This window comes from Rhodococcus sp. DMU1, from assembly GCF_012272955.1.
Classification (GTDB): Bacteria; Actinomycetota; Actinomycetes; order Mycobacteriales; family Mycobacteriaceae; genus Rhodococcus; species Rhodococcus aetherivorans.
Window position 1 is genome coordinate 5,758,457 of record NZ_CP050952.1, and the last position, 56,314, is coordinate 5,814,770.

Here is a 56,314-nt window from a genome sequence, read left to right on the forward strand (position 1 = left end):
TCCTCGAGGTGAAGAACCTCCGCACCTGGATCGGTACGGCGCGCGGAACCGTCCGCGCCGTGGACGACGTGTCCCTGACCCTCGATTCGGGCCAGGCACTGGGCATCGTGGGCGAGTCCGGTTCCGGCAAGTCCGTGATGGCGCGGGCCGTGATGGGACTGATGCCCGCACGGTCCGACTGCTCCGGTGAGGTGATCTTCGAGGGCAGGAATATTCTCACGCTCGGCAAGAAGGAGAAGCTGGAGATCTGGGGCAAGCAGATCGCCATGGTGTTCCAGGATCCCGGCCGATCGCTGAATCCCGTCGTACGGGTCGAGCGGCAGCTCACCGAAGGCATGCGCCGCCATCTGGGGATCAGCCACTCGGAAGCCCACGGGCGGGCGCTCGACCTGTTGACGGAGGTCGGGGTACCCGATCCCGAACGCCGGTTGCGGAATTATCCGCACGAGATGTCCGGCGGTATGCGGCAGCGCGTGATGATCGCGATCGCGCTCGCCTGCGAGCCCGACCTGTTGATCGCCGACGAACCGACGACGGCACTGGACGTGACCATCCAGCGGCAGATCCTCGACCTGCTGCGGCGGACCCAGCGCGAGCGGGGAATGTCGCTCATGCTCATCAGCCACGATCTGGCCGTCGTCGCCGGCCGCACCGACCGGGTCTCGGTCATGTACGCCGGCCGCCTCGCCGAGACAGGTTCGACGCGTGAGGTGTTCGACGAACCCCGACATCGGTACACCGAGGCACTGCTCGCAGCGACACCTACCATCGATCATCCCCGGCATGCTCCGCTGCGGCTGATCGAGGGGTCGCTGCCCGACCCCATCTCTCCCCCCGAGGGCTGCCGCTTCGCCCCGCGGTGTGCGCACGCCGGCGAGGAGTGCCTATCCACCGCTCCCGAACTCGAATCCGTCGGCGCCGACCATGAGGTGGCTTGTCTGCACCCGGTCACAGCTCCGGCGCTGACCCTCTCCGAAAGGTGACAACAGATGGCTGGCAGCGGTTCCGCGCACCTGCGCGGTGACGACGCTCTGCTGAGCGTGCAGGACCTGGTTGTGGAGTATCCGACCGACGCGGGCACCGTACAAGCGGTGTCGAAGATCAGCTTCGACGTCCTTCCCGGTGAAACCCTAGGCATCGTCGGCGAATCCGGCTGCGGCAAGTCCACCACCGGACGAGCCGTCCTGCGGTTGGACCGGATCACCGCGGGGCACATCCGGTTCGGCGCCGAGTGGATCGAGCAGGCCGACGGGAAGCGGATGCGGAAGCTGCGCCGCGAGATGCAGATGATCTTTCAGGACCCGGTGGCGTCGCTCAATCCCCGCCGCTCGGTGAAGGACATCGTGGTCGAGGGACTCGCCGTCACAAATGTCCCGAAGGAGGAGCGGGCCACTACGTCGGCGTCGGTCCTCGAGCAGGTCGGCTTGTCGGGCCCGCGCTTCGCCGACGTGCTGCCGCGCCAGTTGTCGGGTGGGCAGGCACAGCGCGTCGCGATCGCCCGCGCTCTCGCGTTGAATCCGCGCCTGCTGATCTGTGACGAACCGGTCTCCGCACTCGACGTCTCGGTCCAGGCCCAGATCCTCAACCTGATCGAGGACCTCAAGTCGGAGTTCGATCTGACCGTCGTGTTCATCGCACACGACCTCGGTGTGGTCCGGACCGTGAGCGACAACGTCATGATCATGTACCTGGGGAAGGTGTGCGAGTTCGGCGACGCGATCGAGGTGTACGGCAATCCGGCTCACCCCTACACGCGGGCCCTGCTCGACTCGGTTCCGCTCACCGATCCCGAGAAGGGTTTCGCCGGACCGGCGCTCGAAGGCGACGTGCCCTCACCGCTCGCACCCCCGAGCGGATGCCGGTTCCGTACCCGCTGCCCGCGCGCGCAGGAGCGGTGCGCGGCCCAGGAACCCGAGATGCGGGAGATCGCATCCGGCCAGTTTGTCGCATGCCACTTCCCGCTCGTCGGGGAACCGGCGGGCACCGACGTCGCCGACCGGGCGCCCGTACTGGTGTAGAACCAACCAGCGAGAGAACGCCCACCCCGAACCTTCTCGGGGTGGGCGTTCTCGTATCGTTCCGCAGGCTCGGTCGGGTGCCGGGCTCACCGGTGGGCGACGACACCGCCGTGTTCGCCGAGCCGCGGCGGCGACCCGTACTCCGGCACGTAACCGGCGACCTTGACCGGGCTGCCGATCAGCCGGAAGTCACCCGCAGTCACGACGGCCTCGGGTGTGGCGGCGAGCGCGTCCGGCAGGGGCCGCACGGCTGCCGCCGGGACCCCGAGGGGACGGAGCCGGAACTCCCACCCGGTGGCGGTGTCCGCGGCGAGCGCGGCCGTGACGACGGCGAGCACCTCGTCCCGGCGCCGGGCCCGTTCCGCCATCGTCGCGAATCCTTCGATGCCGGCCTCCGCGGCGAAGGACCGCCAGAATCCGTCGTGTGTGACGAACAGCGCGAGGTATCCCTCGGAGGTGGGAAAGAGTTGGGCGGGAACGTAGAACGGGTGCGCGCCGAACGGGAGCCGCCGCGGTTCGGTGCCCTCGTTGAGGTAGGCGGACGCGCGATAGTTCAACTGCGAGAGCATGACGTCGCGCAGCGACACCTCCACCTGGCCGCCGCAGCCCGACACGATCTGTGCGAGCAGACCGAGCGCAGCGGTCAGCCCGGCCGAGTTGTCGGCCGCGGAGTAGCCCGGCAGAGTCGGGGGGCCGTCCGGATCACCGGTCAGCGCGGCCACCCCCGTGACTGCCTGGATCACGTAGTCGAAGGCCGGATCGTCGCCTGCGTCGAGCCCGTAGCCGGTCAGTGCGACGCAGACGATCTTCTCGTTCCACCGGCGCAGCGCGTCGTAGGTCAGCCCGTACCGGCGGATCGCCGAGGGTTTCAGGTTGACGAGCAGGGCGTGTGCGCCGGTCGCGAGTTCGCCGAGGCGCTGCTGCCCCTCCTCGGTGGTCAGGTCGACGCAGATGCTCAGCTTGCCGCGGTTGAGGCTCGCGAAGTACGCATCGCCGACCTGCCGGGAGAGATCTCCCGTGGGCGGCTCGAGCTTGATCACCTCGGCGCCGAGGTCGGCGAGCATCATGGTCGCGTAGGGGCCGGCGAGGATGTGGCCGACCTCGAGGATGCGGATGCCGGCGAGCGGACCGCCCGTCATCGCAGTTCCCTGACGAGTTCCGCCACCACTTCCCGCGTGCGGTACTTCGAGGCGACCAGTTCGTCGCGGGTGTCCCCGATCGGCAGCAGGCGCATCGACAGGTCGGTGGCACCTGCGTCCCGGTAGCGGCGGAACCCGGCGAGGAGGGCATCCTCGTCGCCGGCGATGCACAGATCGCCCACGTCGCGGGCCTCGCCCTGCTCGAGCAGCTTCTGATAGTTGGGCGAGTACTCGGCCTCGGCGAGGATCCGGTTGGCCCGTTCGCGGGCCGTGTCGACCTCCGACGGCCGGCACAGGCACACCGGCACACCGGCGACGACGCGGGGCCCGGGCCGCCCCGCGTTGGCGGCGGCCTTGGTGATGCGTGGGACGACGTGGTCGGCGACGGCCCGGTCGTCTGCCATCCACAGCACGGTGCCGTCGGCGTGTTCACCCGCGATCCTCAGCATCACCGGGCCGAGCGCCGCGACGAGCACCGGCATCGGAGCGACCGGCGCGAGATCGAACGGATTGTGCACGGTGAAGGTCTCGTTGTCGACGTCGACCGAGCCGGTGGCCGCCAGGGCGGCGCCGAGGACCTCGAGATAGTCACGGGTGTAGCCGGCCGGCTTCTCGTAGTGCAGGCCGAGCATGTCCTGCACGATCCAGTGGTGCGAGGGCCCGACGCCGAGCGAGAGCCGGCCGCCGATCGCCGCGTGCACCGACAGCGCCTGGCGGGCAAGCGCGATCGGGTGCTGCGCCTGCAGCGGCACCACGGCGGTCCCGATCTCGATCCTGCTCGTGCGGGTGCCCATCATCGCCACCGCCGTCAGGGCATCGAAGTCGTTGGGCACCTGAGGAACCCACACGGAGTCCAGACCCGCGGCCTCGGCCCACTCCGCGTCGGCCAGCATCCGGGACACCTTGCGTGCCGAGTCTCCACGCTCCGGCCCGCTCATCACTCCGATCCGCACATTTCCTCCAGGTTCTTCGAAATCGGTTCTGTCGCCATGGGCTCGGTCGTCGAGCCGGGCGGATCACGACCCAGCGGCGTCGGTCAGCTTGCGCACCTCGGTCACCAGCACGTCGAGCGGCGTTCCGGTCGGGAAGACCGCTGCCGCTCCCGCATCCAGCAGCTTGGGTACGTCGGTCTGCGGAATCGTGCCACCGACGATCACGGCGATGTCCTCGGCGTCGGCGGCACGCAGCGCCTCCACGACCCGGGTGGTGAGCGCGAGGTGCGCACCCGAGAGGATGCTCAAGCCGACGACGGTGACATCCTCCTGCAGGGCGATCGAGACGATGTCCTCGACCCGCTGGCGGATGCCGGTGTAGACCACCTCGAAGCCGGCGTCGCGGAGCGCGCGGGCGACGATCTTCGCGCCACGGTCGTGGCCGTCGAGTCCGGGCTTGGCGACAAGTACACGTGCGGTCATTAGAACACCACCGGCTGCTGGAACTCGCCCCACACGGCCTTCAGTGCGGAGACCATCTCGCCGACGGTGCAGTAGGCGTTGGCGCAGTCGATCAGGTGATGCATGAGATTGTCGGTTCCTTCCGCGGCGCGGGACAGGGCGGCGAGCGTGTCGCGAACCGCCTGCGGGTCTCGTTCTGCTTTCACTTTGGCGAGCCGCTTCAGTTGCAGCTCGCGGCCTTCGGCGTCGAGTTCGTATGTCGAGATCTCCGGTGGCGGCTCGTTCGAGACGAACTTGTTGACGCCGACGACAGTCCGATTGCCGGCTTCGACGTCCTGGTGCAGCTTGTACGCCTCGTCCGCGATGAGGCCCTGCAGGTAACCGTCCTCGATCGCGCGGACCATGCCGCCGTGGTTCTCGAGGTCGGCCATGATCTCGACGATGCGTTCCTCGGTGGCGTCGGTGAGCGCCTCGACGAAGTAGGAGCCGCCGAGCGGGTCGGCGACCCGGGTCACGCCGGTCTCGTAGGCGAGGATCTGCTGCGTCCGCAGTGCCAGGGTCGCCGATTCCTCGCTGGGGAGGGCGAACGGCTCGTCCCACGCGGCGGTGAACATCGACTGCACACCGCCGAGCACCGAGGCCATCGACTCGTAGGCGACGCGGACCAGGTTGTTCTGGGCCTGGGGCGCGTAGAGGGAGGCACCGCCGGCGACGCAGCCGAAGCGGAACATCGACGCCTTGTCGGTCTTCGCCCCGTAACGCTCGCGCACGATGGTCGCCCAACGCCGCCGCCCGGCACGGTATTTCGCGATCTCCTCGAAGAAGTCGCCGTGGGTGTAAAAGAAGAACGAGATCTGCGGCGCGAACTCGTCGATCGTCATCCGCCCGCGCTCGACCACCGTGTCGCAGTAGGTGACCCCGTCCGCGAGGGTGAACGACATCTCCTGTACCGCGTTGGCCCCGGCATCGCGAAAATGCGCGCCGGCGACCGAGATCGCGTTGAAGCGCGGAACTTCGGCCGCACAGAACTCGATGGTGTCGGCGATCAGCCGCAGCGACGGTTCGGGCGGCCAGATCCACGTGCCGCGGGACGCGTACTCCTTGAGGATGTCGTTCTGGATCGTGCCCGTGAGCTTCTCGCGCGGCACGCCCTTGCGCTCGGCCGCGGCCACGTAGAACGCCAGCAGGATCGCCGCCGTTCCGTTGATGGTGAAGCTGGTACTGATCCGGTCGAGTGGCATGCCGTCGAACAGGACTTCGGCGTCGGCGAGGGTGTCGACGGCGACACCGACCCGGCCGACCTCCTCGCTCACCTCCGGATCGTCGGAGTCGTAGCCACACTGGGTGGGCAGGTCCAGCGCGACGGACAGCCCGGTGCCGCCCTGATCGAGCAGGTAGCGGTAGCGGCGGTTGGACTCCTCGGCGGTACCGAATCCGGAGTATTGCCGGAACGTCCACAGCCGGCCGCGATAGCCGGACGCGAAGTTTCCGCGGGTGAAGGGAAAGGCTCCCGGGGCCGGCGGTTCGGCACCCCGGTCGGCCGGCCCGTAGACCGGCTCCAGCGGGATGCCCGACGAGGTCTCAACGAAGTCGCTCACGATGAATACGATACTTGCAGAAAATGAGAATGCCAATATCATCAGTGAGAACGATGTGATGTGCCAGCGACCGCAGGGAGAGAGATGTCGAGCCAGCAGAATGCACTCAGCGACCGCACCATGGTCGTGTCCGGCGCCAGTCGCGGGATCGGGCTCGCGATCGCAGTGGCCGCGGCGCGGCAGGGCGCGAACGTGGTCCTGCTGGCCAAGACGGCCGAGCCGCACCCGAGACTGCGGGGCACGGTGCACACCGCGGTTGCCGAGATCGAGGCCGCCGGCGGCAAGGCCGTCGCCGTCGTCGGCGACGTGCGCCGCGAGGAGGACGTGCAGCGCGCCGCCGACACCGCGGTCGAGCACTTCGGCAGGATCGACATCTGCGTGAACAACGCCAGCGCCATCGCCCTCGAGCCCACCGAGAACCTGCCGGTCAAGAAGTACGACCTGATGCAGGAGATCAACTGCCGGGGCACCTTCCTGCTCACCAAGACCTGCCTGCCGCACCTGCGGGAGTCGCCGAACCCGCACGTGCTCACGGTCTCGCCGCCGGTCAACTTGAATCCCCACTGGCTCGGGGTGCATCCGGCGTACACCCTGTCGAAGTACGGAATGACGCTGCTGTCACTGGGTTTCGCTGCCGAGTTCGCCGAGGCGGGCGTCGCCGTGAACTGCCTGTGGCCGCAGACCTACATCGCGACCTCCGCCGTCGCGAACATGCAGGACGGCGAACGCCTGCTCTCCTCGTCGCGCAGCCCGGAGATCATGGCCGACGCCGCAGTCGAGATCCTGTCCCGGCCCGCGAAGCAGACCAGCGGGAACTGCTACATCGACGCCGACGTGCTCACCGAGGCCGGTGTCACCGACCTCGGCCGCTACGGCGGCGGCTCGAACCCCACGTTGGATCTGTTCCTCGACTGAGGACTCCACCAAGCGAGGCGAAATGTACGTCTGCCTGTGTTTCGCAATCACACAACGCGTCGTCGCCGAGATCGTGGCCCGAGGCGCCCGGTCTTCGAAGGAGGTGGCGAACGCCTGTGGGGCAGGCTCGGACTGTGGCCGGTGCCGGCGCACGGTGCGGGCCATCATCGCCGCATCCGGGGACGGCGACGCGCCGCGGGTGGAGGAACACGGGCGACACCCGATTCCGAGCCGACGCCCCGTCGACGCGACGCCCGCCTAGGCACGAGGGACGCCCACATCCGCGGTGCTCCTCGCGCGCGTCCGTACCCGCGCAGTAAGCACGTTCGGCGCGCAAGGACAGTCGCGCGCCGCCGGTCCCGACATAGGCACTCGCTATCGGTCGCTGTGGATCTTGGACTTTGTTCCGCCGAGGCGCTGGTGATCGACTGATCGGGCACGGCGGCCCGACATCGAGGCGCTCGCCGAACGGAACGAGGAGTGGGATGTGAGCGGTCTGCACCTTCCGCAGCGGGTCCGGCAGCACGCGGCGGAACGGCCGGACGCACTAGCACTGACCTGCGGCGACACCACCGTCACCTTCGCCGAACTCGATCGGCGCACCAATCGGCTCGCGACCGCCCTGAGCGGTCTGGCCCGCCGCGGCGGTCGGATCGGAGCGCTCCTGCGCATGCGGCTCGAGGCCGCCGAGACGTTCGTCGCCTGCGGGAAAGCGGGGCTGGTGTTCGTCCCCCTGAACTGGCGGCTCACCCCGGCGGAAGCCGCCCGCATCGCCGAGGACGCGGAACTCGACGTGCTCGTCGTCGAATCCGGGTTCGCAGCGGCAGCCGAGGCGATCCGTGCCGCACTGCCCGGCCTGCCCGTCGTCCTCGTCGACACCGATCCCGGCGACGACCTGCTGCCCGGGGCGTGGACGTGGGAACGGCTCACCGCCACCGGCGCCGACACCGATCCCGGCCGCGGCGACGACCCCGACACGACGCTGCTGCAGCTGTACACCTCCGGCACCACCGGCACGCCGAAGGGGGTGCTCATCACCCACCGCAACCTCCACAACGACGAGGAGGGACAGCGCATCTACCACTGGCGGCCCGACTCGGTGGCGCTGAACGCGATGCCGCTGTTCCACATCGCCGGGGCCGGATGGCTGAGCACCTGCCTGTCCGCCGGTGTGCACGCCGTCCTGCTCGGCGAGTTCCAGCCACGCACCGTCGCGTCGCTCGTCGAACGCCATCGCATCACCCATGCGTTCCTGGTGCCCGCGACCGTCCAGATGCTGCTCGACCTGCCCGGCCTGGACACGTTCGACCTGTCGAGCCTGCAGTTGATCTTCTACGGCGCCTCCCCCGTCACGCCGTCGATGCTGCGCCGAGCCGTGCACACCCTCGGATGCGGATTCGTCCAGCGCTACGGGATGACGGAGACGAGCGGCTCCGTCACCGCGCTGCGCGTCGAGGACCACGACCCGACCGGTCCCCGCTCCTACCTGCTGCGCTCGGCGGGCCGCCCCATGCCCGGTGTGGAGATCGCCATCCGCGACGTGGCGACCGGGGAGGACCTGCCGGTGGGAGGGTCCGGCGAGATCGTGTGCCGCTCCCGCCACAACACGTCCGGCTACTGGCGGCGCCCGGAGGAGACCGCGGCGCTGTTCACCCACGACGGATTCCTGCGCACCGGCGACGCCGGCCACCTCGACGAGGACGGCTACCTGTTCGTCACCGACCGGGTGAAGGACATGATCATCACCGGCGGGGAGAACGTCTACCCGATCGAGGTGGAGTCGGTGCTCGCCGAGCATCCCGCCGTCGCCGAGGTCGCCGTGGTCGGGGTCCCCGACCGCAAGTGGGGCGAGGCCGTCACCGCCGTCGTGCGGGTGGCCGACGGTGCCGCCGTGCCGGACGAGAGCGAACTGGTCGCGTTCACCACCAGCCGGCTCGCCTCCTACAAGAAGCCGCAGCGCATCCACTTCGTGAGCGAGCTGCCGCGCAACGCCAGCGGCAAGATCCTCAAGCGCACGTTGCGCGACACCCTCGCGGAGGAGGTGTCGTGACCGCGGTCGAGGTCGTCGGCGTCGTGCAGCAGGAGGCGTGGCGGCGCGGCGAGCTGCCACCGGTCGAGCAGGTCCGGCCCGGGCTGTGGTCGATTCCCGTGCCCATGCCGAAGAACCCGCTGCGCTACGTGCTGGTCTACGCGCTGGCCCTGCCCGACGGCCTGGCCCTGATCGACGTCGGCTGGGACTCGGAACAGTCGTGGCAGGCCCTGGTCGACGGAATCCGGCAGACCGGGCACGACATCACCGAGGTCCGGTTCGCGGCGATCACGCACCTGCACCCGGACCACTTCGGCCTGGCGCCGCGGCTGCGCGAGGTCAGCGGTGCCGCACTGGCGATGCACGCCGCCGACGCGGCGCTGCTCGGCCACCACACCGCCACGGATCGGGAAGGGTTCACCGCGGCCTGGGCCCGGCAGCTGGCCCGGCTCGGAGCCCCCGAAGAGGTCCGATCGGGCGAGGTCATGGAACTGGTCCGGTTCGGGCCGCGCGAGTCGCTCGACGTCGTGCTCGACGACGGCACCCCCCTGGATCTGCCGGGCTGGGACCTGCACGCCGTGTGGACGCCCGGCCACACCCCCGGCCACCTGTGCTTCGTCGATCGCACCCACGAGCTGGTGTTCAGCGGCGACCACATGCTCCCCCGCATCAGTCCCAACATCTCCACCGTCCCGGGCGAACTGCCGAATCCGTTGCACCGCTACCTGCTGTCGCTGCACGCCACCACGAGCCTGCCCGACGGCGAGGTCTTCCCCGCCCACGAATACCGCTTCCGCGGGGTCGCTTCCCGCGCGCAGGCGCTGCTCGGCCACCACGAGGAACGTCTGGCCGAGATCGCCGAGGCCGTGTCCCGGCATCCCGGTTCCACGGCGTGGGAGGTCGCCACGCGGATCTCGTGGTCCCGTCCGTTCGAGACGATGTCGCCGCGTCTGTGCCGGCTCGCGGTGCGGGAGACCGACGCCCACCTGTTGGTTCTCGCCGACCGGGACGTGGTCACCGGGTGCGGTACCGACCCGGACCGCTGGATGCCGGCAACCGCCGTCCCCGTACGATGAGCCGGTGGACCTTCACCTCATCACCTATTTCGTCGCGGTCGTCGACCGGGGTGGGATCACGAAGGCCGCCCAGTCCCTCTACATTTCGCAGCCGTCGCTGTCGCAGGCCATCCGCACACTCGAACGTCGGCTCGGCACAACCCTGTTCGACCGGACCGGGCGCCGGCTCACGCTCACCGAGGACGGCCGCCGGCTCGACGTAGCGGCGCGCCGCATCCTCGCCGACGTCGAACGGGCGAAGGCGAAGGTCGCCGCGGTACGCGAACTCGCCTCGGGCCGCGTCGACGTGGTGACGTACTCGTCGTTCTCGTTCGACCCGATGATCGAGCTCGCCCGCCGCTTCCGTGACCGCTACCCGCACATCCTGGTGCGGATCGTCGACACGGACGGTCCCGCCGGGGTGCACACCGCGCTGCGCCGCGGCGAGGCGGAGATCGGCGTGACCGACCTGTCGGTCGAGCACGCGGGCATGATCACCGTGCCGCTGTTCGAGCAGGAACTCGTGCTCGCCCTCCACCACGACCTCGCGGCCGACCTGCCGGACCCGATCCCGCGCACCCGTGTGCGGGACGTACCCCTCGTCGTCGATCTCGGCGACCGGACCAACGCCGCGAAGGCGGGCGGGCTGCTCGCCGAGAACGCCGCCAATGTCGTCGTCGACTGCGCCCACCCGGCGGCGACGTGGGGACTGGTGTGCCTGGGCACCGGCGCAACGGTGGTGCCCAGGCCGGTTGCCGAACAGCAGATGCCCACGGTGACGGTGCGGCCGCTGGAGCCGCCACTGACCCGGCCCGTCGGACTCGTGCTGCGGGCGGGCGAGCCGTCGCCGGCCGCGGCGGCGTTCCTCGACGTCGCCTCGACACTGCGGCAGGGAGTGTAGGACTGTGGATTTCCGGCAGGTGGAGTACTTCCTCGCGGTCGTCGAGAACAACGGCATCAACGGGGCCGCGACCGCGCTCGGCGTCGCGCAACCGACGGTGTCGCAGGCCCTGCGCAGCCTCGAACGCGAGCTCGGCGTCGAGCTGTTCCACCGCATCGGTCGCGGCATGGTTCTCACCGCGGCGGGCCGCAGCCTCATCGGCCCGAGCCGGCAGATCCTGCGTGACGTGACCGCGGTCGAGGAGCTGCTCGCCACGTCGGACGGCGCGGTGGCGGGCCGGCTCGACATCATGGCCTTCCCGGCACTGTCCGCCGGCCCGCTGGTGGAGCTGATCGCGCGGTTCCGCCGCGAATATCCCAAGGTCGCGGTGCGGTTCTCGGCCCTGCAGGACGAGGAGCTGGTCGCGTCGCTGATCCGCGACGGTCACTGCGAGTTCGTCGTCGCGCACCTGCCGCTCGAGGGCGGCGACGGACTCGAGGTGATCGAGCTGGGCGAGCAGGAGTGGTGGCTGGCGTATCCGCCGGGATCCGAGCTGCCGGAGGGCCCGATCCACCTGTCCGAGCTGCCGGACATCCCCATGGTGTTCGCGCCGACCGGTGGGTCGATGGTCGATGCGGTGGAGTCGGCGCTGCGCGCGGCCGGTGCCCGTCCGGAGATCTCCGTCCTGGTCGGCCAGCGCGAAGTCCGGCTGCCGATGGTGGCAGCCGGACTCGGCGGGTCGATCGTGGATCGGGTGCCGGCGGAGGCCGCCGGGGACCGGCTCGTGGTGCGCGCCTGCGAGCCGCGGCTGGTGGGCACGTACGGGCTCGCGTTCGATCCGGCGACCCTGTCTGCGGTGGGTCAGGCGTTCGTCGACCTGGTACGGCGGCGCTGACGCGCCATGGCGCTGCCGCGCCGGTGCGTCCTTTGAGTTGCTCCCACAGCCCAAAGGACGCACCGGCCGCGAAGCGGCCTACACCCTCTCGAACACCGCGGCCAGACCCTGACCGCCGCCGATGCACATCGTCTCGAGGCCGTAGCGGCCGTCGCGGCGGTGCAGTTCCCGGGCGAGCGTCGCCAGCATGCGGCCGCCGGTCGCGCCGACCGGGTGGCCCAGTGAGATGCCGGACCCGTGGACGTTGGTGCGCTCGAAATCGGCTGCGCCGAACTTCCATTCGCGAGTCACCGCGAGTGCCTGCGCCGCGAAGGCCTCGTTGAGTTCGATCACGTCGACGTCGGCGAGCGTGATGCCGGCCTTGGCGAGGGCCTTCTCCGTGGCCGGAACCGGGCCGATGCCCATGATCTTCGGAGCCACACCGGCCAGGCCCCAGGACACGACCCGCACGAGCGGGGTCAGGCCCAGCTCCGCGGCGCGCTCGGGGGTGGTGACGAGGCACATGGACGCGGCGTCGTTCTGGCCGCTGGCGTTACCGGCGGTGACCGTGGCCTCGGGATCCTGCTTGCCCATGATCGGCTTCAGCTTCGCCAGCGACTCGACGGTGACGTCCGGGCGGGGATGCTCGTCGGTGTCGATGACGTCGTCACCGGAGCGGGTCGTGACGGTGACCGGGACGATCTCCTCGGCGAGGATGCCGTTCTTCTGCGCGGCGACGGCGCGGGCGTGCGAGGACACCGCGAGCTCGTCCTGTTCGAGCCGGCTGATGCCGTAGTCGCGGCGCAGGTTCTCGGCGGTCTCGATCATGCCGCCGGGCACCGGGTAGAAGCGGCCGCCGGCGGTGGCCCGGGCACGCACGAGGCTGTCGTGCATCTGCACGCCGGTGCGGGCGCCGCCCCAGCGCATGTCGACGGAGTAGAACGAGGCGTTGCTCATCGACTCGGCACCGCCGGCGACGACGACCTCGTTGTCGCCGTTGCCCACCTGGAGCGCAGCCTGGATGACGGCCTGCAGGCCGGAGCCGCAGCGACGGTCGATGTGCATGCCGGGCACCGTGATCGGCAGGCCCGCGTCGAGCGCGACGACGCGGCCGATGGCGGGGGCCTCACTGTTGCCGTTGCAGTGGCCGAGAATGACGTCCTCGATCGCGTCGGGGGCGATTCCGGTGCGGTCGAGGAGACCCTTCAGTGCGGCGACACCGAGGTCGACGGCGTTGAGGGACTTGAACATTCCGCCGTAGCGGCCGATGGGAGTGCGGACGGGCTCGCAGATGACTACTTCGCGCATGACGACCTTCGGGAGAGGAGAGTGATTGTGAAAGAGACCGTGAGACAGGGACTCACATGAATCGGCCGCCGGTGACCTCGAGTACCGTGCCGGTCATGTACGAGGACATGTCGGACGCGAGGAAGAGGGCCACGGACGCGATCTCGGACACCTCGCCGGGCCGGCCCATGGGGATCTCGCTCATCTTCTGATCCCAGGCCTTCTGCGGCATCGCCTCGGTCATCGCGGAACGGATCAGGCCCGGCTGGATCGCGTTGACCCGCACGCCGTGGTGCGCCATCTCCTTCGCGGCCGCCTTGGTGAGGCCGACGATGCCCGCCTTCGCGGCCGAGTAGTTGGTCTGGCCGACCATGCCGACCTTGCCGGAGAGCGAGGAGATGTTGACGATGGCGCCACGCTTGGAATCGCGCATGATCGCCGACGCCTTGCGGGTGCCGTGCCAGGTGCCCTTGAGGTGGACGGCGATCACCAGGTCGAAGTCCTCCTCGGTCATGGTGCGCATCGTCGCGTCGCGGGTGATGCCGGCGTTGTTGACGACGACGTCGAGCGAGCCGAACCCGTCGACGGCCTCGGCGAGGAGCGTGTCCCACTCCTCCGCGTTCACCACATTGCACCGCACCGCCCGGGCCACCTCGCGGCCACCGAGCTTCTCGGCGGCGGCCGTCGCGGCATCGAGGTCGAGGTCGCCGAGGACGACCCGGGCGCCGGCGTCGACGAACTCCTGTGCGATCGCGAAACCGATGCCCTGAGCGCCTCCGGTGATGACGGCGGTTCGGTTCTCCAGCAGTGACATGAGGTTCCTTTCGCACGAGCCCACCCGGTCCGGGGACGGTGGGAAGGCACCGATGAATCGAGGACGCGGGCGACGCCCGTCGGCTGATGCTCCGAATATACCGAGAGGACCGGTGATTCGACCCCGCCCCATTCATCGACAGTGCCTATGTGGCGATGGGGTGATTCGTATTGGACACCCGCCGCCCCGGAAACCGATGGTGGATTCATGACAACCTCGACTGCGACGCCGGCTGCCCAGGTCGACGACGACGACTTCCAGGAAATCCTCGCCCAGACCCGCGCGTTCGTGCGCGGCGTGGTGGTGCCGCGCGAGCAGGAGATCGCCGACACCAACGCGATTCCGGACGACATCCGCACCGCCGCCAAGGAGATGGGCCTGTTCGGGTACGCCATCCCGCAGGAGTGGGGCGGGCTGGGCCTGAACCTGGCGCAGGACGCCGAGCTGGCGATGGAGCTGGGCTACACCACGCTGTCGCTTCGGTCGATGTTCGGCACCAACAACGGCATCGCCGGGCAGGTCCTCGTCGGGTTCGGCACCGACGAGCAGAAGGCGCAGTGGCTCGAGAAGATCGCCTCCGGCGAGGTCGTCGCCTCGTTCGCGCTGACCGAGCCCGGCGCCGGCTCGAACCCGGCCGGGCTGCGCACCAAGGCCGTGCGCGACGGCGACGACTGGATTATCACCGGTGAGAAGCGGTTCATCACCAACGCCCCGCTCGCGGACCTGTTCGTCGTCTTCGCCCGCACCCGCCCCGCCGACGAGAACGGCACCGGCATCGCGGTGTTCCTGGTCCCGGCCGACACCGACGGGGTGCAGGTCGGCGCCAAGGACCGCAAGATGGGCCAGGAGGGGTCCTGGACGGCGGACGTGCACTTCACCGACGTGCGGGTGCCGGCCGCGGCGCTGGTCGGCGGCAGCGAGGACGTCGGCTACAAGGCCGCGATGACCTCCCTGGCCCGCGGGCGGGTGCACATCGCGGCGCTGTCGGTGGGGCAGGCGCAGCGCGCGCTGGACGAGTCGGTCGCGTACGCGGCGACCGCGACGCAGGGCGGCACCGCGATCGGCAACTTCCAGCTGGTGCAGGCGATGCTCGCCGATCAGCAGACCGGGGTGATGGCCGGGCGGGCGCTGGTGCGCGACGCGGCGCGGGCGTGGGTGGAGGGCACCGACCGGCGGATCGCACCGTCGGTGGCGAAGCTGTTCTGCACCGAGATGGTCGGCAAGGTCGCCGACCTGGCGGTGCAGATCCACGGCGGCACCGGGTACATGCGGGAGGTGCCGGTCGAGCGGATCTACCGGGACGTGCGGCTGCTGCGCCTGTACGAGGGCACCAGCGAGATCCAGCGTCTGATCATCGGCGGCGGACTGGTCAAGCAGGCCCAGCGCGGCTGACCCCGGAACGCGACGAGGGGCGGTGCCTGTCGAAGGCACCGCCCCTTTTCGTCTGTTCGTCCGAGCGAATGTATCGCTCACCTCGTCAGACCGACAGTATGGTCCATTCGCTCGGCGACGCGGTGACGCGGTGACGCGGCGACACGGCGACGCGGCGACACGGCGACGCGGCGACACGGCGACACGGCGACAGCCGGGCACCGTCGCGGTACCCGGCTACCGGTTCAGTGTGAGGCCGCGGCCTGCTCGATCCGGGCCCGCAGATCCGTCTTGAGCACCTTGCCCGCCGCGGAGGTGGGCAGCGCGTCCACGAGCACGACCTCGCGAATCTTCTTGTAGGGCAGGACCTGCTCGGCAACGAAGGCCATCAGCTCGGCAGGGTCGGGCTGCGCGCCCGGCACCGGCACCACGAAGGCGACCGGTTCCTGCCCGACGTTGCCGGCCTCGCGGCCGACCACCGCCGCCGTCGACACCGCAGGATGGGACACCAGGATCTCCTCGAGCTCACGCGGATACACGTTGTAGCCCTTGTAGATCAGCATGTCCTTGGCGCGGTCGCAGATATAGACGTAGCCGTCGGCGTCGCGGTAGGCGATGTCGCCGGTGTCGAGCCAGCCGTCCACGTACTGCTGGGCCGTGATCTCGGGATGGCCGAGGTAGCCGTCGGTCACCTGAGGCCCACGGACCCACAGTTCGCCGCGCTCGCCCTCGCCGAGGACGACGCTCGGATCGTCCTGGACCCGGATCTCGATCTCGGTGTCGAAGACGGGCAGGCCCACACTGCCGAGACGATAGGTGGACCCGATGATCAGCGGCATGGCGGTGACCACACACGTGCCCTCGGTCAGGCCGTAGCCCTCGGCCACGCGGGCGTTCGGGAACGCCGCACCGAGCGCCTCGAGCGTGACGTGGTCGATCGGCGCCGCCCCCGACGACACGACCCGCACCGACGTGGTGTCACGGCGGGCGACGTCGGGGTGGGTGGCCAGCGCATGCCACATGGCCGGGCTGCCGGTGATGTAGCTGGCGCGGTGCCGCTCCACGAGCTCGAGCATGCGGGCGGGGTCGAAGCGGCCCGCGAGCACCTGGGTGAGGCCGCACAGCAGCAGGAACGACGTGTTGATCAGCGCGTGGGCATGGAACAGGGGCGACACGACGACGGTGGCGCCCTCGCCGGGGATCACCCCGTGCACGTCGAGACCCTCGATCGGGCGCAGCGCGACCAGCCCGTCGCCGGTGGTGACGACCTGGTGGGCGGCCCGCCACCCGCACATCTGGGTCACGTTGGCGACCACGTTGCGGTGCAGCACGCGCACGCCCTTGGAGATGCCGGTGGTACCGCCGGTGAAGGCCAGGTGCGCGACGTCCGTTCCGGCGACCTCCGCCGGCGTGAACGCCGTGGGCTGCCCGGCGAGGAACTCGTCGTACCGCACGACGGCCGCGGAGGTGGGGGCCACCTCCACCGGCTCGTCGGAGACCACCACGATCGTCGCGGCCGTGGTGCCCGCCGCGGCGCCGAGGAGGACACCGAGCTGCTGCGGCTGGGTCACCGCCGCCACGGCGCCCGTCTCCTCGATCTGCTTGCGCAGGCCCGGTTCCGGTTGCAGCGGGTTGACCAGCGTCACGGTGGCGCCGGCCCGCAGCGCACCGTAGTAGGCCACGATGAACTCGATGCAGTTGCCCACGTGCAGCAGCACCACGTCGCGCGGGGCGACACCGGCTCCCTGCAGGGCGGAGGCGAACTGCGCGGAGCGCTCGTCGAGCTCGCGGTACGTGCACACCCGTTCCCCGTCGACGATCGCCGGGCGGTCGCCGTAGAGGGCGGCCATGCTCGGCGCCCACACGCCCATCGTCACGTCCGGGTAGGACAGCGACATCGTCGACGGATCCGGCAGGTTCATGGTCATCCGTCCCACCTCAGCGCGGGGCCATGCGGATGGCACCGTCGAGACGGATGGTCTCACCGTTGAGGTAGCCGTTCTCGAGGATGTTGGTGGCCAGCCGGCCGAACTCGTCGGGGCGGCCCAGGCGCGCCGGGTTCGGCACGGTCTTCTCGAGCGAGGCACGCACATCGTCGCGCAGGCGCGCGAGCAGCGGGGTGTCCATGATGCCCGGCGCGATGGTGTTGACGCGGATGTTCTTGCTGGCCAGGTCGCGGGCGGCGACGACGGTCATGCCGACGATGCCGGCCTTGGACGCCGAGTAGTTGATCTGGCCGATCTGTCCCTCGAAGGCGGCGACCGACGCGGTCATGACGATGGCGCCACGCTCGCCGTCGACCGGCTCGAGCGCGGCCATGCGCTCGGCACCGAGACGCAGCGCGTTGAACGAGCCGATCAGGTTCAGCCGGATCACGAACTCGAAGTCCTCGAGCGAACCGGCCTTGCCCTCCTTGTCGAGGACGCGCATCTTCCGGCCGGCGCCGGCGCAGTGCACGAGTCCGCGCAGGCCGCCGCGCTCGTGCGCGACGTCGAGGGCGGCGGCGAACTGCTCGGCGTCGGTGACGTCGGCAGCGGCGAAGGCCGCGCCGTCACCGAGGGAACTCGCGACGTCGGCACCCGGCGAGCCGGGCAGGTCGATGAGGGTGACGGTGCCGCCGGCGTCGAGGACGCGGCGGGCGGTGGCCAGGCCGAGACCGGAGGCGCCGCCGGTGATCGCGACGGAAAGACCCTTCAGTTCCATATCTTTCGTTCCTTTTCGTGAAATGCGAAGCGGGGTGTCAGAGCAGTTCGAGGATGGTGGCGTTCGCCATGCCGCCGGCCTCGCACATCGACTGCAAGCCGTAACGGATGCCGTTGTCGCGCATGTGGTGCACGAGACGGGTCATGAGAATCGCGCCGGAGCCGCCGAGCGGGTGGCCGACGCCGATGGCGCCACCGAGGGGGTTGAGCCGGTCCATCGCGGCGCCGGTCTCGATCTGCCACGCGAGCGGCACCGGGGCGAACGCCTCGTTGATCTCGAAGGCGCCGATCTCGTCGATGGACAGGCCCGACCGCTTCAGCGCCTTCTCGGTGGCCGCGATGGGACCGGTGAGCATGATGACCGGATCGTCGGCGGCGACGACGGCGGTGTGGATGCGGGCCATCGGGGTCCAGCCCTGCGCCGCGGCGTACTCGCTCGTGGTGATCAGCAGGGCACCGGCGCCGTCGGAGATCTGCGAGGAGTTGCCGGCGTGGATCACGCCGTCCTCCTTGAACACGGTCTTCAGCTTGGCCAGGGACTCGAGGCTGCCCCCGCGGCGGATGCCCTCGTCGGCGCTCAGGCCGGCGATCGGGGCGAGTTGCCCGGCGAAGGCGCCGGCGTCGGTCGCGGCCGCGGACAGCTCGTGCGAGCGCAGCGAGTACTCGTCGAGCGCGGTGCGGGACAGGCCCCACTTCTCGGCCATCATCTCCGCGCCGGTGCCCTGGCTGAAGCCCTCGACACCGAACCGCTCGAGAACCTCGGCTGGGAAGTGCTCACCGTTCTTGCTCGCGCTGCCCATCGGGACGCGGCTCATCGACTCCACGCCACCGGCGACGACCACGTCGCTCTGACCGGAGATCACGGTAGCCGCGGCGAACGAGACGGCCTGCTGGCTCGACCCGCAGGCGCGGTTCACGGTGGTGGCCGGAACCGTCTCGGGCCAGCCGGCGGCGAACACGGCACTGCGTGAGACGATTCCGGCCTGCTCGCCGACCTGGCTCACGCAACCCCACACGACATCCTCGACCGACGCGGGATCGAGCCCGGTGCGGTCGGCGAGGGCCCCGAGCACGTGTGCCGACAGGTTGGCGGGATGGATCTCGGACAGGGCACCGCCACGGCGCCCGATCGGAGTACGGACGGCATCGACGATCACGGCATCGCGCATGGGGATTCCTTACTGCAGTAGAAGAGCGAGGAGCGGAGACGACGACCGGCCGGGTGGTGGTCCTCGATATCGAGTCGATCACGCACCCGGCCGGTGGGGAAAGGACATTCGGTGGATGACTCCGTTAGGCGGAAGCTATGCCTTCGCGGTGGCGTCCGACTCGCCCCGGATGACGGCGCGGTCGCGCTCCGGGTTCGCGAAGATCAGGACGAGGATCGCCGCGACGATGCCGAGTGCACCGATGACCTGGAAGGCGGTCGCGTAGCCCTCGGCCGGGGTGGCCGCGTTGTCGACGAGCACGCCGGTGCCGTAGGGGGCGATCAGGCCGCCGACGGCCATCAGTGCGAGGAACACGCCCATCGTGCCGGCGGTCTGCTGCGGCGGGCACAGCTCCGAGATGGCGGCGTTGATCAGGGGGAAGACGATCGCGCCGAAGCCGTAGCCGATGGACACGGCCGCGACGGCGAGGCCGGGGGTGCCGATGCTGGGCAGGAAGACCAGGACCGAACCGCAGACGAGGACGCCGATGCCGGGAACGATGATCCGCACGACCCGGGAGCGGTAGCCGCGCTGGGCGAGCCGGTCGGTGACCGAACCGGAGGTGACCATGAGGACGAGACCGACGATCGACGGCAGGGCGAACATCGAACCGGCCTGCAGGGCGCTGTAGCCGAGGCCCACCTCGAAGTAGGAGGGCAGCCAGGTCAGCACGACGGTGGTGAGCGCGTAGACGACCATGATCAGGACGGCGCAGCTGATGAACGTGCGGGTGAGGAAGATCTTCTTCCACGGCACCGACGGTTCGGTGGATGCGGTGCCGGTCCCCTTCTTCACGGCCGTCGCGGTGAACGGGCCTTCCTTCCAGCCGGTCAGCCACGAGGCCATCCACACGGCGCCGAGGATCGACAGGGAGACCAGGGCGGCCCGCCAGCCCCACTCGACCGTGATGTAGGCGAGGACCGGGGCGAGGGCGATCTTGGCGACCGACGCCGAGCCGGCGAGGAAGGCGCCGGGCAGGCCGCGCTTGGCCGGGGGATGCCAGGAGTACGCGGCGGTGTGCATGAGCGCCGAACTGGGGCCTTCGGCCAGGCCGAGCAGCATGCGGGTGACGATCAGCATCACCAGGCTCGCCGAGACGACCAGCGGCAGCATGACCACCGACCACATCGCGCCCAGCGCGAGTAGCGCCCACCGCAGGGTGAGGTACTTGTTGAGCGGGCCGGCCAGGAAGCCGCCGAGTGTGAAGGTCACGAAGAACAGGGATCCGACGAGGCCGATCTGGGAAGAGGACAGTCCCAGCTCGCGAGCCAGCGGCTGCGCGATGATGCCCAGCACCGCCTTGTCGGCGTAGTTGACGACGTACAGGAAGATCACGAGGCCGGTCATGCCCCATGCCTGCTTGCCGCTGACGAGTGGTGTCGCCCCCTTCGGCGGGGCGCCGTGCGCTGCGTCGTGCGAGATTTCGCCAGTGGTCACCGGAGTGTCCCCTTAATGGCTCGAAGGGATATATCGATCGGGACGGTGCGTCGGCGATCGGAGGAGATGCACCGATCAGGCGCTCGGGATCCATTCAACGTGGTCTAGGTCACTGAGGCAATGTCCCGTCGACGAATCGATCGATCGTCGAAACCTATGGACTTCCGGCCCGCCAATGCGAGGGCCATTGATCGGCGCTAACCGACCTATAGCCGAACGGTGTTGGCCCTGTGGCCCGGCGGTGCTGCATATTTGCTCGGACAGCTTCGCCGGCGCGCCCTGGGCTCCGGCGTCCGCCCGGATGAGGACAGGCGATATGAACTCCACTGCTTCCATCGACGAGCTTCCCTCGTCCACCGCGCCCCTGGCCGGTGTGCGGGTCATCGAGGTCTCGAGTTTCATCGCAGCCCCACTGTGCGGCATGACGCTCGCGCAGCTCGGCGCCGAGGTCGTCCGCGTCGACCCGATCGGCGGCGCTGCCGACTACCACCGGTGGCCCGTCACCGAGGACGGCGAGTCCATCTACTGGGCGGGCCTGAACAAGGGCAAGCGTTCCCTCGCGGCGGATTTCCGGGACCCGAACGCGCACAAGCTGATCCGGGACCTCATCACCGACGCCGGGGTGCTCGTCACCAACGCCGCGGGACGCGACTGGCTCGACTACGACGAGCTCGCCACGATCCGCCCCGATCTGATCCACGTGCAGGTCCTGGGCCGCGCGGACGGCGGTTCCGCCGTCGACTACACCGTCAACGCCGCCGCGGGCTTCCCGCTCGCCACCGGCCCCGTCGGCCACGCCGGACCGGTCAATCACCTGTTGCCGGCGTGGGACGTCGCGTGCGGTCTCTACGCCGCGCTCTCGGTCGCGTCCGCGGTGCACCGCCGCGAGGTCACGGGTGCAGGCGCGAAGATCGTGCTCCCCCTCGAAGACGTCGCCCTCGCCACCGTCGGCAACCTCGGCTACCTCGCCGAGGCCCAGCTCGGCGGGCCCGACCGCGACCGGATCGGCAACGCCGTCTACGGCACCTACGGTCGCGATTTCACCACCTCCGACGGCGCGTCCTTCATGGTCGTCGCGCTGACCCCGCGCCACTTCCGCGACCTGACCGAACTGACCGGCACGACGGCCGCGGTCGACGCGCTCGAAGCCGCCCTCGGCGCCGACTTCCGCGACGAGGGCGCCCGCTACCGCCACCGCGAGGTACTCGACGCGTTGTTCGCCGTGTGGTTCCGCGAGCACACCGCCGCCGAGGTGGAGACCGCCCTGTCGGGCACCTCGATCCTGCACGAGCGGTACCGCACCTTCGCCGAGATCGCGAAAGACCCTCGCGTCACCGCCAATCCGATGTTCCAGTACGTCGAGCAGCCCCGCGTCGGCGGGCACCTGGCCCCCAGCCTGCCGATGTCGTTCGACGGCCTCCACCCCGCACCCCGGCCGGCGCCGGCCAACGGCGACGACACCGCCGCCGTCCTCAGCGAACACCTCGGCCTGACGCCCGAAGAGATCGATCGTCTCGCCACCGACGGGACCGTCGGTGTCCCCGCCGGCACCCTCCCCGCCCTCGAGAAGGACTTCGCATGACCCGTCTCGCCCAGACCCTCGGCCTCACCGAGTTCCAGACCGAGATCCTCGCCACCGTCCGGCAGTTCGTCGACCGGGAGATCATCCCGAACGCGCAGGAACTCGAGCACTCGGACACCTACCCGCAGGCCATCGTCGATCAGATGCGGGAGATGGGCCTGTTCGGGCTGATGATCCCCGAGGAGTACGGCGGGCTCGGCGAGTCGCTGCTCACCTATGCCCTGTGCGTCGAGGAACTCGCCCGCGGCTGGATGAGCGTGTCCGGCGTGATCAACACCCACTTCATCGTCGCCTACATGCTGCGCCAGCACGGCACCGACGAGCAGAAGAACTACTACCTGCCGAAGATGGCGACCGGCGAGACCCGCGGCGCCTTCTCTATGTCCGAGCCGGAACTGGGCTCGGACGTCGCCGCGATCCGCACGAAGGCCAAGCGTGACGCCGACGGCGACTACGTGATCAACGGCCAGAAGATGTGGCTGACCAACGGCGGCAGCTCGACCCTCGTGGCCGCGCTGGTGCGCACCGAGGAGGGTGCCGCCAAGCCCCACGAGAATCTCACCACGTTCCTCGTGGAGAAGCCCGCCGGCTTCGGCGAGGTCGTCCCCGGCGTCACCATCCCCGGCAAGATCGACAAGATGGGCTACAAGGGGATCGACACCACCGAGCTGATCTTCGACAACTACCGCGCCAAGGCGACCGATGTCCTCGGTGGCACTCCCGGCCGCGGCTTCTACCAGATGATGGACGGCGTCGAGGTCGGCCGCGTGAACGTCTCCGCCCGCGCCTGCGGCGTCGCCATCCGCGCGTTCGAACTCGCCGCCCGGTACGCGCAGCAGCGCACCACCTTCGGCAAGCCCATCGCGCAGCACCAGGCGATCTCCTTCTCCCTCGCGGAGATGGCGACGAAGGTCGAGGCCGCTCATCTGATGATGGTCAACGCCGCGCGGCTGAAGGACTCCGGCGAGCGCAACGACGTCGCCGCCGGCATGGCGAAATACCTCACCAGCGAGTACTGCTCGGAGGTCACCCAGGCCAGCTTCCGCATCCACGGCGGCTACGGCTATTCCAAGGAGTACGAGATCGAGCGGCTCATGCGCGAGGCGCCGTTCCTGCTCATCGGCGAGGGCACCAGCGAGATCCAGAAGACGATCATCAGCAAGGGCGTACTGCGCAGCTACGCACTCTGATCCGCATCGACCCCATTCGAAGGAGAACCTTTCCGTGCAGCGAACCGTGTTCAACGAGGACCACGAGGCCTTCCGCAAGCTCGTCCGCGACTTCATCGCCAAGGAGGTCGCGCCGGTCCACCACGACTGGGAGGTCGAGGGGCATCCGCCGCGCGACTTCTACCGCCGTCTCGGTGAGCTCGGCGTGCTCGGCATCCAGGTGCCCGAGGAGTTCGGCGGGGGCGGCGAGAAGTCCATCAAGTTCAACGCCGTCGTCGCCGAGGAGACGGCCGCCGCGGGCGTGTCCTTCGGCAGCTACTCGGTGCATTCCAACCTGATCCTGCCGTACCTGCTCGAGTACGCTTCCGAGGAGCAGAAGCAGCGCTGGCTGCCCGGATTCGCCTCGGGTGACCTGATGTTCGCGATCGCGATGACCGAGCCCGGCACCGGGTCGGACCTGGCGAACATCTCGACGACGGCGAAGCTGTCGGCCGACGGCAGCCACTACGTCGTCAACGGCGCGAAGACCTTCATCACCGGTGGTGCGCTCGCCGACCGCATCCTCGTGGTGTGCCGCACGGCGCCCGCCACGCCGGAGGACCGCCGCGCGGGGCTGAGCATTCTCGTCGTCGACACCACCTCCGAGGGCTTTGCCGTGGGCCGCAAGATCGAGAAGATCGGCCTCAAGGCGTCCGACACCGCCGAGCTGTCCTTCACCGACGTGAAGGTGCCCGTGACGGATCGGCTCGGCGAGGAGGGATCCGGATTCTCGTACCTGACGCACAATCTCGCGCAGGAGCGGCTGACCATCGCATTCGGCGCATCGGCGTCCTCGGCCGCGGCGCTCTCGCACGCGATCGCGTACGTCAAGGACCGCAAGGTGTTCGGCAAGCCGGTCGCGTCGTTCCAGAACACCAAGTTCGTCCTCGCCGAGTGCGCCACCGAGGTCGAGGCGATCCGGCTCATGGTCGACCGTGCCCTCGACCTGCACGACGCCGGCGAACTGACCGTCGCGGACGCGGCGAAGGCCAAGCTGTTCTGCACCGAGGCCGCCGGCCGGGTCATCGACAAGTGCCTGCAGCTGCACGGCGGCTACGGCTACATCACCGAGTACCCGATCGCGCGGCTCTACGCCGACACCCGCGTCACCCGCATCTACGGCGGCACCAGCGAGGTCATGAAGACGATCATCGCCAAGGATCTCGGGCTCTGACCTCCGCCCGCACAGGATCCGTGCGGCGAACCGGAATCCGCCCACGCCACGGCGTGGGCGGATTCCGGTACTGCGAGCGAATTCGGTTGCGCTCCGGATTCACTCGACGATCGCGGTGGCCGGGACACGTCCGAGCACGGCCCCGGTGGCGGTGACCAGCTGCTCGAGCCAGGCGTCCGTACCGATCGCCTGGCGCAGCGGCTCGTTCGGCAGCTCGATGCTCACCGGCAGCCCCTCCGGCAGGGCGGACCAGATCGCCGGGAGGTCGATGCCGCCCGTGCCGGGCACGAGCCTTTCCTCCCGGGCGTGCCGGATCAGTTCGGCGTGATCGCGCGGGGCGGGGGTGGCGCCGTCGCACATCTGGGCGTAGTGCAACCACTCGCGCGGGATGGCCGCCAGCTCGGCGACGGTCGTGGAAGAGCGCGCGACGTGCAGCGCGTCGACGAGCACACTGCGGGCCGGACCGTCGGCCCCGGCGACGATCTCGACGGCCGTCTTCGCGTCGGGAACCGCTGTCCACGGCATGAATTCGAGGCTCGCAACGATGCCGTAGGAGGCGCACAGCTCCGCCAGCCGCGCGTAGGAGTCGGTGAGACGGGCCCGGTCGGGGTCGTCGCCGCCGACCAGGACGGCCCGCGCCCCGAGCCGCGCGCCCGCCTCGAGCAGCGGAGCGTAGTCGGACGGGTCGAAATCCGGACCGAGACGGATGATCTCGAGATCGAACACCTGGACCGGGGAATCGGCGAGACGGCGGACGAGCGCGGAGAGCGCGGCGTCGTCCTCATGCAGCGGGTAGGCCGTGGTGCCGGGCGCCGCGGGCAGCAGACGCAGTCCGATCGTGTCGAATCCGTGCCGTTCGGCGAGATCGACGTGCTGCAGCGGCGGTGTGTCGAGGACGGTGAGGGCGGCGAGGCCGAGCGGGGTGCTCATCGGGTGGCTCCTGTGGTCGATGCGAGGCGGCGTCCGGTCAGGTACCCGAAGGTCATTGCCGGGCCCAGATTGATTCCGCCGGAGGGGTAGTGACCGCCCATTACGCTGGACTGGTCGACGCCGACCGCGAACAGCCCGTCGATCGGCCGGTCCTCGCGGTTCAGCACCCGGGACGACGAGTCGGTGACCAGGCCGGCGAACGTGCCGAAACTGCCGGGGACGACCTTGACGGCGTAGAACGGTCCGCGCTCGAGCGGCGCGAGGGACGGGTTGGGCCACGGGTTGTCCGCATCCCCGGACTTGACGTTGAACGGGGTGGTGCCGCGGCCGAATTCGGGATCCTCCCCGAGGCGTGCGCTCTCGTTGAACGCGGTGACGGTCTTCTCGAGCCCGTCCGGGTCGACGCCGATCCGCTCCGCGAGTTCGCGGAGCGTCCGGCCCTTCGAGAGGTATCCGGATCGCAGGTAGGGCCACGTCGGGATCGGGAAGGGCTTGGCCATGCCGAGCGGGAAGTACCGCAGGTACTGCTGGTCGGCGATCAGCCAGGAGCAGATCTCCTCGCCGTCCGGCACCTGTTCGACCATTGCCAGTGTGTAGTCGTGATATCCGAGCGCCTCGTTGACGAAACGGCGTCCGTCGGCCAGCACCCCGATGACACCGGGCTTTCCGCGGTCCAGGATGTGCGGGAACACGCCTTGCCTGCCGTTGCGGTACCGGACGAGGGATACGGGACAGTATGCCACCGGCGAGGCGAGCGAACGGTCGAGGCGGCCACCGACGGATTCGCCCAGCGAGATGCCGTCACCGGTCGTCGTCGACGGCGTGAGCGTCCAGTGTTCGCGTCCGGTCGGGGTGCGGGGGAACAGCTCTCGCCGCCGGTCGAGGTCGCGGGTGAACCCGCCGGTCGCGAGGACGACACCCCGGCGGGCGGACACCGTGTAGGCGCCGTCGGGGCCCTCGAGCCGGACACCGACGACACGGCCGGACGGGTCGGTGACGAGTGCGGTGGCGGCGGTGGCGACGCGGATGTCGGCGCCGGCATCGAGTGCGGAGCGCAGCAGCCGGCCCACGAGCGCCGTCCCGTTGACCAGTTGCTGGCCCCGACGCCTGGTGGCGAGGTCGAACATGTGGGTCGAGACGCGGCGCGCGCAGTGCAGGAACGCCCGGCCCGAGCGGGTCGAGTGCAGGAAGGCCTGCAGGTCCGGGCCGGCCATGATGCCCATGCCGAGGAACGAGGTCTCGTACAGCTGCCGCCGCAGCAGCGCGGCGACGTCGGGTCCGAGGCGGCGCAGGCTCACGGGCTTCGGCGCGACGGAGCGGTGTCCCGTGCCGGCGCCGGGGGTGTCACCGTGGATGTCGGCGATGGCGGCGCCGGGGACGAACTGCAGCGCCGTGTGGTGTTCGAAGAACTCGACCATCTCGGGGGCACCGTCGAGGAGCGCGTCCACCTTGGCGGCATCGAAGTTGTCCCCGAGCCGGTGCTCGAGGTAGCGGCGCGGCTCCGAGCGGTCCTCGTGCACCCCGTCGGCGTGGGCGAACAGGGTCCGCGGCGTCCACATCCACCCGCCCGACCAGGCAGTGGCGCCGCCGCACACGTCCGCCTTCTCGACGACGAGCACGGAGGCGCCCCCGTGGGCGGCAGCCACGGCCGTGGACAGCCCGCCCGCGCCGGACCCGACGACAACCACGTCGTAGGTGAGGGATTCGGACACTGTGTCGGGGGTCATCGGAGCTCCTTGCCGGACGAGACGAGGGTGGGTGCGGGCGCGAGGTCGACGACCCGGCCGGTGCGGGAGGATTCGTAGATCGCGGCGACGACGGCCAGGGAGGCGCGGGCGTCCCGCCCGGTCACCGCGGGCCGGCGGCCGGTCAGCACGGACTCGGCGAAGTCCTGGACCTGCAGGGTGTGGAAGTCGGCGAGGCCGGCGTTGACGTCGCGGACGTCGAGATTGGCGTCGACCTCGGGGGAATACGGGGTTCGCAGCTCCACCTCGCCCGGCGCGGTCCACAGCTCGTTGACGCCCTCACGCCCCTCGGGGAACTCGAGGACGCTCGCGATCGCCCCGGTTGCGCCGATCACCGTCACGCGGTTGCCGAGGTTGTGGTTGGCGCCGGTGGTGGCGGTGATCGTCGCGGTGCCACCGGAGGCGAACGAGACGACGGCCGAGGCGCTGTCCTCGGTTTCGATGTGCTCGCCGTGGAAGCGGGTGCCGACGAAGCCACTGACGCGGACCGGCGCGCCCATGAACCACTGCAGCATGTCGATCTGGTGTACGGCCTGCGTCATGAGGACGCCCCCGCCGTCGGTGTCCCACCGCCCGCGCCACGCGTCGGCCGAGTAGTAGGTCGACGGGCGGTGCAGGATCACCGACACCTCCCCGAGGACGGGAACGCCGAGGCGGCCGTCGTCGATCGCCGCCTTGATGCGGCGCGCCGCGGGCCAGAATCGGCGCTGGAACAACACCCCGAAGGTGATGCCCGCGCGGTCGGCGGCCGCGATCATCCGGTCGGCCGCGGCCACGTCCACCGCGATCGGCTTCTCGCACAGCACGTGGATCCCGGCCTCGGCGGCGGCGAGGACGATCTGTTCGTGCACGGGGTGTGGTGTGCAGACGGTGCAGGCGTCGAGGCCGAGAGCGAACAACTCCGCCACCGATCCGACGGCGTGGGCGATGCCGTGCCGGGCGGCGAATGCGCGAGCGCGCTCCAGGTCGGGGTCGCAGCACGCGACGACCTCGACGCCGGGCACCTGCTGCAGTGCGTGCGCGTGGTTGCCCGCGATCTTTCCGCATCCGACGATGCCTGCACGAAGGGGCATCAGAAGTGTTCCTCTCGTTCGACGTCCCGGGCCGCGGCTTCGCCGCGGTCGAGACGGTTCAGCGCGGCGACGTCCGCCGCCGTGAGTTCCACGTCGACGGCGGCCAGATTCTCGGACTGGCGCGCCGGGTTCGCCGACCGCGCGACCGGCACGACGCCCTGCGCGAGGTGCCAGGCCAGCACGACCTGCGCGCGCGTGCAGCCGACGCGGTCCGCGATCGAGGCGACCACGGGGGCGCCGAGCACCTCGCCGCGGCCGAGCGGGCTCCACGACTGGGTGAACACCCCGAGCTCGTCGTTCGCGCGGCGGACGGGCAGGCGGGCCAGCGACGGGTCCATCTGGATCTGGTTGACGGCGGGAGCCTCCCCGGTCTCGGCCACCACCTTGCGCAGATGGTGGCCGAGGAAGTTGGAAACCCCCACGTAGCGGACGAGCCCGGCGTCGCGGCACTCGAGCATGGCCTCGAAAGCCGCGGCGTACCGGTCGAACCGCGGCAGCGGCCAGTGGATGAGGAACAGGTCGAGCCGCTCGAGGCCGAGGCGCTCGAGGCTCCGCTCCACGGCACCGCGAACGTCGCCGGAAACATGGTCGCTGCCGCGGAGTTTGGTGGTGACGAACAGGTCGTCGCGGGGCACGCCGCAGGTGGCGAGGGCGGCGCCGACGGCGTCCTCGTTCCCGTAGATCGCTGCCGTGTCGATCAACCGGTATCCGGCCTCGATGCCGGCGAGCACGGCGCGCGTGGCGTCGGGCCCGACGAGGGGCCAGGTGCCCAGGCCGAGGCGCGGCAGCGCGGTGCGCACGGAATCCGGTGCCGGCGCGGTGGTCTCCGGGTTCACGCGTCGGCCCCCACGCGCGAATCGGCGGCCGCGGTGATGCGGACGGCGACGTCGGCGGCCGTGACGAGCGCGGCATGAAGGGAGCCGCCGTCGCCGCTCGCGTCCCCGACGGAGTGGACGCCGAGCCGCGGCGCGAGCCGCCGCAGCTCGGTCAGCAGGCCGGCGCGTGGCTCGACGCCGTGCGAGACGAGCAGTTCCCCGGGCGCGGGCACGGTGCGCTGTTGCCCGTTCGTCGAGATGACCACCCGGTCGGCCTCGATGTGCGTGACGACGGACGACAGGTACGTGGTGAGGTTCTCGCTCGCCGCCAGCCGGGGCAGCAGGACGATCTTGCCGCGACGGCCGACATCGTGCGCGATCGTCTCCTGCGGACCGATCATCACCACCCTCGTGCCGTGCTGGAGCAGGTCGTCGGCCACCGCCGCGGCCTCCCGGTCGGCACCGAAGATCGTGATCGACTCGGGTGCGGGGTCTCCGGAGGCGAGGAACTCCCGCACGTCGCGGATCCGTCGCGTGCCGGCACCGGGAAGGTCGATCGCCGGTCCGCGCCCGCCGGTCGCGAGGACGATCGCGTCGAAGTCGAGCGGGGCCAGCGTGGCGGCATCGACTCTCGTACCGGTGTGGCAGGTGACATTCAGGTCCGCGAGTTCGTCGCGGTACCAGTCGACGATCCGGTGGTATTCCGGGTACTCGTGCAGCCGGGAGGCCAACGCGAAATCGCCACCCAGACTGCCGCGTTCGTCGTACAGTTCGACGCTGTGGCCCGCCAGGGCGAGCTCACGCGCGGCCGCCGTGCCGGCCGGTCCGCCGCCCACGACGGCGACGCGCACCGCGGTCCCGGCCGGCGTCGAGGGCTGCTCGAGTTCGCGACCGACCCACGGGTTGACCGAACACGGGATCGGCCCGGCCGCCAGGCTGTCGATGCAGTAGTTGCAGGCGATGCAGGGCCGGTACCGGCCCCCGTCGAGGGCACGGTTCGGGAAGTCCGGGTCGGCGTGCAGGGTCCGGGCCATGCTCACGAAGTCGGCCCGGCCGGAGGCGATGATCTGCTCCGCCGTCTCGGGTGAGCTGATCCGGCCGGCGACGCCCACCGGGATGTCGAAGTCGCGGGCATACGGTTCGGCGTACGGGGCGAGCAGACCGCGCTGCCACTCCCCCGGCTGGATGATCCACTGCCCCGACTCGTAGTTGCCCGCCGAAACGTCGAGGAAGTCCAGCCGGTGCGTGTCGATCGCGTCGATGCGCTCGCGCGTCGTCTCCGCGTCGAGCCCGCCGTCGACCGCCTCGAAGGCCGAGAAACGCAGTCCCAGAGTGATACCCGGCGCCATGGTGCGGACCGCGTCGATGACCCGGTTGACGAACAGCGTCGGCTCGGCCCACTCGTCGTCGCGGTGGTTGTATGCGGGCGAGAGGAACTGGTGGATGAGATAACCGTGCCCGCCGTGCAGGGAGATCACGTCGACGCCGGCCTCCGCGCAGCGTGCCGCGGCCTCACCGAAGCACTCGACGAGGTGCTCGATGTCGTCGCTGTCGAGCTGCTCGGGCATCTCGCCGCCGACGACCGCGCACGGGATCGGGGTGGGGGCGACCGGGACGAATCCGCTCACCGCGCCCTGCGCGGTGCGGCCCCCGTGGTTGAGTTCGACACCGACGAGCGCGCCGTGGGCGTGCACCGCCTCCGCCATCCGGGCGATGCCGGGGATGCGTTCGTCGACGTCCACACCCATCTGGCGGATGCGGCCCTTGCCGTCGGCCCGCACGTAGCTCGCCTCGGTGAAGACGAGCGCGGCGCCTCCGGCGGCACGTCGCTCGAGGTAGGCAATGTAGCGGTCGGTCATCGTGCCGTCGAGTTCGCAGTAGTTGCGTTCCATGGGCGCGGACACGAAGCGGTTGCGCAAACGGACCGAACCCATGTCCAGCGGTTGCGCGAAGGACGCGGTGGTGTTCATTCCATCTCCTGGTGGGCATCGGGACGTCCGGCCGGCGCACGGTCCACCGGCGCGGCCACGAGAACCCGGTCCGAGATCAGCTCGTCGAGGTGCTTCCGCATGCGGTCGACGTCGGGACGGATCCCGGTCAGCAGCGCGAACGTGTCGGCGGCCTGGGCGACGAGCATCTGCCCGCCGTCGAGCACGTCGCAGCCGAGAACCGCTGCGGCCGCGATCAGCTCGGTTCGGATCGGCCGGTAGACGATGTCCGCGACCCACAGCCCGGGGTGCAGGGCGCCGGTGTCGAACGGCGTTCCGGGGTGGCCGACCATGCCGATCGGCGAGGCGTTGACCACCCCGGTGCACGTGCGCAGGGCGGCGGGGATCGCCTCCGCCGGCAGAGCCGTGGCCCGTGTCGCGGGGAAGGCGGTGGACAGTCGCGCGCAGACGTCCGCGGCGCGGGCGGTGTCCACGTCGGCGATCCGCAGGTCCGCCACACCCGCGGCGGCGAGCGCGTAGGCCACCGCCGAGCCCGCACCGCCCGCACCGACCAGCACGACCGCATCCAGGGCGGCATCGGGCAGCCCGCGGCGCAGCGCCGTGAGGAATCCGCTGTGGTCCGTGTTGTGGCCGATCAGGCGCCCGTCCCGGACGACGACGGTGTTGACCGCGCCGAGCAGGCGGGCGTTGTCGGACAGGCCGTCGAGGGCCGGGATGACGACCTGCTTGCACGGGTGGGTGATGTTCAGGCCGGTGCAGCCGCCGGCGACGACGGCGCGCACCAGGTCGCCGGTGCGTTCGACGGGAACGTTCTCCGCCTCGAGGTCGAGCAGTTCGTAGCGGTAGTCGCTCACACCGAGTGCGGCGGCCTCGCGCTCGTGGAGGGCCGGCGACAGGGACGAGGCGATGCCTGCCCCCACGAGCCGGATGCGGTGGCGGGCGGTGGACGGGGTCACGGTTACTCCTACGGGGGTGGGACGGGCCGTGGCCCCGGCGCGTCGGGCGCCGGGGCTCGGTGGCCGGTCAGACGTCGCTGCGGACGAGTTCCTGCGCCGGTCGCGCCGCCGGCGCCGGGCGACGCTCGCCCAGGTCCTCGGTGGGGGTGCGGTAGGTCTCCGGACCGGTGAGGGCGGCGATCGACGACAGCACCGCGAAGCCCAGGCACATCCAGGCGACCGGGGCCCAGTTGCTGGTGTCCCCCGCCGAGAGAATCTGCGCGACGGCGGGTGTGAATCCGGCGACGAGCAGACCGAGCATGAGGCTCACGGCCATGCCCGTGTACCGGACCCGGGCCGGGAACTGCTCCGGGAAGTAGGCCGGGTAGACACCGTTCGGCATGGCGTAGAAGAAGCCGATCAGCACGATCCCCGAGGCGAACACCAGTGGCGTGCTGCCGGTTCCGATGGCGTGGAAGAAGGCGAACACCATCGCGCCCGAGCCGAGGGCACCGAACACGAACACCGGCTTGCGGCCGATCCGGTCCGCGAGGAGCCCGGCCACGGGCTGGCTGAGTACCGCCACGAAGTTGGCGGCGGCGATCGCCCACAGCATCGTGGAGCGCTCGAAGCCTTCGACCTGCACGGCGTAGGCGAGTGCGAAGACGTTGACGATCGTGTTGATCATGGCGAACGTGGCGCTGAGGCTGATCCGCAGGACGGTCCGCCAGTGCGAGCGGAACATCTCGACGACCGGCAGGGTGGCGGTCTCGCCGTTCTCCTGGAGTTCCTCGAACACCTCGGGCTCGTCGAGCTTGCGGCGCAGCCACACCGCGACCACCGTGACGACGATGCTGAGCCAGAACGGCACCCGCCAGCCCCACGAGTACAGCGCCTCGTCGGGCAGCGATGCCACCGGAATGAACACGAGGCTCGAGATGACGATGCCGAACATGATGCCGCTCATGGTGAACGACGTGAAGAACGAGCGCCGGTGCGCCGGGGCGTGCTCGAGCGTCAGGGACGACGAGCCCGGGGATTCACCACCGGCCGACAGGCCCTGCAGCAGGCGCAGCAGCACCAGGATCACCGGCGCGGCGATGCCGATCTGCTCGTAGGTGGGCAGGCAGCCGATGACGAACGTGGCGATGCCCATCAGCAGCAGGCAGGCCAGGAGGGCGTTGCGCCGGCCGAACTTGTCGCCCCAGTGCCCCCACAGCACGGCGCCGAGCGGGCGGGCGATGTATGCGACGCCGAGGGTGCTGATCGACAGCAGCGTCGAGGTGGCTCCGTCGCCGGGAAAGAAGATCTTCCCGAAGACGAGGGCTGCGGCGGAGCCGTAGATGAAGAAGTCGTAGTACTCCAGGGTGCTGCCCAGGAAACCGGAGATGGCCGCCCGGCGGGCGTTCTCGTTCGGTCGTCCGTCGGGGCCGGCAGCGTGCGTGTTCGCCATGGCGTTCCTTTCGTCCCAGGATCCGACGGACGCCGAGTCGGCCATTCGGTGATGGCCCTCACAGTCGCCGGAACGAGACGAGCGTGACACGCCGCACTATGCAGCGTCCAACACTGAAAAAGTCTCAGATAAAGACCCTTATCGTCTCAATCGGGCGTCGGAAGAATCTCCTCGGCGACCTTCAAGGCCACCTCGAGCGCCGGCGACACGCGCCGGGGCGACCAGCCGATCCCGTGGTGCATGTAGACGGATTCTCCGGCGAGGGGGACGAAGACCGTGCCCGGCGGCGTGATCGTCGCGATGCTCGACGTCATCAACGCCACCCCCACGCCGGCCGAGACGAGCACCAGGATCATGTACGGGTCGGTGATCTCCTGGACCACGCGCGGGCGGAACCCCGCGTCGAGGCACGCACGCATGGCGCTCTCCTGCAGGGCCGACCCCGCCGACAACGGGGTGGTGATGAAGCCGTCGTCCGCGAGTTCGTGCAGGTCGATCTCCTGCTCTCCGGCGAGCGGGTGGTCGGAGGGCAGCACGGCACCGAACGACTCGCGGCGGATCAGCCGGGTGGCCACCGCCGTGGACTGGACCGGCAGCCCGACGAACGCGAGATCCAATGCACCACTCTCTAATTGGGTGACCGCCTCGCGGGTCATGATGCGGCCGACGAGGTCGAGCTCGATGTCCGGGTAACGCTGTCGCAGCGCCCGGGTCAGCGGCGGGAGCGAAAGATGGTTCAGCACACCGGTGAACCCGATCTTGATGCGGCCGTACACGCCGCCGGCGGACGCGCGCGTGGCCTGCCGTGCCGTCTCGACGCTTTCGAGGATGTGGTAGGCGTGGGGCAGGAAGGCGTGACCGCCCGCCGTGAGGGCGACGCTGCGCGTATTGCGCTCGAACAACGGCACACCGAGGTCCTTCTCGAGCTTGCGCACCGTCTGACTCAGGGGTGACTGCGCCATCTGCAAGCGGGCGGCGGCCCGGCCGAAGTGCAGCTCCTCCGCGACGGCGACGAAGGCCTGAAGCCAGCGGATCTCCATGTCGATCCCTTCGGGGACTTGACGACTGCACCTACAGCCGTATATCCAGATTCATACATGGTGTGTCTCCGATTGTTTCGATTTCGCACATGGATTCAGACTACTATCCACACATCGGCGAGGAGCAGCCGTATGGTGACCTATCCCTCGGGCGCGACCGCGCTCGTCACCGGCGGGGCGAGCGGAATCGGCGCGGCCTGCGCGAGGCGGCTGTCCGCCGCGGGCGTCCGGGTCGTCACCGCCGACATCGCGGACGGCGCCGACGAACGCGTCGACGTCACCGACCCCGTCGCCGTCGAACAGCTGCGAGAACGCCTGGGCCGGGTCGACATCCTCGTCAACAGCGCCGGCGTCGTGGGACCCTCGGCGCCGCTGGTCGACACCGCGCTGTCCGACTGGCACCGCACGTTCCGCATCAACGTCGACGGCACGTTCCTCGCGTGCCGCGCCTTCGTTCCCGCGATGATCGGCGCCGGCTGGGGCCGGGTGGTGAACCTGGCGAGCATCGCGGCCAAGGACGGCAATCCGAAGCAGAGCGCCTACTCGGCGTCCAAGGCCGCGGTGATCGCGCTGACGAAGTCGCTCGGCAAGGAGATCGCGACGACCGGGGTGCTCGCCAACGTGGTTGCGCCCGCGGCGGTGGAGAGCCCGATGAACGCCGGAACGGATCCGGCGATCCTGGCGCGGTCGCAGAGCCTGACGCCGATGGCCCGGATGGGCCGGCCGGACGAGATCGCCGAACTCGTCGCCTGGCTCTCCTCGGACGCGCTGAGCTTCTCGACCGGCGCCGTGTACGACGCGAGCGGCGGCCGCGCGTCGTACTGACGGTCCGCACTCGGCCGACGAGCGGGAGGTTTCCGCGTCCAGCGGGAACTTGTCGTCGGAGCTACTCGGCCGGCGCCGCCGTCACGGCCCGCTCGGCGCGACAAGCTCCCGTTCGACCCGGAGCAGGCTGCGCGCGGAGGCGTCGGCGCGTCAGACCAGGGGCCACCCGGTGTACTGCTCGGCGATCAGGGTGCGCCCGGCGACGGAACGGGTGATCGCGTCGAGCTCGGCGTCCTGGCGCTTGTTGTCGAACGGGCTGCTGCCCGGGTGGGCGTGCAGCATCGACGACATCCACCACGAGAAGTGCTGGGCCCGCCACACCCGCGGCAGCACTTCCGCGGTGTAACCGTCGAGCCGGCCGCGTTCACCGCGGGTGAGGTACTCGTCCATCGAACGGGCCAGCACGAACACGTCCGCGACCGCGAGGTTGAGCCCCTTGGCGCCGGTCGGCGGGACGGTGTGCGCGGCATCGCCGGCGAGGAACAGGTTGCCGTGCTGCATGGGCTCGCACACGAAGCTGCGGAACTGCAGGATCGACTTCTCGAAGATCCGGCCGTCCTTGACCTCGGCCCCCTCCCCGTCGACCCGGGCGTGCAGTTCGCTCCAGATGCGGTCGTCGGACCAGTTGGCGACGTCGTCGTCCGGGTCCACCTGCAGGTAGTGCCGCTGCACGTCGGCGGTGCGGGTGGAGATCAGTGCGAAGCCCCGCTCGTGCCGGGCGTAGATCAGTTCCTCCGACGAGCGGGGCGCCTCGGCGAGGATGCCGAGCCAGGCGAACGGGTACTGCCGGAAGTGGTCGGTGCGCACCTGCGGCGCCGGAATCAGACCGCGGGTGCCGGTGCGCGAGCCGTCGCAGCCGGCGACGAGCAGCGCGTCGAGGCGCTGCGGGTTGCCCTGCGCGTCGGTGTAGGTCAGGTACGGCCGATCGGTGAGGTGGTCGTGGACCTGCACGTCGGAGACACCGAAGCGGAGGTCGCCACCGTCGGCGAGACGGCGGGCGATGAGGTCCTTGTTGACCTCGTGCTGCGGGTAGACGGTGACCGCGCGCCCGACGAGTTCGTCGAACGCGATGCGGTGACCCCTGCCGCCGAAACGGAACTCCACGCCGTGGTGCTCGTAACCCTCGGCCTTCAGCCGGTCGCCGACGCCGGTCTCGACCATGAGGTCGACGGTGTTCTGCTCGAGCACGCCGGCGCGGATGGTGGCCTCGATGTCCTCCCGCGAGCGCGCCTCGAGCACGACGGACTCGATGCCGCGCAGGTGCAGCAGGTGCGACAGCATCAGCCCGGCGGGGCCGGCGCCGACGACGGCGACCTGGGTGCGGGATTCGCTCATGGGGGACTCCTCGGGATCGGGAAGCGGTGACGACCCTCACTGTCCCGAAGGAAGGTCCACGTCGTCACCCCCCACTTTCACTCAGTGAAAGACAGCTTTCAGGTCAGCCGCCGGGAGATGCCGCTCGCCGCCGCTCGCATGGCCGGGATCAACGGCGCGGGATCCGCATCGATCGACACCACCACCGATATCGCCGCGACGACCCGGCCGGAACGCTCCCGGATCGGCGCCGCCATCGCCATCGTGCCTACGTTCAGGTATTCGCGGCAGATCACGATGCCGGTGCGGCGGACGCCGTCGAGCACGCGCCGCAACCGGGCCTCGTCGGTGATCGTGGCCGGGGTGAACCGTTCGAGCCCGGCATCGAGCACCTCCTGCAGCAGCTCGGGCCCGCCGTGGGCGAGCAGCACCAGCCCACCGCTCGACGCGTGCAGCGGCAGCCGGCCGCCCGCCCGGCCGACCACGGCCACGGCACCGCGCGCCGACAACCGCTCGACGTAGAGCGCCTCGAGCCCCTCCCGGACGACCAGCTGCACGTTCTCCCGGGTCGCATCGAACAGGTCCTCGAGATAGGGCATCGCCACCTGGCGCAGGCCGTGCGCGCGGGGCGCGAGGGCGCCGAGCTCCCACACCCGCACCCCGACCTGATAGCTGCCGTCCGCACGGCGTTCGAGTGCCCCGGCGTCGACGAGCTGGCCGCACAGCCGGAACACCGTCGGCAGGGGCAGCCCGGTCCGGCGGCTCAGTTCCGACTGGGTCAGGCGCGGGCGCTCGGCGGTGAACGCGCCCAGCACGGCGAAGGCGCGGCCGAGCAGGGTCCGGTCGGGAACATCGGGCACGCACCCATTGTGGGGTGTCCGCATCGGGCGGGCGCGAGCCGGAAGGGCGCACCGGCGGCCGAGCGTCTATCGTGTTCGCGCATGCGACTGGTCGAGAGATCGAAACGGGTCATAGAGGCGCACCTGAACAACACCAGCATCCGGGCACTGTCGGGGTCGATGGTGGCGTACGAGGGCCAGGTGCAGTTCAAGTCGGCCGGATTCGGCGGCGGCGAGGGCGTGCTGGCCGGCCTGCGGCAGCGGGCCACGGGTGAGGGCCTGTCGCTGATGGAGTGCGCCGGCAACGGCGTGGTCTATCTCGCCCACCAGGGGCAGGACGTCACGGTGCTCGAGTTGAACAACGAGACGCTGCAGGTCGAGTCGGAGCAACTGCTCGCCCTGAACGGCAACCTCACCACGAACGTCACGTTCGCCGGGGTGCGCGGCAACATGAGCGGCCAGGGCCTGTTCACCACGACGGTCACCGGCAGCGGGCAGGTCGCGCTGCTGTCGGCCGGTGGCCCACTGATCCACCTCGAGGTCTCGCCGCAGTACCCGCTCGTCGTCGACCCGGACGCGTTCGTGTGCGCGAAGGGACAGTTGAGCCAGTCGTTCGTCACCGACGTCTCGTGGCGCACGTTCGTCGGTCAGGGCAGCGGCGAGGCGTTCTCGCTGCGGTGGGACGGCATGGGCGTCGTGTCCATCCAGCCGGCGGAGCGGTGAGGGAGGCAGCGATGACGGAGACAGCGGTGTTCTCGAAGATCAACGGCAAGGTCGTCAAGGTCGATCTGAACCAGTCCGGGCCGGTCGTCGCCCGTCGCGGCGCGATGCTGTTCTACACCGGCATGGTGCAGTTCGCTCCGCACCAGGTACCCGGGGCCGGTGGGATGCCGGGCATGGGCGGGATCGCCGGGATGGCGGGACGGATGATGCAGGGCGAGCACGAACGCACGATGCTCGCGCAGGGCAACGGCGTGGTGCACTACGGCTTCCGCGGCCTCGAGGTGCACTTGGTGGACCTGTCCGCGGGCGGCGAGCTGCGGGTGGAGGCGTCGCGGCTGCTGGGATACACCGCGAGCCTGCAGAGCTCGGTGGTGTCGATGTCGGCGCCCCCGACCGGGGGCGGCGGTGGCGGGGGCGGCTTCCTGGGCGCGCTGCGCAGCGCCGCCACCGGCATGGTGACCGGCACCGGCATGTTCACCACCCAGCTGTCCGGGCGCGGGGCCGCGGTGCTGCTCGGGCACGGTGGATTCCTCGAGCTGCAGGTCGGCGGGCCGGCCCCGGTCGTCGTCGACCCGCAGTCCTTCATCGCCGCCCACGGACCGGTGCGGACGGAACTGAAGTCCGCGATGAGCTGGCGCACCGCGGGGCGCAGCGGCGGCGAGGGCCTCCAGCTCGAATGCACCGGTCAGGGCATCGTCTACGTGCAAGCGTCGGAGGAGAAACTGTGAGCGTCGTCCTGAACCCGTCCCACCTCGTCGGCAGCGACAACCTGCCCGGCAACCACTACGCCTTCTGCATCGACCTGCAGAGCCCGTGGTTCCTGTCCAAGGGCGCGATGATCGCCTACTACGGGCAGGTGCAGTTCACCTCGCTCACCCACGGACTGCAGGGGCAGCTGCTGCAGATGGTGGCGCACCAGTTCTCGGCCCCGCTGTACATGGGTGACTACGTCGTCGCCGAGGGGTACGGGAAGCTGATCCTCGGTGACCGTGGGTACGACATCAACTCCTACGACCTCGACGACGGCAACCTCACCATCCGGGCCGCGAACCTGCTCGCGTTCGAGCCCGGGCTGTCGCTGAACCAGTCGATCGTGCCGGGCTTCCTCACGCTGATCGGGACGGGCAAGTTCCTCGCGTCGTCGAACGGGCCCGTGATGTTCGCCGAGCCGCCGCTGCGGGTCGATCCCGAGGCGCTCGTCGGGTGGGCGGACTGCCCGTCGCCGAGCCATCACTACGACGAGGCGTGGGTCAACGGCTTCGTGGCGGCGGGGGCGCGCATGTTCGGTGTGCAGTCCGGGGAGGAGCGGCAGTTCGACTTCACGGGCGCCGGGACCGTGCTCATCCAGTCCAGCGAGAAGGTGATCGACGACAGCGCGATCGTCCGGACCATCGAGGGACAGCTACCGGGTCTGACCCCCGGCGGTCTGCAGCGGATCAACCAGGTGGTGGCGTCGCAGTTGCAGTCACAGCAGCACTGAACTCGGCAGCACTGAACTCGGCAGCCCTGAACTCGGCAGCCCTGAACTCGGCAGCCCTGAGCCCGGCAGCACCGGCCTCAGGGCACCCCGGGCCGGGACTGGGCACTTACCCGGGGCGCCCGAGGCCGGATTGTGACTACGCTCACAGGTAAGCCACACCTCATTGAGGTAAGGTTTGGTGAACCTAAGTAGTACGTCCAGGAGGGTCTCGATGATCGTCTGCAGCTGCCACGCTCTCTCGCACCGGCACATCGAGGCCCACATCGCTGCCGGGGCGCGCTGCACCCGCGAGATCGGCGCGGCCTGCCGCGCCGGCACCGACTGCGGACGGTGCGTCCGAAATATCTCGGCGATCGTTCGCGCATCCCGCGAGCGGGATGAGAGGATCGAACTCGAGACCGCCGTCTAGACCCCTACCCGGCGGTCGATCCGCGTTCGGTCCCCGGGAGGCGCCATGAAGGGCGACAAGAAGGTCATCGAGTACCTCAACGAGCAGCTCACCGCCGAGCTCACGGCGATCAACCAGTATTTCCTGCACTCGAAGATGCAGGACAACAACGGCTGGACCAAGCTCGCCGCGCACACCCGCGCCGAATCCTTCGAGGAGATGCGGCACGCCGAAACCCTCACCGACCGGATCCTGTTCCTCGAGGGCCTGCCCAACTACCAGCGGCTCGGCACGCTGCGGCTCGGCGAGACGGTCAAGGAGATGTTCGAGGCCGACCTGCAGGTCGAGATCGAGGCCCGCGACCGCCTCCGCAAGGGCTCCGAGTACATGCGCTCGGTCAGCGACATCACCTCGGCCCGCATCTTCGAGGAGATCCTCGCGAACGAGGAAGAACACATCGACTACCTGGAGACCCAGCTGGGCCTGCTCGAGCAGCTCGGCGAAGCCCTCTACATCTCCGTGCACGTATCGCCGCCGGAGTGAGCGAGGCGCGCGTCCCGATCGACAAGCAGACCCGCCCGGTGTACCGGGCGCAGATCGAGGTAGCCAAAGCGATCCGCCAGGCCACGGCCGACGCCGGACTCGAGCGTCGGCTCGTGGAGCTGGTGAACGTACGCGTCTCCCAGATGAACGGCTGCGCCTACTGCCTGGACGTGCACGTCCGGGACGCCCTGCGCGAGGGCGAGACCACCCAGCGGCTCGCGGTGCTGCGGGCCTGGCGGGAGACGGACCTGTTCACCGAGCAGGAGCAGGCCGCTCTCGCCCTCGCCGAGTCGATCACCACGCTGCCCGACAGTCACCTGCAGGACCGGGACTACGACTTCGCGCGCGCCCGGCTCACCGAGGACGAACTCTCCGCGATCGCGTGGGTTGCCGTGGCGATGAACGCGTTCAACCGGATCTCCATCGTCAGCCGGCACCCGGTACGTCCCCCGCAACAGTGACGGCCGAATTGATTTCCTGAGCAACCACCCGGTTATTCTCGACGGATGACGAAGACCCGGTGGCTCAGCGACGACGAGCAGCGCACCTGGCGCGCCTACCTCGACAGCACCCGACTGCTGATGAGCGCCCTGGACAAGCAGCTCACCCAGGACTCCGGGATGTCCCTCACCGACTACGAACTGCTGGTCGCCCTCTCGGAGGCCCCCGGCCGGCGGCTGCGCATGCGCGCCCTCGCCGATGCCGTCGTCACGACCCGCAGCGGCGTCACCCGCGCGATCAGCCGCCTCGTCGACGCCGGCTGGGTGCAACGCGTCGAATGCGACGAGGACAAGCGCGGCATGCTGGCCGAACTCACCGAGGCCGGCGCCGCGAAGCTGGCCCAGGCCAGCCCCGGACACGTCGAGGCCGTACGCTCCTACGTGTTCGACCTGCTCAGCCCTCAGGACGTGACCCGCTTCGGTAACACGTACACCGCGATGCGCGCGCACCTGCTCGACAACACCTGAACAGCCGGAGGAATGCCATGAGCGACCCGTCCGTCGTCGCCGTCCACAATCCGCAGCAACAGCGCTACGAACTGCGCGACGGCGACACCGTCGTCGGCTACACCCAGTACCACCCCGACGGCGACGTTCAACTCGTGTTCGACCACACCGAGGTCGACCACGCCTACTCGGGCCAGGGCCTGTCGAGCACGCTGGTGCGGTTCGCGCTCGACGACGTACGTGCCCGCGGCAAGCGGGTGGTGGCGATCTGCCCGTTCGTCGACGGCTTCATCGACAAGCACCCCGAATACAAGGATCTCGCCGACTGAGACCGGGACACGGGCGCATGCCGACTCCGCCGGATCCCTCCGCCGTCGCGGCCACCCTGCGGCGCGCGGGTTGCGTGTTCGCGGAGGAGGAGGCGCGGCTGCTCGTCGAGGCCGCCGGCACGCCCGGCGAGCTCGTCGGCATGGTGGACCGGCGCGCCGCCGGCGAGCCGCTCGAGCACATCCTCGGCTGGACCGAGTTCCACGGCCTGCGCATCCTCCTGGACCCCCGGGTGTTCGTGCCGCGCCGGCGGAGCGAGTTCCTCGTCGATCGCGCCGTCGCTCTCGCCCCGCCCGGCGCCGTCGTCGTCGACCTGTGCTGCGGCTCGGGGGCCCTGGGTGCCGCGGTGGCGACGGCCGTTGCCGGGGTGGACCTGCATGCGACGGACCTCGATCCCGCCGCGGTGCGGTGCGCGGGCCGCAACGTCGCCGCGCTCGGCGGCCGGGTGTACGAGGGCGACCTCTACGACCCGCTCCCCGAGGTGCTGCGCGGGCGCGTCCATCTCCTGCTCGCGAACGTGCCGTACGTACCGACCGCGGACCTGGCGCTGCTGCCCGCCGAGGCCCGGGACCACGAGGACCGCATCGCCCTCGACGGGGGCGCCGACGGCCTCGACGTGCTGCGGAGGGTGGCCGCGACGGCCGGGCGATGGCTGGCACCGGGCGGGCACCTGCTGGTCGAATCGAGCGAGCGGCAGGCCGCCGGGATCGCCGAGTGCTTCGCACGCAGCGGGCTGATCCCGCAGGTGGTACACAGCGACGACGCGTTCGCGACTGTCGTCGTCGGCACCGCTCCGCGCTGATCGTCCCGGCTCACCCGACGTGCGCGGCCCGGTGCCGGCGCACGGCGTCGCGGTTCGCGCACCGCGGCGAGCAGTACCGCTGCCGCCCGTTGCGAGAGGTGTCCGCGTAGACGTGGTCGCACTCGTCGAGGGCGCAGCGGCCGAGGCGGTGCATGCCCCGGCCCACCAGGTGCAGGGCCGTTCCCACGGAGACGAGGGCCTCGACGACACCGGCGAGGGAATGCTGGTCGTCCCGGTAGTGCAGGTGCCAGCCGTCGCCGGCGTGGTTCGTCATGCGCGGGTACGCCGATGCGGCGGCAAGCATCTCGTTGACCAGCGCGGCGCGCTCGGCGTCCCCGGTCGCGTCGACGACGCGGCACCAGCGTCCGAGCATCGCGCCGACGCCGAGCAGGTCGTCGGCACCGACCGGGAAGTCGATCACCAGGCCCGCCTCGACGCAGCGCTGCACCAGCGCGTCGACGGTCACGGGCGGGTCGTTCACCAGATCCGCGGCGAGCCGCACGGCATACTCGCCGTAAGGGTTGAGATGCACAATGCCATTACATCACGCTGGGTGGCATGCAGACATCCCATCGCCACCACTGGACCGAGGTCTCCCGCCACCCGACGAGCGAAGGCGTGGTGCGCTACCAGCGCTGCGCGTGCGGCCGCTGGCACATGGCCGCGACGCCCCTCGTCGCCGATCCGATCGGCGTGTCGGCGACGGTCCCGGTCACCCCGCGACCGTGAAACCCGGCGCCCCGCGGAGGACAATCGCCTCCATGACCGAGCGCAAGCGGCCGGACATCACCTTCGAGTCGTGGATCGAACGTCAGATCCGCGTCGCGCAGGAGCGGGGCGACTTCGACAACCTCAGGGGAGCCGGCAAACCCATCCCGCATCGCAGCGACGACGAGCTGTGGTGGGTGAAGGACTATCTGCGCCGGGAAGGACTGTCCACCGAGGCGTTGCTGCCGCCCCCGCTGCAACTGCGCAAGGAGATCGAGCGGTTGCGCAGCACCGTGCTCGACGTGCCCTCCGAGCCGGCGGTGCGGCAGATCGTCCGGGAGCTGAACCGGCGGATCGTGGACTGCCTGCGCGCACCGAGCGGCCCCCTGGTCCCCATCCACAGGGTCGACCCGGAGGAGGTGGTCCGGCAGTGGGCCGCGGACCGGGCGGAGCTGCGGTCGAAACGCGCCGAGCGGGCCGCAGCAGCGGCCGCCGTGCTGCGCGAGTACGCCCCCGAGCCGCCGCGTCGGCGCTGGTGGCACCGAGTCCTGGGAATCCGGTCCGCCGGAACCTGAGGCGCAGAGCGGCGACGAGTTCGCTCCCCCGAATCCGCACGACCACACAGCCGTGCGGTCCACAGCCGTCCGCGACCACTATTCGCTGATTGTCGGGGCGTTCGTCGGTTCGTGTCGCGGAGACGAAAGTGCCTTCCCGGTCGGCGTACCCGTTGCCAGCAGACTGCCAGGAACGTCCCAAGGTTCCTCGAGCGTCACCGGCTGTACTGGTGTCGTTCGCATCGCGTTCACCGCACAGCGGTTCGCCGACGAGAGGCCGGTTCCATGGGAGTGTTCGACCGATTCCGCACGTCCTCCGCGAAGGGCACGCACCGGGCGGAGGACGTCCCCACCGCACCGACCGGCTACCAGCAGACCGCCGGCAGGCTGCACGCCTTCAACCGCTACGAGATCAAATACTTCGTCGACGAGATGAAGGTCCCCGAACTGCGGCGGGAACTCGCGGCGCGGATGGACACCGATCCGTATTCGCCCCACGGCGGGTATCCGGTCACCTCGCTCTACTACGACACGCCGGACCTGCGGTTCTACTGGGAGAAGATCGAGGGCCTGCGGTTCCGGCGCAAGCTGCGGATGCGCCTGTATGGCAACCCTTCCGAATGCACCGACGACACGCCGGTGCACATCGAGATCAAGCAGCGCGTCAACCGCGTCACCCAGAAACGGCGCATCGCAGTGCCGTACGGGAACGCGCGACGCTGGCTCGACGGACGGCAGGAGATCGACTGCGAACCCTCGCAACGCCCGTTCGCCCACGAGGTGACGACGCTGATCGGCAACCTCGACCTGCGGCCGATCGTGACCACCGGCTACCTGCGGGAGGCGTTCGTCGGCCGCGAGGCCGACCTCGGCCTGCGAGTGACGATCGACCACAAGGTGCACGGCCGCGACCGCGACTTCCACTTCGCCTCGGGAGCACAGAACCGGTTCGTCGTCCCGCCGAGGCTGGCGATCGTCGAACTGAAGGCCAACGAACGCGTTCCGTACTGGGCGACCGATCTGACCGCCCGGCTGGACATGTCGGTCGTCCGCGTCTCGAAGTACTGCCAGTCCGTCGAGGCGTTCGGCCTCGCTCCGCGCTCCCGGATGGGCGCCCCCGAACTCGTTCTGCCGCAAGGCTTCGACGACCGTGTTCCGACCGGTCTCTTCGAGACCTCGACGATGGCGCGCTGACCGCCGCACCGCCTGCCCGCGTCCCCGCACGGGGCGCCGTTCCCGTCCCTACACCGAACCAGGACCATCATGAATTTCGACCTGCAAGACCTCAGCGGGACGTTCACGACGTTCGACATCATCGTGTCGCTGTCGCTGTCGTTCGTGCTCGCCTCGATCATCGGCTGGGTCTATCGCCACACCCACAAGAACGTCTCCTACAGCCAGTCCTATGTGCAGACCCTCGTGCTGGTCGGCATGGTGATCTCGCTGATCATGCTGGTCGTCGGCTCCAACATCGCCCGCGCGTTCGCACTCGTCGGCGCCCTGTCGGTGGTTCGATTCCGCAACGCCATCAAGGAAACTCGCGATGTAGGCTTCATCTTCCTGGTGATGGCCGTCGGCATGACGACCGGCACCCGCTTCTACCTGCTGGCGATCGCCGCGACAATCGCGATCTGCCTGGTGCTGCTGATCATGAACAAGTTCAACTGGTTCAAGCTCGACGTCCAGCGTCAGGTCGTGAAGGTGCAGGTGCCGCCGGAGCAGGAGTACAACGCGCTGGTCGAGGACGTGCTCATCCGGTACTGCTCCGAGTTCGAACTGGTCTCCACCGAATCCGTTCGCTCCGGTGCGCTGACCGAGCTGTACTACACCGCGCAGCTGAAGAAGGGCAAGAAGCCGAACGAGCTGATCTCGGCCCTGAGTGCGGTCAACACCGGCCAGCGGGTGACCGTCCTGACCGGATACGACCAGACGGACATCTGATGGACGACACACCCACCGCCGGGCAGTCGCCGCCGCGGCGCCGGCTCCGGCACCGGGTCCCGACGTCGCTGCGCCGGCACTGGAAACTCCTGGCTGTGTTCGTCGTGTTCGTGACGATCCTGGCGACCGTGTTCGGGGCGACCCGCATCCGCCCGTACATCACCGGCGACCCGACGATCATCGCCTCGGAGATCACCGACAACATCACCGGCACGGTGGACCTGTTCGACGCCTCGGTCCCGCACGAACTGTCGGTCGAGATCACCGACGCGGAATACGACGAGATGATCACCGCCTTCCAGAGCACCGGCGAGAAGAAGTGGGTCACCGCCGATGTCACCATCGACGGCACGCTGATCACCGACGTCTCGGTGCGGTTGAAGGGCAACTCCACCCTCATGGGCGTGCGCGGCGAGGACGCCGGGCCCGGCGGCGAGGGCTTCGAGCCCCCGGAGGGGATGGAGCTGCCCGACGGATTCGATCCGGCGGCCATGGGCGGCCCGGGCGGCATGTCGCAGGCGTCCGAGGACGATCCGACGTCGCTGCCGCTGCTCATCAGCTTCGACGAGAACGCCGGCGGCCGCGCCTACCAGGGCATGACCGAGATCTCGGTGCGCCCCGGCTCGCCCGTGCTCAACGAGGCGATGGCCCTGTCGCTGACCGCGGAGACCGGGCAGCCGACGCAGCGCTACGCGTACACGGTCTATTCGGTCAACGACAGCGCCACCACCACGCGCCTGCTGCTCGAACACCCCGACGACACGTATGCGAACTCCCTGTTCGACTCCGACGGCTACCTGTACAAGGCGGACGCGTCGTCGCGGTTCGAGTACATCGGCGACGACCAGTCGGACTACGCCGACCAGTTCGAGCAGATCAATGCGGTCGGGACGGGGAACCTGCAGCCGGTCGTCAGCTTCCTGAAATGGCTGGACTCGGCGAGCGACGAGGAGTTCGGCACACACCTGTCGGAGTGGGTGGACGTGGACTCGTTCGCGCGGTACGTCGCCACGCAGAACCTGCTCGTCAACGGTGACGACATGAGCGGGCCGGGCCAGAACTACTACCTCTGGTACGACCTGCAGACGGGCAAGCTCTCCGTCGTGTCCTGGGACCTGAACCTGGCCATGCAAGGCGATGCCACCACCGGCCCGCACGACACCGTCTCGATGGCACCCGGCGACATGGGCGGCCCCGGGCAGGGCGAGGCCGGCACCACGGCGGCCGACCCCGGCACCATGCCCCAGCCGCGTGGGATGCTGCCTCCGGGCGCAGCTGCACCGCAGGGCGGGCAGGGGGCAGGCCGGGTGCAGTCCGGCAACAGCCTGAAGACACGGTTCCTCGAATCCGAGGCCTTCACCCAGGTCTACGAGGACGCCTACCGGGACCTCTACGAACAGATGTACGGCAGCGGACGCGCCCTCGAGATGCTCGACACCCTGGTCTCGACCGTCCCTGTCAGCGACGCGCTCCCGGCCGCTTCCCTCCAGTCGAGCGCGGACTCGATGCGGTCCTGGATCGAACAGCGCACCGCTGCGCTCGCGGAGCTGCGTGACAGCTGAACTGCGTGACAGCTGAGCTGCGTGACAGTCGACCGGACGAGGCGCGAGCGCCGGGCCGCGAGGTGCGGCCCGGTTTCACAGCCGGACCTCAGGAAGGACTCAGCGTCGGCCCAGTCCCTGCCGGCATTCTGGAGACGGCAGAATCGATCACGAATCTGCCCGCAGGGAAAGGAATTGTCATAACCACCTCAGCTCCGACGGTCCCCCACCCGGGACACCCGTCCGGGCGCGACACCGGTGCCGTCTTCCTGATGGCCGGTGGCGTTCCCGGAGCGGGTAAGAGCACCCTGCTTCGCCGGATCGAGCACGACATCCCGGGTCTGACCGTTCTCGATCCGGAGCGCCGGGCCGAACGCCTCGCCGCCGCGCTTCCGCCGGGCCTGCCGTATCGCTGGTATCGGCCACTGGTCCATCTCATGCACACCCTCGACGTGGTGCGCACCCTCCTGGCCGGACCGCACCGGAGCGAAGGGCCTGTGGCCGTTCACGACACCGCCACGCGCAGGCGCCGACGCGACTGGACGGCCCGCCTGGCACGGCGACGAGGCTGGACGCCGGTGCTGGTCTTCCTCGACGTGCCCCGCGATGTCGCGCGGGCCGGACAGCACGCTCGCGGGCGCGTGGTGAACGAGTCGTCGTTCGCGCGGCACTGGCATCGGTGGACGGCTCTGCGACCGCACCTCACCCGCGAGGACGACGCCCCGGCCAGGGGTCCGTGGGACCACGTCGTCGTCACCACTCGCGACGATGCGAAGAGCCGGGTGTTCGGATTGCTGACGCAGGACGGGACGGACCGCTGCGCACTCGGCGGCGGATCCCCGTGCGCGCAGTGACGATCTCCGGTACGCAGTGACGATCTCCGGCACCGCAGTGGCATCGACACCTCGGTGACCGGTGTCCCCGACACGTGTCGGGTTCACCGAAGGCGCACTTCCCAGCAGATCCACGGCTCACTCCCATGGACGCCCGAGGGTCGTCCGGTTGTGTGGGTGCGTGAACGGACGCGATGCGTCATGCCACAGCAAGGAAGGCACGACTCGATGACAACTCCCACCCAGGCCCTCGACACCGCCGACGCCGCGGCCGCACGCGGGAATCCGCCGGACGCCGTGTGCGAGAGGGACGGTCCGGAGTTGCGCGTGCTGCGCTGCGAGCGGCAGCACGTCGACGCGCTGCTCTCGACGCTCACCCGCAGGCAACGCGAAATCCTGCGCCTGCGGGTGGTCGAGGGGTTGTCTGTGGAGGAGTCCGCCGCCGTCCTGCGGACGACGCCCGGCGCCGTTCGTGTGGGTCAGCATCGCGCGTTGTCCCGCCTTCGGGCGGCGCTGGCCGACCCCGCGCGCCTGGACGCCGTCACGGGGCCGGGCGACTCCCGGCCTCGGCCTCGGCGGGGTGCGGTCGCGCGCCTGCCGCGTGCGTCAGCTGTTCCTCCGTGACCGCCTCACCGCGGGCGACCATGCCCGCCTCGTGCGACAGCGGGATCTGCCGCAGGAAGCACGCGATGACGAAGGCCACCAACAGGAACGGGATCAGGTACCAGAACACCGGTGCGAGGGAGTCGGCGTAGGCGTCGACCACGCCGGTGCGCACGGAGTCCGGCAGCTGGTTCAGGGCCGCGGGATCGAGCGTCGCCGTCGCCTGGCCGGCCTGCTCCGGGGAGGCCCCGGCTCCGGTGAACACGGCGGTGAGCTTCTCGGCCAGCCGGTTGGTGAAGATCGTGCCGAAGACCGCCACGCCGAGGGACGCGCCCACCTCCCGGAAGTAGTTGTTGGTGCTGGTCGCGGTCCCGATCTCGGTGGGCGGCACGGCGTTCTGCACCACGAGAACGACCACCTGCATGATCAGACCCAGGCCGAGGCCGAGGGTGAACAGCATCGTGCAGATCAGCCACAGCGGCGTGCTGCCTTCGAGGGTGGTCAGCCACAACATCGCGGCGGCCGTGACGAGGGCACCGGCGATGGGATACGCCTTGTAGTGACCGGTTTTCGTGATCGCGATGCCGGAGGCGATCGAGGTGGCCATCAGGCCGGCCATCATCGGGATCATCAGAAGGCCGGAGACCGCGGCCGAGGTGCCGGACGACATCTGCAGGAACGTCGGCATGAAGGCCAGCGCCGCGAACATGCCGAGGCCCACGGTGAAGCCGATCGCGGTGGCGTTGACGAAGATCGGATTGCGGAACAGCGACAGCGGGATGATCGGATCCTCGGCGCGGGACTCGACGAGGACGAAAAGGCTTGCCGCGACGAGCACTCCGACGGCGAGCGCGAGGGTCAGCGGATCGGTCCAGCCCCGGTCGCCACCGAAGTCCGTGAACAGGATCAGGCACGTGGTGGCGGCCGAGAGGGTGAGCACGCCGAGGAAGTCGACCTTCTTCTCGGGCCGCTTCGTGGGCAGCGTGAGGGTGAACCAGGCGATCGCGAAGGCGAGCACGCCGACGGGCAGGTTGATGTAGAAGGCCCAGTGCCAGGTCAGGTGGTCGACGAAGAAGCCGCCGAGCAGGGGGCCGGCGACGGCGGCCACACCGAAGACCGCACCGAGCGGACCCAGGTACTTGCCACGCTGGTCGGCCGGGACGATGTCGGCGATGATGGCCTGGGAGAGGATCATCAGGCCGCCGCCACCGAGGCCCTGCATCGCGCGGAAGATCACGAACCACCAGAAGTCGGTGGCGAAGGCACAGCCGGCGGAGGCGAGGGTGAACACCGCGATGGCGACGAGGAAGAGGGTGCGGCGGCCGAACACGTCGCCGAACTTTCCGTAGATCGGCATCACGATGGTGGTCGCCAGCAGGTAGGCGGTGGTGATCCAGGCCTGGTGTTCGACGCCGCCGAGCTGCCCGACGATGGTCGGCATCGCGGTGGAGACGATGGTCTGGTCGAGGCTCGACAGCAGCATGCCGGCGATCAGCGCGGAGAAGATGAGCCAGATCCGGCGCTGCGTGAGCACCAACGGTGGTGCCGCGGGCCGGGACGACGTTGCGGTCACGGGTTTCCTGCCGTTTCGATGGGGTCGAGTCGCTGCCCGAACAGTCGCCGGACGATGTCGAGGTTGCGGAGCAGCAGCTCCGCGAAGGGTCGATCGGTGTCGTCGCCGAAGAACTCGTCGGCGGTGTGCCGGGTGATGTCGGCGAGCGCGTAGACGACGGTCCGCGGCAGCGGATCGTCGGGAGGCAGGTTCTCTCTCCGGGCGACGACCTCGGCGAACCGCCGGAGCTGGGCCTCGCCGTTGTGCAGGATGCGGGGCAGCAGCTGCGGCTCGCGGTGGATGATGTCGTGGTACTGCTTCGCGTGCTCGCGGGTGAAGTCGGTGCGCCCGATCTGGGCGAGGATCACCGCGACGAGGTCCTGGAGCAGCGTGGGGGAGATGCCGTCCCCGTCGTGCCGCCCGGCGGCCACGAAGGCGTCCTCCTCCTCGGGAGTCAGGCTGAGCGGGGGCTCGCCGAGGACCGCGTCCTCCTTGGACGGGAAGTAGTTGAAGAAGGTGCGCCGGGAGATCTCCACCCGCTCGCAGAGTTCCTCCACGGTGAACCCGGCAAGACCATGTCGGGCGGTGAGCGCGCGCGCCTCGCCGACGAGTGCGGCTCTGGTGCGCTCCATCCGGCGGTTCCGCCGCCCGGACGGAGTTGTTGCACTTTCATCCATAGAGTGCATGATTGCACCATTGCCCCCAGAGTGCAAAAAAGTCTGGTGTCTGCGGGCGACTATGGGACGTTATGGTCAGTTATGGAGAACTTCAGATAGAACTCCATAAGTCTCTATACTCGCCCCATGGACCTCGAGCTCAATCCGTTCAAGCCCGGCTCCGGACTCCGGCCGCCGGCGCTCGAGGGGCGCGACGAACAGATCGGGGCGTTCGAACTCCTGGTCGCCCGCAGCAAACGGCAGAACTACGACCGTGGCCCGATCCTGTCGGGATTGCGCGGGGTCGGGAAGACGACCCTGCTCAACACCCTCGTCGAGCACGCCGACCGGCAGGGATGGCTCACCATCGCCATCGAGGCCCGCCCCAGCGAGGCCGGCACCACCGCGGTCCGCGCCAAGCTCTCCCAGGAGCTGACGGTCGGACTGCGCCGCTACAGCCGCAAGCACCGGATCCAGCACGCGATCGACCCGCTCATCGACCTCGCCCGCGGCTTCTCCCTCGGCCTCGGCCTCGGCCCGGCGACCGCAAGCTTCTCCCTCGACCAGCGTCCGGCAGCCAGTGGCGACATCGATCTCGACCTCGAGGAACTCGTCGAAGCGATCACCGCCGAACTGCGGCCCAGATCCAGCGCATTCGGGTTGTTCATCGACGAGATGCAGGACCTCGACTCCGATCTGCTGTCGGCGCTGCTCGCCGTCCAGCACCGGGCGAGCCAGCGCGAATGGCCGTTCTTCCTCATCGGCGCCGGACTACCCAATCTTCCCGCGGTGCTGGCCGGCAACCGCTCGTACGCGGAGCGACAGTTCCTCTACAGCACCATCGGCCCCCTCACCCCGGCGGCCGCAGCCGACGCCCTGCGCATCCCGGTACGCCGTCAGGGCGGGGACTTCACCGACGACGCGCTCGCCGTGCTCGTCCAGGCCAGCGGCGGTTACCCGTACTTCCTCCAGGAGTACGGGAAGGCGATCTGGAACATCGCTCCACACAGCCCCTTTCAGCTCGAGGATGCCGAACTCGCCGTCGAGGTGGGCCGGCGTCACCTCGACGAGGGATTCTTCCCGTCCCGCTGGAACCGGGCAACCGACCGCGAGCGCCGTTACCTCACCGCGCTCGCCGCCACCGGCGAGGAGACCCCGCGGTCCGGGAAGGTCGCCCAGCTGATGGGCTCGACCGCCACCGGTGTCAGCGACGTCCGCAACTCGGCCATCCGCAAGGGCCTGATCTGGGCACCGGAGCACGGTCGCATCGCCTTCACCGTCCCGGGTATGGCCGACTTCATCCGCCGTCAACCGGCGGAGTAGCCGGATCAGCGGCCCCGCTCGGCCACCATCCGGTCCACGGCGCGCACGCTGAGCACCTGGTCGAGAGCCATGGAGGCGCAGCCGATCATCCCGGAGCGATCGCCGTGCGACCAGGGCAGGATCTGCAGGGCGCGGGTGGCCACGGACACCGCGTCGCGATAAAGGGTTTCGCGCAGTCCGGCGACGAACACGTCGTAGGCCTCGGCCATGTCGCCACCCACGACGAGCACCGCCGGGTCGAGGAGGTTGACGGCACCGGCGATCACCTCACCGATCCGCCGGCCGCTGTCCCGGATCATGCGGCGCGCCTCCGCATCCCCGCCGACGGCGAGGGCTACGACGTCGCGGATGTGGGTCACGTCCCGGCCCTGCTCCTGCAGGTCGCGGACCAGGGCCCAGCCCCCGGCGATCGCCTCGACGCAGCCGACGTCGCCGCAGCGGCACAGGACGCCCTGCGCGGCGGCGGTCTTGGTGTGCCCGATCTCGCCGGCCGCGCCCACCGCGCCGCGCTGCAGCACACCGCCCGACACGATGCCCGCGCCGAGGCCCGTGGACGCCTTGATGAGGAGCATGTCATCGAATTTCCGTCGTTCGCCGAGCCTTTCGGCGAGCACCATGACGTTCGCGTCGTTGTCGACGAACACCGGCGCCGCACCGAGGCCGGCGAGGAAGGGCTGCAGCTCGACACCATCCCAGCCGGCCATCATCGGCGAGTCGAGGCTGCAGCCGCGGACCGTGTCCACCGTGCCCGGCAGGCTCACCCCGATGCCGACGGTGCGGGGCGCGCCGGGACCGAGCGCGTCGCGCAGGTCGGCGAGGTGCGCGACGATCTTCGGCATCAGCTCGCCCGGGCTCGCCCCGATCTCCTGCTCGAGATCCTCGGTCCGGAGCAGTTCCCCGGCGAGATCGCAGACGGCGAGCTGGGTGCGGCTGCGGCCGATCGCGCCGACGAGCACGATGCCCGCGCCGGCCCCGAAGGTGAGGGTGAGCGGTGGACGCCCACCGGTGGAGGGCCCCTCCTCCGTTTCGACGACGAGGCCGAGGTCCTGGAGTGCCGAGACCCGGGCGGCGACGGCGGTGCGGGAGAGCCCCGTGTGGTGCCCGATCTCGCTTCGGGTGGTCGCGGCGCCGGCGCGGACGAGGGCGAAGACCTCGCCCGCTGTGGCGGGCGCGCTGGAGGATCGGCTCATACCGCCATTGAACCAAGGAACCGCACCCGAGAGCGCCTCGTGCAGCCGCGGCGTGCTGCGTCGGACCGGACTTTGTTCTTAGAAATGCGTAAGTTTGTTGTTTCAGTGCGGAAGATGCTCTACGGTTGCCAGTGACAGCCCTCACCCCCTCATTCGGGAGGACAAGCCATGTCACCCGCCGCCCCCTGTACCGTCGTCGTCTTCGGCGGCACCGGCGACCTCGCCGTCCGTAAGCTCCTGCCCGCCCTCTACCTGCGCGATCACGACGGCCAGTTGCCGCCCGGCAGCCGGATCGTCGGCGCCGCGCGCGCCGGCCTCGACACCGACGGCTACCGCGACAAGGTCCGCGGCGAGCTCGCGCGCTTCGTACCCGCCCACCTGCTGGACGCCGGCACCCTCACGCGGTTCCTGGACCGCCTCGACTACGTGAGCGTCGACTTCGCAGGCGGGGACGACTGGTCCGCCCTGCGCGACGTCCTGGCCCCGGACTCCGTGCGCGTGTTCTACCTCGCTTGCGCCCCTTCGCTGTTCGGGCCGATCTCCCATCACCTCGCCCGGCACGGACTCGTCGAGCCGACGTCGCGGGTGGTGCTCGAGAAGCCCATCGGCCGCGACCTCGCGTCCGCCCGCGCGATCAACGACGCGGTCGGCGAGGTGTTCGACGAGTCGCAGATCTTCCGCATCGACCACTACCTCGGCAAGGAGAGTGTCCAGAACCTGCTGGTCACCCGGTTCGCCAACACCCTGCTCGAGCCGCTGTGGAACTCGACGTGGATCGACCACGTGCAGATCACCGTCTCCGAATCCCTCGGCGTGGGCACCCGCGGCGGCTACTACGACACCTCCGGGGCGCTGCGCGACATGCTGCAGAACCACCTGCTGCAGGTGCTGTGCCTGGTGGCGATGGAACCGCCGACGGTCGTCGACCGCGAGACCGTGCGCGACGAGAAACTCAAGGTGCTGCAGGCACTGCGGCCGATGACGCCCGACGACGTCGAAAGATTCACCGTCACCGGGCAATACGGACCCGGATTGGTCGACGGCGGTGCCGTGCCCGGGTATCGCGACGAGGTGGAGAACCCGGACAGCCGCACCGAGACCTTCGTCGCGGTGCGCGCGGAGGTGCGCAACTGGCGCTGGGCCGGCGTGCCGTTCTACCTGCGCACCGGCAAGCGTCTCGAGAAGCGCAGTTCCGAGATCGTGGTGCAGTTCAAGGACGTTCCGCACCCGATGTTCCCCCGGGCCGAGGGCGCCACCGAACCCAATCGCCTGGTGATCCGGCTGCAGCCCGACGAGGGCATCTGCCTGCACATGACCGCCAAGGAACCCGGGCCCGGCGGGATCCGCCTGCGTCCGGTGTCGCTGGATCTGAACTACGTGGACGCGTTCGACCGTCCGTCCCCCGACGCGTACGAGCGGCTGCTGATGGACGTGGTGCGGGGTGACCCGACCCTGTTCATGCGTCGCGACGAGGTCGAGACCGCGTGGGCATGGGTCGAGCCGATCCTGCAGACCTGGGACCGCACCGGCCGGGTGCCGCGCCGCTACCCGGCGGGTACGTCCGGCCCCACCGACGCGATCACCCTCATCGAGCGCGATGGCCGCGCCTGGTACGAAGGACCTTCCTCATGAGCCACGTCCATCCCGTTCTCGCCCGGGTCACCGACCGCATCGTCCGGCGCAGCCGGGCCGAGCGTGCCGCCTACCTCGAGCGGCTGCGCGCCGCCGCCGACAAGGGGCCTGCCCGCGGGCGCCTCGCGTGCGCCAACCTGGCCCACGGATTCGCCGCGGCCGAGCCCGCCGACAAGTCCGCGCTGCGCGGGCTGGTGAAGCCGAACATCGCGATCGTCTCGTCCTACAACGACATGCTCTCCGCGCACCGGCCCTTCGAGGAGTACCCGGCGCGGCTGAAGGCCGCGGTCCTCGAGGCGGGCGGCATCGCACAGTTCGCCGGCGGCGTCCCGGCCATGTGCGACGGCATCACCCAGGGCCGCGACGGCATGCAGCTGTCGCTGTTCAGCCGCGACGTCATCGCGATGTCCACCGCTATCGCGTTGTCGCACGACATGTTCGACGGCGCGCTCATGCTCGGGGTCTGCGACAAGATCGTCCCCGGCATGCTGATCGGCGCCTTGGGCTTCGGGCACCTGCCGACGGTGTTCGTCCCGGCCGGGCCGATGACGTCGGGGCTGCCCAACGGCGAGAAGGCCCGGGTGCGGCAGCTCTACGCGGAGGGCCGCGCCCGACGCGAAGACCTGCTCGAGGCCGAGGCCGCGTCCTATCACGGCGCCGGCACGTGCACGTTCTTCGGCACCGCGAACTCCAATCAGCTGCTGATGGAGGTGATGGGCCTGCACCTGCCCGGCGCGAGCTTCGTCAACCCGGGCACCGAGCTGCGGGACGCGCTCACCGACGAGGCCGCGCGCCGCGTCACCGGCCTCACCGCGCTCGGCTCCGCCTTCACCCCGGTCGGGGAGGTCGTCGACGAGCGGGCCGTCGTCAACGGCTGCGTCGCACTGCTCGCCACCGGCGGCTCCACCAATCACACGATGCACCTGGTGGCGATCGCGCGGGCCGCGGGCATCACGCTCACGTGGCGC

General features: G+C 69.9%; 56 protein-coding genes (2 of these 56 cut by a window edge). 32 read left to right on the forward strand and 24 right to left on the reverse strand.

Annotated elements, in window-relative coordinates:
• On the forward strand, positions 1–983 hold the 3' portion of the coding sequence (locus tag HFP48_RS26365) for an ABC transporter ATP-binding protein (protein WP_168580367.1). It extends 16 nt beyond the left edge of the window; the window shows 983 of its 999 coding nt (coding positions 17–999); the start codon falls outside the window, past its left edge; its stop codon occupies positions 981–983.
• Between the two features lie 6 nt (positions 984–989).
• Entirely contained in the window at positions 990–2,018 is a 1,029-nt protein-coding gene (locus HFP48_RS26370) for an ABC transporter ATP-binding protein (RefSeq protein ID WP_168580368.1), read from the forward strand.
• An 86-nt stretch (positions 2,019–2,104) separates the two neighbouring features.
• On the opposite strand, the gene HFP48_RS26375 is transcribed toward HFP48_RS26370, so the two are convergent.
• From HFP48_RS26375 to HFP48_RS26390, 4 genes are all read right to left on the reverse strand, one after another.
• Positions 2,105–3,157, reverse strand: coding sequence for a CoA transferase (locus HFP48_RS26375; protein WP_168580369.1), 1,053 nt, complete (start codon positions 3,155–3,157; stop codon positions 2,105–2,107).
• Positions 3,154–4,110, reverse strand: a complete 957-nt coding sequence (locus tag HFP48_RS26380; protein WP_168580370.1) for an LLM class F420-dependent oxidoreductase — start codon at positions 4,108–4,110, stop codon at positions 3,154–3,156. Before HFP48_RS26380 ends, HFP48_RS26375 begins: the two co-directional genes overlap by 4 nt.
• Before the next feature lie 63 nt (positions 4,111–4,173).
• Positions 4,174–4,572: a cobalamin B12-binding domain-containing protein gene (locus HFP48_RS26385; protein ID WP_168580371.1), complete on the reverse strand. Its 399-nt coding sequence runs from the start codon at positions 4,570–4,572 to the stop codon at positions 4,174–4,176.
• Complete coding sequence (locus HFP48_RS26390) at positions 4,572–6,149, reverse strand: methylmalonyl-CoA mutase family protein (protein WP_246872485.1); 1,578 nt, start codon at positions 6,147–6,149, stop codon at positions 4,572–4,574. Before HFP48_RS26390 ends, HFP48_RS26385 begins: the two co-directional genes overlap by 1 nt.
• Before the next feature lie 84 nt (positions 6,150–6,233).
• Here HFP48_RS26390 and HFP48_RS26395 point away from each other — a divergent pair, with 84 nt between their 5' ends.
• The 6 genes from HFP48_RS26395 (at position 6,234) to HFP48_RS26420 (ending at position 11,923) form a co-directional block, all read left to right on the forward strand.
• On the forward strand, positions 6,234–7,064 hold the full coding sequence (locus HFP48_RS26395; RefSeq protein ID WP_168580373.1) for an NAD(P)-dependent oxidoreductase: 831 nt from the start codon (positions 6,234–6,236) through the stop codon (positions 7,062–7,064).
• A 22-nt stretch (positions 7,065–7,086) separates the two neighbouring features.
• Positions 7,087–7,326, forward strand: a complete 240-nt coding sequence (locus HFP48_RS26400; RefSeq protein WP_168580374.1) for a (2Fe-2S)-binding protein — start codon at positions 7,087–7,089, stop codon at positions 7,324–7,326.
• A gap of 225 nt (positions 7,327–7,551) precedes the next feature.
• Positions 7,552–9,114, forward strand: coding sequence for a long-chain-fatty-acid--CoA ligase (locus tag HFP48_RS26405; protein ID WP_168580375.1), 1,563 nt, complete (start codon positions 7,552–7,554; stop codon positions 9,112–9,114).
• Positions 9,111–10,169 carry an MBL fold metallo-hydrolase gene (locus HFP48_RS26410; protein WP_168580376.1) on the forward strand — a complete coding sequence of 353 codons (1,059 nt, stop codon included), beginning with the start codon at positions 9,111–9,113 and terminating at the stop codon, positions 10,167–10,169. Before HFP48_RS26405 ends, HFP48_RS26410 begins: the two co-directional genes overlap by 4 nt.
• A 4-nt stretch (positions 10,170–10,173) precedes the next feature.
• On the forward strand, positions 10,174–11,049 hold the full coding sequence (locus HFP48_RS26415; RefSeq protein WP_050036093.1) for a LysR family transcriptional regulator: 876 nt from the start codon (positions 10,174–10,176) through the stop codon (positions 11,047–11,049).
• 4 nt (positions 11,050–11,053) lie between these two features.
• The gene (locus HFP48_RS26420; protein ID WP_043799932.1) at positions 11,054–11,923 is read left to right on the forward strand and encodes a LysR family transcriptional regulator; all 870 of its coding nucleotides are present in this window, start codon (positions 11,054–11,056) and stop codon (positions 11,921–11,923) included.
• Positions 11,924–12,001: 78 nt separating this feature from the next.
• On the opposite strand, the gene HFP48_RS26425 is transcribed toward HFP48_RS26420, so the two are convergent.
• Entirely contained in the window at positions 12,002–13,210 is a 1,209-nt protein-coding gene (locus HFP48_RS26425; protein ID WP_043799934.1) for an acetyl-CoA C-acetyltransferase, read from the reverse strand.
• Between the two features lie 52 nt (positions 13,211–13,262).
• Entirely contained in the window at positions 13,263–14,003 is a 741-nt protein-coding gene (fabG, locus tag HFP48_RS26430) for a 3-oxoacyl-ACP reductase FabG (protein ID WP_006944004.1), read from the reverse strand.
• Positions 14,004–14,210: 207 nt separating this feature from the next.
• On the opposite strand from fabG, the gene HFP48_RS26435 reads away from it, so the two are divergent.
• Positions 14,211–15,395 carry an acyl-CoA dehydrogenase family protein gene (locus tag HFP48_RS26435; protein WP_029546608.1) on the forward strand — a complete coding sequence of 395 codons (1,185 nt, stop codon included), beginning with the start codon at positions 14,211–14,213 and terminating at the stop codon, positions 15,393–15,395.
• Positions 15,396–15,619: 224 nt separating this feature from the next.
• On the opposite strand, the gene HFP48_RS26440 is transcribed toward HFP48_RS26435, so the two are convergent.
• The 4 genes from HFP48_RS26440 to HFP48_RS26455 form a co-directional block, all read right to left on the reverse strand.
• Entirely contained in the window at positions 15,620–17,302 is a 1,683-nt protein-coding gene (locus tag HFP48_RS26440; protein ID WP_168580377.1) for an AMP-binding protein, read from the reverse strand.
• A 10-nt stretch (positions 17,303–17,312) separates the two neighbouring features.
• Positions 17,313–18,077 (reverse strand): SDR family NAD(P)-dependent oxidoreductase, encoded by a 765-nt coding sequence (locus HFP48_RS26445; RefSeq protein ID WP_006944010.1) that lies wholly within the window; start codon positions 18,075–18,077, stop codon positions 17,313–17,315.
• A 37-nt stretch (positions 18,078–18,114) separates the two neighbouring features.
• The gene (locus tag HFP48_RS26450; RefSeq protein WP_006944012.1) at positions 18,115–19,245 is read right to left on the reverse strand and encodes an acetyl-CoA C-acyltransferase; all 1,131 of its coding nucleotides are present in this window, start codon (positions 19,243–19,245) and stop codon (positions 18,115–18,117) included.
• A 135-nt stretch (positions 19,246–19,380) separates the two neighbouring features.
• Positions 19,381–20,721, reverse strand: coding sequence for an MFS transporter (locus HFP48_RS26455; protein WP_050036094.1), 1,341 nt, complete (start codon positions 20,719–20,721; stop codon positions 19,381–19,383).
• Between the two features lie 316 nt (positions 20,722–21,037).
• Here HFP48_RS26455 and HFP48_RS26460 point away from each other — a divergent pair, with 316 nt between their 5' ends.
• Genes HFP48_RS26460 through HFP48_RS26470 form a run of 3 tightly spaced genes read left to right on the forward strand, consistent with a single transcriptional unit; the run spans position 21,038 to position 24,685 of the window.
• Positions 21,038–22,303 (forward strand): CoA transferase, encoded by a 1,266-nt coding sequence (locus HFP48_RS26460; protein WP_006944023.1) that lies wholly within the window; start codon positions 21,038–21,040, stop codon positions 22,301–22,303.
• The gene (locus HFP48_RS26465) at positions 22,300–23,493 is read left to right on the forward strand and encodes an acyl-CoA dehydrogenase family protein (protein ID WP_006944025.1); all 1,194 of its coding nucleotides are present in this window, start codon (positions 22,300–22,302) and stop codon (positions 23,491–23,493) included. Before HFP48_RS26460 ends, HFP48_RS26465 begins: the two co-directional genes overlap by 4 nt.
• 34 nt (positions 23,494–23,527) lie before the next feature.
• Complete coding sequence (locus tag HFP48_RS26470; RefSeq protein ID WP_006944033.1) at positions 23,528–24,685, forward strand: acyl-CoA dehydrogenase family protein; 1,158 nt, start codon at positions 23,528–23,530, stop codon at positions 24,683–24,685.
• Positions 24,686–24,784: 99 nt separating this feature from the next.
• Here the strand turns inward: HFP48_RS26470 and HFP48_RS26475 are convergent, their stop codons facing one another.
• The 8 genes from HFP48_RS26475 to HFP48_RS26510 all read right to left on the reverse strand — a co-directional run bounded on the left by HFP48_RS26475 (position 24,785) and on the right by HFP48_RS26510 (position 34,625).
• Positions 24,785–25,615, reverse strand: coding sequence for a sugar phosphate isomerase/epimerase (locus tag HFP48_RS26475; RefSeq protein WP_050036095.1), 831 nt, complete (start codon positions 25,613–25,615; stop codon positions 24,785–24,787).
• Positions 25,612–27,342: an FAD-dependent oxidoreductase gene (locus HFP48_RS26480; RefSeq protein WP_050036096.1), complete on the reverse strand. Its 1,731-nt coding sequence runs from the start codon at positions 27,340–27,342 to the stop codon at positions 25,612–25,614. The genes HFP48_RS26475 and HFP48_RS26480 overlap by 4 nt, the downstream gene beginning before the upstream one ends.
• Positions 27,339–28,433, reverse strand: a complete 1,095-nt coding sequence (locus HFP48_RS26485) for a Gfo/Idh/MocA family oxidoreductase (RefSeq protein ID WP_029546613.1) — start codon at positions 28,431–28,433, stop codon at positions 27,339–27,341. The genes HFP48_RS26480 and HFP48_RS26485 overlap by 4 nt, the downstream gene beginning before the upstream one ends.
• On the reverse strand, positions 28,433–29,269 hold the full coding sequence (locus HFP48_RS26490) for an aldo/keto reductase (protein ID WP_029546614.1): 837 nt from the start codon (positions 29,267–29,269) through the stop codon (positions 28,433–28,435). The genes HFP48_RS26485 and HFP48_RS26490 overlap by 1 nt, the downstream gene beginning before the upstream one ends.
• Complete coding sequence (locus HFP48_RS26495; RefSeq protein WP_168580378.1) at positions 29,266–31,218, reverse strand: FAD-dependent oxidoreductase; 1,953 nt, start codon at positions 31,216–31,218, stop codon at positions 29,266–29,268. Before HFP48_RS26495 ends, HFP48_RS26490 begins: the two co-directional genes overlap by 4 nt.
• Positions 31,215–32,153 carry a shikimate dehydrogenase gene (locus HFP48_RS26500; protein WP_065923328.1) on the reverse strand — a complete coding sequence of 313 codons (939 nt, stop codon included), beginning with the start codon at positions 32,151–32,153 and terminating at the stop codon, positions 31,215–31,217. The genes HFP48_RS26495 and HFP48_RS26500 overlap by 4 nt, the downstream gene beginning before the upstream one ends.
• 67 nt (positions 32,154–32,220) lie before the next feature.
• The gene (locus HFP48_RS26505; protein ID WP_168580379.1) at positions 32,221–33,585 is read right to left on the reverse strand and encodes an MFS transporter; all 1,365 of its coding nucleotides are present in this window, start codon (positions 33,583–33,585) and stop codon (positions 32,221–32,223) included.
• Positions 33,586–33,731: 146 nt separating this feature from the next.
• On the reverse strand, positions 33,732–34,625 hold the full coding sequence (locus HFP48_RS26510) for a LysR family transcriptional regulator (protein ID WP_102800199.1): 894 nt from the start codon (positions 34,623–34,625) through the stop codon (positions 33,732–33,734).
• A gap of 132 nt (positions 34,626–34,757) precedes the next feature.
• On the opposite strand from HFP48_RS26510, the gene HFP48_RS26515 reads away from it, so the two are divergent.
• Complete coding sequence (locus tag HFP48_RS26515; RefSeq protein ID WP_168580380.1) at positions 34,758–35,450, forward strand: SDR family NAD(P)-dependent oxidoreductase; 693 nt, start codon at positions 34,758–34,760, stop codon at positions 35,448–35,450.
• A 150-nt stretch (positions 35,451–35,600) separates the two neighbouring features.
• On the opposite strand, the gene HFP48_RS26520 is transcribed toward HFP48_RS26515, so the two are convergent.
• Positions 35,601–36,785 carry a 4-hydroxybenzoate 3-monooxygenase gene (locus HFP48_RS26520; RefSeq protein WP_006944057.1) on the reverse strand — a complete coding sequence of 395 codons (1,185 nt, stop codon included), beginning with the start codon at positions 36,783–36,785 and terminating at the stop codon, positions 35,601–35,603.
• Positions 36,786–36,883: 98 nt separating this feature from the next.
• Positions 36,884–37,624 (reverse strand): IclR family transcriptional regulator, encoded by a 741-nt coding sequence (locus tag HFP48_RS26525; RefSeq protein ID WP_006944058.1) that lies wholly within the window; start codon positions 37,622–37,624, stop codon positions 36,884–36,886.
• Positions 37,625–37,705: 81 nt separating this feature from the next.
• Between HFP48_RS26525 and HFP48_RS26530 the strand changes: the two genes are divergently transcribed.
• The 9 genes from HFP48_RS26530 to HFP48_RS26570 all read left to right on the forward strand — a co-directional run bounded on the left by HFP48_RS26530 (position 37,706) and on the right by HFP48_RS26570 (position 42,813).
• Positions 37,706–38,326, forward strand: coding sequence for an AIM24 family protein (locus HFP48_RS26530; RefSeq protein WP_006944059.1), 621 nt, complete (start codon positions 37,706–37,708; stop codon positions 38,324–38,326).
• 26 nt (positions 38,327–38,352) lie between these two features.
• Positions 38,353–39,054: an AIM24 family protein gene (locus HFP48_RS26535; protein ID WP_168580664.1), complete on the forward strand. Its 702-nt coding sequence runs from the start codon at positions 38,353–38,355 to the stop codon at positions 39,052–39,054.
• Positions 39,051–39,806, forward strand: a complete 756-nt coding sequence (locus tag HFP48_RS26540; protein ID WP_006944062.1) for an AIM24 family protein — start codon at positions 39,051–39,053, stop codon at positions 39,804–39,806. Before HFP48_RS26535 ends, HFP48_RS26540 begins: the two co-directional genes overlap by 4 nt.
• A 211-nt stretch (positions 39,807–40,017) precedes the next feature.
• On the forward strand, positions 40,018–40,215 hold the full coding sequence (locus tag HFP48_RS26545) for a (2Fe-2S)-binding protein (protein ID WP_006944063.1): 198 nt from the start codon (positions 40,018–40,020) through the stop codon (positions 40,213–40,215).
• A 45-nt stretch (positions 40,216–40,260) separates the two neighbouring features.
• Entirely contained in the window at positions 40,261–40,737 is a 477-nt protein-coding gene (gene bfr, locus HFP48_RS26550) for a bacterioferritin (protein WP_006944064.1), read from the forward strand.
• Positions 40,734–41,198 (forward strand): carboxymuconolactone decarboxylase family protein, encoded by a 465-nt coding sequence (locus HFP48_RS26555; RefSeq protein WP_006944065.1) that lies wholly within the window; start codon positions 40,734–40,736, stop codon positions 41,196–41,198. The genes bfr and HFP48_RS26555 overlap by 4 nt, the downstream gene beginning before the upstream one ends.
• Positions 41,199–41,243: 45 nt before the next feature.
• Positions 41,244–41,705 (forward strand): MarR family transcriptional regulator, encoded by a 462-nt coding sequence (locus tag HFP48_RS26560; protein ID WP_029546621.1) that lies wholly within the window; start codon positions 41,244–41,246, stop codon positions 41,703–41,705.
• A 17-nt stretch (positions 41,706–41,722) separates the two neighbouring features.
• A complete protein-coding gene (locus tag HFP48_RS26565) occupies positions 41,723–42,013 on the forward strand; it encodes a GNAT family N-acetyltransferase (RefSeq protein WP_168580381.1) in 291 nt (96 codons plus the stop codon).
• 17 nt (positions 42,014–42,030) lie between these two features.
• Positions 42,031–42,813, forward strand: a complete 783-nt coding sequence (locus HFP48_RS26570) for a putative protein N(5)-glutamine methyltransferase (protein WP_168580382.1) — start codon at positions 42,031–42,033, stop codon at positions 42,811–42,813.
• Between the two features lie 10 nt (positions 42,814–42,823).
• Here the strand turns inward: HFP48_RS26570 and HFP48_RS26575 are convergent, their stop codons facing one another.
• Positions 42,824–43,345: a CGNR zinc finger domain-containing protein gene (locus HFP48_RS26575; RefSeq protein ID WP_006944073.1), complete on the reverse strand. Its 522-nt coding sequence runs from the start codon at positions 43,343–43,345 to the stop codon at positions 42,824–42,826.
• Between the two features lie 26 nt (positions 43,346–43,371).
• Here HFP48_RS26575 and HFP48_RS26580 point away from each other — a divergent pair, with 26 nt between their 5' ends.
• The 7 genes from HFP48_RS26580 (at position 43,372) to HFP48_RS32140 (ending at position 49,014) form a co-directional block, all read left to right on the forward strand.
• Positions 43,372–43,542, forward strand: a complete 171-nt coding sequence (locus HFP48_RS26580) for a hypothetical protein (RefSeq protein WP_168580383.1) — start codon at positions 43,372–43,374, stop codon at positions 43,540–43,542.
• A gap of 32 nt (positions 43,543–43,574) precedes the next feature.
• On the forward strand, positions 43,575–44,096 hold the full coding sequence (locus HFP48_RS26585) for a DUF1992 domain-containing protein (protein ID WP_006944077.1): 522 nt from the start codon (positions 43,575–43,577) through the stop codon (positions 44,094–44,096).
• A 264-nt stretch (positions 44,097–44,360) separates the two neighbouring features.
• Complete coding sequence (locus tag HFP48_RS26590) at positions 44,361–45,269, forward strand: polyphosphate polymerase domain-containing protein (protein ID WP_006944080.1); 909 nt, start codon at positions 44,361–44,363, stop codon at positions 45,267–45,269.
• A gap of 69 nt (positions 45,270–45,338) precedes the next feature.
• Positions 45,339–46,016 (forward strand): DUF4956 domain-containing protein, encoded by a 678-nt coding sequence (locus HFP48_RS26595; RefSeq protein ID WP_050036104.1) that lies wholly within the window; start codon positions 45,339–45,341, stop codon positions 46,014–46,016.
• Positions 46,016–47,578 carry a CotH kinase family protein gene (locus tag HFP48_RS26600; RefSeq protein WP_221776148.1) on the forward strand — a complete coding sequence of 521 codons (1,563 nt, stop codon included), beginning with the start codon at positions 46,016–46,018 and terminating at the stop codon, positions 47,576–47,578. The genes HFP48_RS26595 and HFP48_RS26600 overlap by 1 nt, the downstream gene beginning before the upstream one ends.
• A 251-nt stretch (positions 47,579–47,829) precedes the next feature.
• Positions 47,830–48,411: an AAA family ATPase gene (locus tag HFP48_RS26605; protein WP_168580384.1), complete on the forward strand. Its 582-nt coding sequence runs from the start codon at positions 47,830–47,832 to the stop codon at positions 48,409–48,411.
• Between the two features lie 207 nt (positions 48,412–48,618).
• Positions 48,619–49,014, forward strand: a complete 396-nt coding sequence (locus HFP48_RS32140; RefSeq protein ID WP_050036106.1) for a sigma factor-like helix-turn-helix DNA-binding protein — start codon at positions 48,619–48,621, stop codon at positions 49,012–49,014.
• On the opposite strand, the gene HFP48_RS26615 is transcribed toward HFP48_RS32140, so the two are convergent.
• The gene (locus HFP48_RS26615) at positions 48,932–50,566 is read right to left on the reverse strand and encodes an MDR family MFS transporter (protein ID WP_006944088.1); all 1,635 of its coding nucleotides are present in this window, start codon (positions 50,564–50,566) and stop codon (positions 48,932–48,934) included. The two genes, HFP48_RS32140 and HFP48_RS26615, sit on opposite strands and share 83 nt — an antisense overlap.
• Positions 50,563–51,177: a TetR family transcriptional regulator gene (locus HFP48_RS26620; RefSeq protein ID WP_050036107.1), complete on the reverse strand. Its 615-nt coding sequence runs from the start codon at positions 51,175–51,177 to the stop codon at positions 50,563–50,565. Before HFP48_RS26620 ends, HFP48_RS26615 begins: the two co-directional genes overlap by 4 nt.
• Before the next feature lie 171 nt (positions 51,178–51,348).
• Between HFP48_RS26620 and HFP48_RS26625 the strand changes: the two genes are divergently transcribed.
• Positions 51,349–52,524 (forward strand): ATP-binding protein, encoded by a 1,176-nt coding sequence (locus HFP48_RS26625; protein WP_102800201.1) that lies wholly within the window; start codon positions 51,349–51,351, stop codon positions 52,522–52,524.
• A 5-nt stretch (positions 52,525–52,529) separates the two neighbouring features.
• Here HFP48_RS26625 and HFP48_RS26630 read toward each other — a convergent pair whose 3' ends face one another.
• Complete coding sequence (locus HFP48_RS26630; protein WP_050036109.1) at positions 52,530–53,714, reverse strand: ROK family protein; 1,185 nt, start codon at positions 53,712–53,714, stop codon at positions 52,530–52,532.
• Positions 53,715–53,882: 168 nt separating this feature from the next.
• On the opposite strand from HFP48_RS26630, the gene zwf reads away from it, so the two are divergent.
• Together zwf and edd are read left to right on the forward strand one after the other, a co-directional pair.
• Complete coding sequence (gene zwf / locus HFP48_RS26635; RefSeq protein ID WP_029546630.1) at positions 53,883–55,346, forward strand: glucose-6-phosphate dehydrogenase; 1,464 nt, start codon at positions 53,883–53,885, stop codon at positions 55,344–55,346.
• Positions 55,343–56,314, forward strand: partial view of a phosphogluconate dehydratase gene (gene edd, locus HFP48_RS26640; protein WP_168580385.1) — the 5' portion only. The gene runs 861 nt beyond the window's last position; the window shows 972 of its 1,833 coding nt (coding positions 1–972); it begins with the start codon at positions 55,343–55,345; its stop codon lies off the right edge, out of view. Before zwf ends, edd begins: the two co-directional genes overlap by 4 nt.

Excerpts from the sequence above, each read along its gene's own strand:
- HFP48_RS26370 (WP_168580368.1), top strand. The coding sequence starts at position 990 with ATGGCTGGCAGCGGTTCCGCGCACCTGCGCGGTGACGACGCTCTGCTG.
- HFP48_RS26375 (WP_168580369.1), bottom strand. The coding sequence starts at position 3,157 with ATGACGGGCGGTCCGCTCGCCGGCATCCGCATCCTCGAGGTCGGCCAC.
- HFP48_RS26385 (WP_168580371.1), bottom strand. The coding sequence starts at position 4,572 with ATGACCGCACGTGTACTTGTCGCCAAGCCCGGACTCGACGGCCACGAC.
- HFP48_RS26395 (WP_168580373.1), top strand. The coding sequence starts at position 6,234 with ATGTCGAGCCAGCAGAATGCACTCAGCGACCGCACCATGGTCGTGTCC.
- HFP48_RS26400 (WP_168580374.1), top strand. The coding sequence starts at position 7,087 with ATGTACGTCTGCCTGTGTTTCGCAATCACACAACGCGTCGTCGCCGAG.
- HFP48_RS26425 (WP_043799934.1), bottom strand. The coding sequence starts at position 13,210 with ATGCGCGAAGTAGTCATCTGCGAGCCCGTCCGCACTCCCATCGGCCGC.
- fabG (WP_006944004.1), bottom strand. The coding sequence starts at position 14,003 with ATGTCACTGCTGGAGAACCGAACCGCCGTCATCACCGGAGGCGCTCAG.
- HFP48_RS26435 (WP_029546608.1), top strand. The coding sequence starts at position 14,211 with ATGACAACCTCGACTGCGACGCCGGCTGCCCAGGTCGACGACGACGAC.
- HFP48_RS26440 (WP_168580377.1), bottom strand. The coding sequence starts at position 17,302 with ATGACCATGAACCTGCCGGATCCGTCGACGATGTCGCTGTCCTACCCG.
- HFP48_RS26445 (WP_006944010.1), bottom strand. The coding sequence starts at position 18,077 with ATGGAACTGAAGGGTCTTTCCGTCGCGATCACCGGCGGCGCCTCCGGT.
- HFP48_RS26450 (WP_006944012.1), bottom strand. The coding sequence starts at position 19,245 with ATGCGCGATGCCGTGATCGTCGATGCCGTCCGTACTCCGATCGGGCGC.
- HFP48_RS26460 (WP_006944023.1), top strand. The coding sequence starts at position 21,038 with ATGAACTCCACTGCTTCCATCGACGAGCTTCCCTCGTCCACCGCGCCC.
- HFP48_RS26465 (WP_006944025.1), top strand. The coding sequence starts at position 22,300 with ATGACCCGTCTCGCCCAGACCCTCGGCCTCACCGAGTTCCAGACCGAG.
- HFP48_RS26475 (WP_050036095.1), bottom strand. The coding sequence starts at position 25,615 with ATGAGCACCCCGCTCGGCCTCGCCGCCCTCACCGTCCTCGACACACCG.
- HFP48_RS26480 (WP_050036096.1), bottom strand. The coding sequence starts at position 27,342 with ATGACCCCCGACACAGTGTCCGAATCCCTCACCTACGACGTGGTTGTC.
- HFP48_RS26485 (WP_029546613.1), bottom strand. The coding sequence starts at position 28,433 with ATGCCCCTTCGTGCAGGCATCGTCGGATGCGGAAAGATCGCGGGCAAC.
- HFP48_RS26495 (WP_168580378.1), bottom strand. The coding sequence starts at position 31,218 with ATGAACACCACCGCGTCCTTCGCGCAACCGCTGGACATGGGTTCGGTC.
- HFP48_RS26505 (WP_168580379.1), bottom strand. The coding sequence starts at position 33,585 with ATGGCGAACACGCACGCTGCCGGCCCCGACGGACGACCGAACGAGAAC.
- HFP48_RS26510 (WP_102800199.1), bottom strand. The coding sequence starts at position 34,625 with ATGGAGATCCGCTGGCTTCAGGCCTTCGTCGCCGTCGCGGAGGAGCTG.
- HFP48_RS26515 (WP_168580380.1), top strand. The coding sequence starts at position 34,758 with ATGGTGACCTATCCCTCGGGCGCGACCGCGCTCGTCACCGGCGGGGCG.
- HFP48_RS26520 (WP_006944057.1), bottom strand. The coding sequence starts at position 36,785 with ATGAGCGAATCCCGCACCCAGGTCGCCGTCGTCGGCGCCGGCCCCGCC.
- HFP48_RS26530 (WP_006944059.1), top strand. The coding sequence starts at position 37,706 with ATGCGACTGGTCGAGAGATCGAAACGGGTCATAGAGGCGCACCTGAAC.
- HFP48_RS26545 (WP_006944063.1), top strand. The coding sequence starts at position 40,018 with ATGATCGTCTGCAGCTGCCACGCTCTCTCGCACCGGCACATCGAGGCC.
- bfr (WP_006944064.1), top strand. The coding sequence starts at position 40,261 with ATGAAGGGCGACAAGAAGGTCATCGAGTACCTCAACGAGCAGCTCACC.
- HFP48_RS26560 (WP_029546621.1), top strand. The coding sequence starts at position 41,244 with ATGACGAAGACCCGGTGGCTCAGCGACGACGAGCAGCGCACCTGGCGC.
- HFP48_RS26565 (WP_168580381.1), top strand. The coding sequence starts at position 41,723 with ATGAGCGACCCGTCCGTCGTCGCCGTCCACAATCCGCAGCAACAGCGC.
- HFP48_RS26570 (WP_168580382.1), top strand. The coding sequence starts at position 42,031 with ATGCCGACTCCGCCGGATCCCTCCGCCGTCGCGGCCACCCTGCGGCGC.
- HFP48_RS26580 (WP_168580383.1), top strand. The coding sequence starts at position 43,372 with ATGCAGACATCCCATCGCCACCACTGGACCGAGGTCTCCCGCCACCCG.
- HFP48_RS26585 (WP_006944077.1), top strand. The coding sequence starts at position 43,575 with ATGACCGAGCGCAAGCGGCCGGACATCACCTTCGAGTCGTGGATCGAA.
- HFP48_RS26590 (WP_006944080.1), top strand. The coding sequence starts at position 44,361 with ATGGGAGTGTTCGACCGATTCCGCACGTCCTCCGCGAAGGGCACGCAC.
- HFP48_RS26595 (WP_050036104.1), top strand. The coding sequence starts at position 45,339 with ATGAATTTCGACCTGCAAGACCTCAGCGGGACGTTCACGACGTTCGAC.
- HFP48_RS26600 (WP_221776148.1), top strand. The coding sequence starts at position 46,016 with ATGGACGACACACCCACCGCCGGGCAGTCGCCGCCGCGGCGCCGGCTC.
- HFP48_RS26605 (WP_168580384.1), top strand. The coding sequence starts at position 47,830 with ATGGCCGGTGGCGTTCCCGGAGCGGGTAAGAGCACCCTGCTTCGCCGG.
- HFP48_RS32140 (WP_050036106.1), top strand. The coding sequence starts at position 48,619 with ATGACAACTCCCACCCAGGCCCTCGACACCGCCGACGCCGCGGCCGCA.
- HFP48_RS26620 (WP_050036107.1), bottom strand. The coding sequence starts at position 51,177 with ATGGAGCGCACCAGAGCCGCACTCGTCGGCGAGGCGCGCGCGCTCACC.
- HFP48_RS26625 (WP_102800201.1), top strand. The coding sequence starts at position 51,349 with ATGGACCTCGAGCTCAATCCGTTCAAGCCCGGCTCCGGACTCCGGCCG.
- HFP48_RS26630 (WP_050036109.1), bottom strand. The coding sequence starts at position 53,714 with ATGAGCCGATCCTCCAGCGCGCCCGCCACAGCGGGCGAGGTCTTCGCC.
- zwf (WP_029546630.1), top strand. The coding sequence starts at position 53,883 with ATGTCACCCGCCGCCCCCTGTACCGTCGTCGTCTTCGGCGGCACCGGC.